Origin of the sequence: Phenylobacterium sp. (genome assembly GCF_030651755.1) — a bacterium.
Taxonomy (GTDB): Bacteria; Pseudomonadota; Alphaproteobacteria; order Caulobacterales; family Caulobacteraceae; genus Phenylobacterium.
In genome coordinates this window covers 1-45,247 of sequence record NZ_JAUSBZ010000134.1, presented here as the reverse complement: position 1 = coordinate 45,247, position 45,247 = coordinate 1, and the positions used below count along the sequence as shown (strand labels likewise).

At 66.0% G+C, this 45,247-nt stretch carries 46 protein-coding genes and 4 tRNA genes; 37 read left to right on the top strand and 13 right to left on the bottom strand.

Annotated elements, in window-relative coordinates; translation table 11 throughout:
- Nucleotides 1–60 precede the first annotated feature (60 nt).
- From plsX to Q7V15_RS12640, 5 genes are all read left to right on the top strand, one after another.
- Complete coding sequence (plsX, locus tag Q7V15_RS12660) at nucleotides 61–1,116, top strand: phosphate acyltransferase PlsX (RefSeq protein ID WP_304756014.1); 1,056 nt, start codon at nucleotides 61–63, stop codon at nucleotides 1,114–1,116.
- Between the two features lies 1 nt (nucleotide 1,117).
- A complete protein-coding gene (locus Q7V15_RS12655) occupies nucleotides 1,118–2,098 on the top strand; it encodes a beta-ketoacyl-ACP synthase III (protein WP_304756013.1) in 981 nt (326 codons plus the stop codon).
- Nucleotides 2,099–2,188: 90 nt separating this feature from the next.
- Nucleotides 2,189–2,497 carry an integration host factor subunit alpha gene (locus Q7V15_RS12650; protein WP_300578845.1) on the top strand — a complete coding sequence of 103 codons (309 nt, stop codon included), beginning with the start codon at nucleotides 2,189–2,191 and terminating at the stop codon, nucleotides 2,495–2,497.
- Between the two features lie 3 nt (nucleotides 2,498–2,500).
- A complete protein-coding gene (locus Q7V15_RS12645; protein WP_304756012.1) occupies nucleotides 2,501–2,908 on the top strand; it encodes a MerR family transcriptional regulator in 408 nt (135 codons plus the stop codon).
- A 59-nt stretch (nucleotides 2,909–2,967) separates the two neighbouring features.
- Nucleotides 2,968–3,044: transfer RNA gene (locus Q7V15_RS12640), tRNA-Pro, on the top strand.
- A 47-nt stretch (nucleotides 3,045–3,091) separates the two neighbouring features.
- Here the strand turns inward: Q7V15_RS12640 and Q7V15_RS12635 are convergent.
- The gene (locus Q7V15_RS12635; RefSeq protein ID WP_304756011.1) at nucleotides 3,092–3,289 is read right to left on the bottom strand and encodes a DUF2842 domain-containing protein; all 198 of its coding nucleotides are present in this window, start codon (nucleotides 3,287–3,289) and stop codon (nucleotides 3,092–3,094) included.
- A 67-nt stretch (nucleotides 3,290–3,356) separates the two neighbouring features.
- Nucleotides 3,357–3,605 (bottom strand): GlsB/YeaQ/YmgE family stress response membrane protein, encoded by a 249-nt coding sequence (locus Q7V15_RS12630; RefSeq protein WP_304756010.1) that lies wholly within the window; start codon nucleotides 3,603–3,605, stop codon nucleotides 3,357–3,359.
- A 165-nt stretch (nucleotides 3,606–3,770) separates the two neighbouring features.
- On the opposite strand from Q7V15_RS12630, the gene Q7V15_RS12625 reads away from it, so the two are divergent.
- Nucleotides 3,771–4,802, top strand: a complete 1,032-nt coding sequence (locus Q7V15_RS12625) for a COX15/CtaA family protein (RefSeq protein ID WP_304756009.1) — start codon at nucleotides 3,771–3,773, stop codon at nucleotides 4,800–4,802.
- A 10-nt stretch (nucleotides 4,803–4,812) separates the two neighbouring features.
- Here Q7V15_RS12625 and Q7V15_RS12620 read toward each other — a convergent pair whose 3' ends face one another.
- On the bottom strand, nucleotides 4,813–6,222 hold the full coding sequence (locus Q7V15_RS12620) for an alkaline phosphatase PhoX (RefSeq protein ID WP_304756008.1): 1,410 nt from the start codon (nucleotides 6,220–6,222) through the stop codon (nucleotides 4,813–4,815).
- A 157-nt stretch (nucleotides 6,223–6,379) separates the two neighbouring features.
- On the opposite strand from Q7V15_RS12620, the gene Q7V15_RS12615 reads away from it, so the two are divergent.
- The 8 genes from Q7V15_RS12615 to msrB all read left to right on the top strand — a co-directional run bounded on the left by Q7V15_RS12615 (nucleotide 6,380) and on the right by msrB (nucleotide 12,771).
- On the top strand, nucleotides 6,380–7,036 hold the full coding sequence (locus Q7V15_RS12615) for a 2-hydroxychromene-2-carboxylate isomerase (RefSeq protein ID WP_304756007.1): 657 nt from the start codon (nucleotides 6,380–6,382) through the stop codon (nucleotides 7,034–7,036).
- Nucleotides 7,037–7,143: 107 nt separating this feature from the next.
- Nucleotides 7,144–7,857 (top strand): GTP cyclohydrolase I, encoded by a 714-nt coding sequence (folE, locus tag Q7V15_RS12610; RefSeq protein WP_304756006.1) that lies wholly within the window; start codon nucleotides 7,144–7,146, stop codon nucleotides 7,855–7,857.
- A 10-nt stretch (nucleotides 7,858–7,867) separates the two neighbouring features.
- Nucleotides 7,868–8,296, top strand: a complete 429-nt coding sequence (locus Q7V15_RS12605) for a BLUF domain-containing protein (RefSeq protein WP_304756005.1) — start codon at nucleotides 7,868–7,870, stop codon at nucleotides 8,294–8,296.
- Nucleotides 8,297–8,456: 160 nt separating this feature from the next.
- Entirely contained in the window at nucleotides 8,457–8,930 is a 474-nt protein-coding gene (gene rplM / locus Q7V15_RS12600; RefSeq protein ID WP_304756004.1) for a 50S ribosomal protein L13, read from the top strand.
- A gap of 5 nt (nucleotides 8,931–8,935) precedes the next feature.
- Nucleotides 8,936–9,406: a 30S ribosomal protein S9 gene (gene rpsI, locus Q7V15_RS12595; protein ID WP_293317302.1), complete on the top strand. Its 471-nt coding sequence runs from the start codon at nucleotides 8,936–8,938 to the stop codon at nucleotides 9,404–9,406.
- Between the two features lie 90 nt (nucleotides 9,407–9,496).
- Nucleotides 9,497–10,486 (top strand): N-acetyl-gamma-glutamyl-phosphate reductase, encoded by a 990-nt coding sequence (gene argC, locus Q7V15_RS12590; protein ID WP_304756003.1) that lies wholly within the window; start codon nucleotides 9,497–9,499, stop codon nucleotides 10,484–10,486.
- A gap of 193 nt (nucleotides 10,487–10,679) precedes the next feature.
- Complete coding sequence (locus Q7V15_RS12585) at nucleotides 10,680–12,221, top strand: ATP-binding protein (RefSeq protein WP_304756002.1); 1,542 nt, start codon at nucleotides 10,680–10,682, stop codon at nucleotides 12,219–12,221.
- Between the two features lie 52 nt (nucleotides 12,222–12,273).
- Nucleotides 12,274–12,771, top strand: a complete 498-nt coding sequence (gene msrB / locus Q7V15_RS12580) for a peptide-methionine (R)-S-oxide reductase MsrB (RefSeq protein WP_304756001.1) — start codon at nucleotides 12,274–12,276, stop codon at nucleotides 12,769–12,771.
- Between the two features lie 23 nt (nucleotides 12,772–12,794).
- Here msrB and phaC read toward each other — a convergent pair whose 3' ends face one another.
- Nucleotides 12,795–14,513: a class I poly(R)-hydroxyalkanoic acid synthase gene (gene phaC, locus Q7V15_RS12575; RefSeq protein WP_370689810.1), complete on the bottom strand. Its 1,719-nt coding sequence runs from the start codon at nucleotides 14,511–14,513 to the stop codon at nucleotides 12,795–12,797.
- A 528-nt stretch (nucleotides 14,514–15,041) separates the two neighbouring features.
- Between phaC and Q7V15_RS12570 the strand changes: the two genes are divergently transcribed.
- The 13 genes from Q7V15_RS12570 to Q7V15_RS12510 all read left to right on the top strand — a co-directional run bounded on the left by Q7V15_RS12570 (nucleotide 15,042) and on the right by Q7V15_RS12510 (nucleotide 23,757).
- Nucleotides 15,042–15,497 carry a hypothetical protein gene (locus tag Q7V15_RS12570; protein ID WP_304755999.1) on the top strand — a complete coding sequence of 152 codons (456 nt, stop codon included), beginning with the start codon at nucleotides 15,042–15,044 and terminating at the stop codon, nucleotides 15,495–15,497.
- A 112-nt stretch (nucleotides 15,498–15,609) separates the two neighbouring features.
- Entirely contained in the window at nucleotides 15,610–16,827 is a 1,218-nt protein-coding gene (locus Q7V15_RS12565) for an LL-diaminopimelate aminotransferase (protein WP_304755998.1), read from the top strand.
- Entirely contained in the window at nucleotides 16,827–18,116 is a 1,290-nt protein-coding gene (locus Q7V15_RS12560; RefSeq protein ID WP_304755997.1) for a homoserine dehydrogenase, read from the top strand. The genes Q7V15_RS12565 and Q7V15_RS12560 overlap by 1 nt, the downstream gene beginning before the upstream one ends.
- A 47-nt stretch (nucleotides 18,117–18,163) precedes the next feature.
- Nucleotides 18,164–19,114, top strand: coding sequence for a class II fructose-bisphosphatase (gene glpX / locus Q7V15_RS12555; protein ID WP_304755996.1), 951 nt, complete (start codon nucleotides 18,164–18,166; stop codon nucleotides 19,112–19,114).
- A 2-nt stretch (nucleotides 19,115–19,116) separates the two neighbouring features.
- Complete coding sequence (gene recJ / locus Q7V15_RS12550; RefSeq protein WP_304756016.1) at nucleotides 19,117–20,919, top strand: single-stranded-DNA-specific exonuclease RecJ; 1,803 nt, start codon at nucleotides 19,117–19,119, stop codon at nucleotides 20,917–20,919.
- A gap of 56 nt (nucleotides 20,920–20,975) precedes the next feature.
- Nucleotides 20,976–21,050, top strand: a tRNA-Glu gene (locus tag Q7V15_RS12545).
- Between the two features lie 118 nt (nucleotides 21,051–21,168).
- A complete protein-coding gene (locus Q7V15_RS12540) occupies nucleotides 21,169–21,369 on the top strand; it encodes a hypothetical protein (RefSeq protein WP_304755995.1) in 201 nt (66 codons plus the stop codon).
- Nucleotides 21,370–21,547: 178 nt separating this feature from the next.
- A complete protein-coding gene (locus Q7V15_RS12535) occupies nucleotides 21,548–22,153 on the top strand; it encodes a cold-shock protein (RefSeq protein ID WP_304755993.1) in 606 nt (201 codons plus the stop codon).
- Nucleotides 22,154–22,228: 75 nt separating this feature from the next.
- Nucleotides 22,229–22,702 (top strand): DUF192 domain-containing protein, encoded by a 474-nt coding sequence (locus Q7V15_RS12530; protein WP_304755992.1) that lies wholly within the window; start codon nucleotides 22,229–22,231, stop codon nucleotides 22,700–22,702.
- Complete coding sequence (locus Q7V15_RS12525) at nucleotides 22,695–23,126, top strand: PaaI family thioesterase (protein ID WP_304755991.1); 432 nt, start codon at nucleotides 22,695–22,697, stop codon at nucleotides 23,124–23,126. The genes Q7V15_RS12530 and Q7V15_RS12525 overlap by 8 nt, the downstream gene beginning before the upstream one ends.
- 66 nt (nucleotides 23,127–23,192) lie before the next feature.
- A tRNA-Pro gene (locus Q7V15_RS12520) sits at nucleotides 23,193–23,269 on the top strand.
- Nucleotides 23,270–23,352: 83 nt separating this feature from the next.
- Complete coding sequence (locus Q7V15_RS12515; RefSeq protein ID WP_304755989.1) at nucleotides 23,353–23,658, top strand: ETC complex I subunit; 306 nt, start codon at nucleotides 23,353–23,355, stop codon at nucleotides 23,656–23,658.
- A gap of 22 nt (nucleotides 23,659–23,680) precedes the next feature.
- Nucleotides 23,681–23,757, top strand: a tRNA-Arg gene (locus tag Q7V15_RS12510).
- 107 nt (nucleotides 23,758–23,864) lie between these two features.
- On the opposite strand, the gene Q7V15_RS12505 is transcribed toward Q7V15_RS12510, so the two are convergent.
- A complete protein-coding gene (locus Q7V15_RS12505) occupies nucleotides 23,865–24,920 on the bottom strand; it encodes an NAD(P)-dependent oxidoreductase (protein WP_304755987.1) in 1,056 nt (351 codons plus the stop codon).
- Between the two features lie 100 nt (nucleotides 24,921–25,020).
- Between Q7V15_RS12505 and Q7V15_RS12500 the strand changes: the two genes are divergently transcribed.
- Both Q7V15_RS12500 and Q7V15_RS12495 read left to right on the top strand, forming a co-directional pair.
- Nucleotides 25,021–25,620 (top strand): TetR/AcrR family transcriptional regulator, encoded by a 600-nt coding sequence (locus tag Q7V15_RS12500; protein WP_304755985.1) that lies wholly within the window; start codon nucleotides 25,021–25,023, stop codon nucleotides 25,618–25,620.
- A gap of 243 nt (nucleotides 25,621–25,863) precedes the next feature.
- Nucleotides 25,864–26,187 carry a hypothetical protein gene (locus Q7V15_RS12495; RefSeq protein ID WP_304755984.1) on the top strand — a complete coding sequence of 108 codons (324 nt, stop codon included), beginning with the start codon at nucleotides 25,864–25,866 and terminating at the stop codon, nucleotides 26,185–26,187.
- Here Q7V15_RS12495 and Q7V15_RS12490 read toward each other — a convergent pair.
- Nucleotides 26,126–27,019 carry a kinase gene (locus Q7V15_RS12490; RefSeq protein WP_304755982.1) on the bottom strand — a complete coding sequence of 298 codons (894 nt, stop codon included), beginning with the start codon at nucleotides 27,017–27,019 and terminating at the stop codon, nucleotides 26,126–26,128. The two genes, Q7V15_RS12495 and Q7V15_RS12490, sit on opposite strands and share 62 nt — an antisense overlap.
- Nucleotides 27,019–28,179: a cystathionine beta-lyase gene (gene metC / locus Q7V15_RS12485; protein WP_304755980.1), complete on the bottom strand. Its 1,161-nt coding sequence runs from the start codon at nucleotides 28,177–28,179 to the stop codon at nucleotides 27,019–27,021. Before metC ends, Q7V15_RS12490 begins: the two co-directional genes overlap by 1 nt.
- A gap of 81 nt (nucleotides 28,180–28,260) precedes the next feature.
- Here metC and Q7V15_RS12480 point away from each other — a divergent pair, with 81 nt between their 5' ends.
- On the top strand, nucleotides 28,261–29,358 hold the full coding sequence (locus Q7V15_RS12480) for an amino acid ABC transporter substrate-binding protein (protein WP_304755978.1): 1,098 nt from the start codon (nucleotides 28,261–28,263) through the stop codon (nucleotides 29,356–29,358).
- A gap of 12 nt (nucleotides 29,359–29,370) precedes the next feature.
- On the opposite strand, the gene Q7V15_RS12475 is transcribed toward Q7V15_RS12480, so the two are convergent.
- The 4 genes from Q7V15_RS12475 to Q7V15_RS12460 are packed head-to-tail and all read right to left on the bottom strand — an operon-like array spanning nucleotide 29,371 to nucleotide 33,081.
- A complete protein-coding gene (locus tag Q7V15_RS12475) occupies nucleotides 29,371–29,925 on the bottom strand; it encodes a GNAT family N-acetyltransferase (RefSeq protein WP_304755977.1) in 555 nt (184 codons plus the stop codon).
- Nucleotides 29,922–30,764, bottom strand: coding sequence for a 3-mercaptopyruvate sulfurtransferase (gene sseA / locus Q7V15_RS12470; protein WP_304755975.1), 843 nt, complete (start codon nucleotides 30,762–30,764; stop codon nucleotides 29,922–29,924). The genes Q7V15_RS12475 and sseA overlap by 4 nt, the downstream gene beginning before the upstream one ends.
- Before the next feature lie 3 nt (nucleotides 30,765–30,767).
- Nucleotides 30,768–31,766, bottom strand: a complete 999-nt coding sequence (locus Q7V15_RS12465; protein ID WP_304755973.1) for a cysteine synthase A — start codon at nucleotides 31,764–31,766, stop codon at nucleotides 30,768–30,770.
- 55 nt (nucleotides 31,767–31,821) lie between these two features.
- Nucleotides 31,822–33,081 (bottom strand): cyclopropane-fatty-acyl-phospholipid synthase family protein, encoded by a 1,260-nt coding sequence (locus Q7V15_RS12460; RefSeq protein ID WP_304755971.1) that lies wholly within the window; start codon nucleotides 33,079–33,081, stop codon nucleotides 31,822–31,824.
- Between the two features lie 190 nt (nucleotides 33,082–33,271).
- Here Q7V15_RS12460 and kdsA point away from each other — a divergent pair, with 190 nt between their 5' ends.
- From kdsA to Q7V15_RS12440, 4 genes are read left to right on the top strand one after another with little or no spacing between them, the layout of a single operon-like run.
- Nucleotides 33,272–34,123, top strand: a complete 852-nt coding sequence (gene kdsA / locus Q7V15_RS12455) for a 3-deoxy-8-phosphooctulonate synthase (RefSeq protein WP_304755969.1) — start codon at nucleotides 33,272–33,274, stop codon at nucleotides 34,121–34,123.
- A gap of 11 nt (nucleotides 34,124–34,134) precedes the next feature.
- Nucleotides 34,135–35,589 carry a D-glycero-beta-D-manno-heptose 1-phosphate adenylyltransferase gene (rfaE2, locus tag Q7V15_RS12450; protein WP_304755967.1) on the top strand — a complete coding sequence of 485 codons (1,455 nt, stop codon included), beginning with the start codon at nucleotides 34,135–34,137 and terminating at the stop codon, nucleotides 35,587–35,589.
- A complete protein-coding gene (gene rfaD / locus Q7V15_RS12445) occupies nucleotides 35,586–36,587 on the top strand; it encodes an ADP-glyceromanno-heptose 6-epimerase (protein WP_304755965.1) in 1,002 nt (333 codons plus the stop codon). The genes rfaE2 and rfaD overlap by 4 nt, the downstream gene beginning before the upstream one ends.
- 42 nt (nucleotides 36,588–36,629) lie before the next feature.
- Entirely contained in the window at nucleotides 36,630–37,808 is a 1,179-nt protein-coding gene (locus Q7V15_RS12440) for a DUF3089 domain-containing protein (protein WP_304755963.1), read from the top strand.
- A gap of 10 nt (nucleotides 37,809–37,818) precedes the next feature.
- Here the strand turns inward: Q7V15_RS12440 and recG are convergent, their stop codons facing one another.
- Nucleotides 37,819–39,894: an ATP-dependent DNA helicase RecG gene (gene recG / locus Q7V15_RS12435; protein ID WP_304755962.1), complete on the bottom strand. Its 2,076-nt coding sequence runs from the start codon at nucleotides 39,892–39,894 to the stop codon at nucleotides 37,819–37,821.
- Nucleotides 39,895–40,093: 199 nt separating this feature from the next.
- Here recG and Q7V15_RS12430 point away from each other — a divergent pair, with 199 nt between their 5' ends.
- The 3 genes from Q7V15_RS12430 to mfd all read left to right on the top strand — a co-directional run bounded on the left by Q7V15_RS12430 (nucleotide 40,094) and on the right by mfd (nucleotide 44,445).
- The gene (locus Q7V15_RS12430) at nucleotides 40,094–40,588 is read left to right on the top strand and encodes a hypothetical protein (RefSeq protein ID WP_304755961.1); all 495 of its coding nucleotides are present in this window, start codon (nucleotides 40,094–40,096) and stop codon (nucleotides 40,586–40,588) included.
- Between the two features lie 73 nt (nucleotides 40,589–40,661).
- Nucleotides 40,662–40,955, top strand: coding sequence for a succinate dehydrogenase assembly factor 2 (locus Q7V15_RS12425; RefSeq protein ID WP_304755959.1), 294 nt, complete (start codon nucleotides 40,662–40,664; stop codon nucleotides 40,953–40,955).
- 37 nt (nucleotides 40,956–40,992) lie between these two features.
- Nucleotides 40,993–44,445, top strand: coding sequence for a transcription-repair coupling factor (gene mfd, locus Q7V15_RS12420; RefSeq protein ID WP_304756015.1), 3,453 nt, complete (start codon nucleotides 40,993–40,995; stop codon nucleotides 44,443–44,445).
- A 14-nt stretch (nucleotides 44,446–44,459) separates the two neighbouring features.
- Here the strand turns inward: mfd and Q7V15_RS12415 are convergent.
- Nucleotides 44,460–45,247 (bottom strand): diguanylate cyclase domain-containing protein (locus tag Q7V15_RS12415; RefSeq protein WP_304755958.1); only part of this gene is annotated, 788 nt, incomplete at its 5' end.

Below are 45,247 nucleotides of genomic sequence, written 5' to 3'. Positions count from 1 at the left end.
CTCGCCGGAGGCCGTTTCTGCGGCCGGCTCCGGTCAGCGGTATGGGGCAGAGACCACATCGTGAGCCAATCGGTCACTATTTCGATCGACGCCATGGGCGGCGATCACGGCCCGGCCGTCACCATCCCAGCCTTGGGCCTTGCCGCCCGACGCCTGGGGACCGGCGCGAGGTTCCTGGCCCATGGGGATGCTGGAGCCATTGAGGCCGAGCTTGCGCGTCTGCCTGAGTTGGCGGACCGGGTGGAGGTGCGCCACACCGACAAGGTGGTGGCCAGCGACGAGAAGCCGGCCACCGCTCTTCGTCGCGGCAAGGGCTCAAGCATGTGGAATGCGGTGGAGACCGTGAAGCTGGGGGAGGCGGGGGGCGCCGTCTCAGCCGGCAACACCGGCGCCTTGATGGCCATCTCCAAGCTGATCCTACGCATGAGCGCCGATCTGGACCGACCGTGCCTCACCGCCAGTTGGCCCACCGCCCGGGGCTTCACCACTGTGCTCGACGTCGGGGCGAATGTGGATTGCGATGCCGCGCGGCTGGTGGAGTTCGCCATCCTCGGTGAGGCGTTCCACCGGGCGGCCCATGGGGTGGAACGGCCGACGATCGGCCTGCTGAACGTGGGCTCAGAGGACATCAAGGGGCACGAGGAGGTCCGTGAGGCCCACCGGATCCTGCGGGAAGGCGGCGTCGGCCTCAACTATTACGGGTTCGTGGAGGGTGACGATCTGACCCGCGGCGTGGTCGACGTGGTCGTCACCGACGGCTTTACCGGCAATGTCGCCCTAAAGACCGCCGAGGGCGTGGCCAAGTTCATATCGGGTGAGCTGAGAGCCGCCCTGACCTCGTCCCTGGGCGCCAAGCTTGGGGCCCTGATGGCCCGGAAAGCCCTTCTCGCCTTCCGCGAGAGGCTGAGCCCGCCGGCGGCGGCGCCTTTGCTTGGCCTCAATGGCGTGGTGGTGAAAAGCCATGGCGGCGCCGAGGCCCGGGATTTCGCCGACGCCATCCAGGTGGCGGCCGACCTGGCGCGTAGCGGCTTCGCCGCGGAGATCACACGAAGCATGATACGGCTGGGGTTCGGCGCCCGTCCGGCGGCCGTTACGGCGGATCAGGGAGGCGAGTGAGTTGAGTTCCGTTCGTCGCAGCGCCGTCACCGGCGTCGGAGGCTATCTTCCAGACGAGATCGTCACCAATGATGACCTCGCAAAATTCGTGGACACCAGCGACGAGTGGATCCGCGAGCGGACCGGCATCCAGATGCGCCGTCGGGCGGGCCCAGATCAGGCGGTGTCCGACCTTGCGGTGGAAGCCGCCCGTCGCGCCCTCGCCGCCGCTGGGCGAACGGTTGATGAGGTCGACCTCATCATCGTCGCCACGACGACCCCAGACCTGACCTTTCCGGCCACAGCAGCCATCGTTCAGCGCAAGCTGGGCTGCCCGGTGGGCATCGCCTTCGACATTCAGGCGGTCTGCTCCGGCTTTGTCTACGCCCTGTCGGTCGCCGACGGATTTGTCGCGCGCGGTCGCAGCCAGTGCGCTCTGGTGATCGGGGCGGAGATGATGACCCGCCTGATGGACTGGACGGACCGGGGCACCTGCGTTCTGTTTGGCGATGGCGCCGGGGCGGTGGTCCTTGAGCCTGTGGACGGGCAGGGAACCACCGATGATCGCGGCCTTCTGGGCTTCGCCCTTCGGGCCGACGGGACCAAACAGGACCTGCTCTATGTAGACGGCGGCCCCTCGACCAATGGCGAGGTCGGCAAGCTCCGGATGCAGGGCAATCAGGTCTTCCGTCATGCGGTGGTGAACATCTCCGAGGCTGTGACCGCCGCGGCCGCCGATGCTGGGGTGGAGGTGGCCGAGGTCGACTGGTTTGTCCCGCATCAGGCCAATATGCGGATCCTGGAGGGCGTGGCCCGGCGCCTGGGCATCGACGAATCAAAGGTCATCACCACTGTGGCCGAGCATGCCAACACCTCAGCCGCGTCGATTCCCCTGGCCATGTCGGTGGGCGTGGCGGACGGGCGGATCAAGGCGGGGGATCTGATTCTGTTGGAAGCCATGGGCGGCGGCCTCACCTGGGGCGCCTGTGTGCTCCGCATCTGAGCGGACTCTCAAAACTGGACTGGAACCCTTTGACCTTGCCCGACAATCACGGCATGAGGGGGCTTCATAGTTGTCCGGGGCGGGGTGCGTATGAAGGGCTCGACATTGACGCGGGCTGATCTTTGCGAGGCGGTCCATGATGAGGTGGGCCTGTCCCGGCAAGATTGCGCCACCCTGGTGGAGCGCACCCTGGAATTGATGATCCAGGCCCTGGAAGCGGGTGAGCAGGTCAAACTGTCTGGTTTCGGCGTCTTTCAGGTTCGCGCCAAGCGCGCGCGGATGGGCCGCAACCCCAAGACCGGCGAACCGGCGGCGATCGAACCTCGTCGGGTGATCGGCTTCCGCGCCTCCCAGGTGATGAAGGCGAGGGTCGACAAGGCGCTCGCCGAGGAAGACTAGGCCGTGGCCAAGAGCCCCGAAGCCTTCCGGACGATTTCGGAAGCCGCCGAGGAGCTTGACGTGCCTCAGCACGTGCTGAGGTTCTGGGAGACCAAATTCTCTTTTATTCGCCCGATGAAGCGGGCTGGCGGCCGGCGGTTCTACCGCCCCCAGGATATCGCCGTGCTGCAGGGCGTACGCCGTCTGCTGCATGATGAAGGCTACACAATCAAGGGCGTCCAGAAACTCCACAAGGACCAGGGGCTTCGCCGTCTGCTGACCGAGGCGGGCTCCGATCTGGAAGCCTCCGCCGCGGCGGACCCCCCACTTGATCGCGAGTCTCACCTGCGGCTTCAGGCGGTTCTGGAGACGCTCGAAGCGGCCAAGTCTCGTCTGGACAGCTGTCTTGCAGAGAGCGGCGATCCAGCCTGACTTTGCGGGTTGCCGGGCGCGGGGCGCCCGCCTATAAGACGCGACCTCGCCGCTGGCGACGGAGCGTAGCGCAGCCTGGTAGCGCACTTGACTGGGGGTCAAGGGGTCGTGGGTTCGAATCCCGCCGCTCCGACCATCGTCCGATTGGACGAGGTCGAACATGTCACATGACAGGGCTTGGCCTCAGCCGCCGCGGTTCATCCAGCTGATGAGGGGCAGGATGGGGATGCCCCAGGCCAGTCCCGCCACCGCGAAAAACACCGCCTGAACCCACAGGACATCGGGCAGACGCTCGCCGATCGCCACCGCCGCGACGGCGTAGGCCGCGACAAACGCGACCATCCCGAACAATCCAAGCAGTTTTCGCAGGCGGGCGCTCATCGAGTCCTCGTGAGACGAATGGCGCCCTGGCGGCGCAACCCTATATAGGGCGCGCCGCCGGTGACTGTCACTTCCGCCGGATCAGGCCGACAATCGCCAGAAGAAGGATGGCGCCGATGGTCGAGACGATCAGGCTGCCGATGAAGCCATCGAAGGGAAAGTTGATGGCGCTGGCGATGAAGCCGCCGATCAATGCGCCGACCAGACCCACCACCAGATTGGTGAAGAGGCCATGGTTGCGCTTCATGACTTTCTCCGCGATCCAGCCGGCGAAGATGCCGATGATGATCGCGCCGAGGATTCCAACGCCGCTCATATTGAGGTCTCTCCCTGTCACGGCGCGGGTCGCCGCCCCCTCACAATGCGGTCAAGCTTGCGAGGTTCCAGACAGGGTTACAAGGGCGACCATGCATGGACGGAACCCCTCCGGTGCTTTAGCCCATGCCCAACTTAAACCCCAAAGAGGCGCGATCTCGCCGCAATGACCTCGTTCCTGCGTTCGGACCGGTCGACGCCGGTCGCCATCTGGCTCGCCATCGTCGCCGCCCTTGTTCTTGTCATGGTCGTCGTCGGTGGGGCCACGCGCCTGACGGACTCAGGCCTGTCCATCACCGAATGGAAGCCGGTGACCGGCGCCTTGCCGCCCATGTCCGATGCGCACTGGGCGGCCGAGTTCGACAAGTACAGACAGATTCCGCAGTACCAGATGGTCAACCGCGGCATGAGCCTGGACGAGTTCAAGGTCATCTACTGGTGGGAGTGGGCGCACCGCTTCCTGGGCCGCCTCGTGGGCCTGGTCTACGCCCTGCCATTCGCCGTCTTCCTGATCCGCAAGGAGATCCCCAAGCGCCTGATCCTGCGGTGCGTGGCCCTGTTCGCCCTTGGCGGTCTGCAGGGCGCCATCGGCTGGTGGATGGTCTCCAGCGGCCTGTCCGAACGGGTCTCGGTGGCTCCAGAGCGGCTCATGGTCCACTTGGGCCTGGCCTTCATCCTGTTCTCAGCCTTGATCTGGACGGCGTTGGACGCCTGGCGGGGGGAGGCGCGACAGTCCCTGCCCAGCCCCTGGAGCATCCTCGCCCTGGGCTTGATGGGGCTGATCTTTCTGCAGATTCTGCTGGGCGCCCTGGTGGCCGGCAATGACGCGGGGCAGGTCTATAACGACTGGCCGATGATGAACGGGACGTTGTTTCCTCGGGACTACGGCGGGGATGGGCTCTGGGGGACCATCGCTCACAGCCAGGGCGCCGTTCAGCTGCACCACCGCCTCGCCGGCTATGTCTTGACAGTGGCGGTGATCTGGATGGCCATCAGCGCCCGCCGCACCAACTATGTGCCGCCGCCGGCCAAGCGACTGATGATGGCCACCACGCACGCCACCCTTCTGCAGGTGGTGCTGGGAATCGCCACCTTGATGCTCGTGGCGCCCCTGTGGCTGAGCATGATCCACCAGTTCCTGGCCGCGGTCGTACTGGGTCTGGCGACGGCCTTCGCTTGGCGGGTCCGCCGGGTCTAGGGCCGGAGGGTCAGGCCCGGAAGCTGGCCCAGGGTCCGGTGATGGCCAGGGTCAGCCCGGGCCAGTAGATGTTCACAAAGCAGGTGGAGCCGTCGGGCGAGAAGCAGGCGCCGGCCAGTTCGGCGTTCCCCTCGAAGACGTTGCGGGCGATCGTATAGACCCGCCCATCGGGCGTGATCCCCTTCAGATGGTTGCGCAGGGTTTCAGAATAGCGGTCCTCGCAGGCGAACATGTGCCCCCACGGTGCGATCGCCAGATTGTCGGCGAAATCCATCACGCGGGAGTCGCTCGGCTCGACAAACAGCTCCAGTTGGCCCGGGGCGTCGGCCTCTCCAGCCTGGCCTTCCTGCGGGCTGGGGATATAGCGCAGCACCTGGCCGTGGCCGGCCGGTCCGCTCGATGTGCAGGTGAAATAGACACCCTCTGGGCTCCAGAAAATCCCCTCGCCGCGGCCGACGAAGGCCGCCCCAGCCGCCTGCATCCGCAGGCGCAGGTCCTCATCGGGATTGTCCGCGCCGACTACGTCAATCCAGGCGCAGGCCTTGCGGTCGCCAACCTTCCAGCTGGGTTCGGAGCCCTTCATGTTTCGGGCGTCGCCGCCCTCCGGCGCGTCGACAAAGCCCAGGGTCTGGAGTCGGCCGCCCTTGGCGGGGTTGCGCCGGTCATTGGGCAGGAAGCGATAGAACAGGCCCTTGGAGTCGAAGGAGTCCTCGGTCAGATAGATGACGCCGTTGGCCGGATCGACGGCGGCGGCCTCATGCTGAAACCGACCCAGGGCCTTAAGGGGGACGGGGGCCACCAGACCCTTGGACCGCGCGGGCACCTCGAACACCCACCCATGGTCTTTGCCGAGGCCCGCCTTGGGAGACAGGGTGGTTTCCTCGCAGGTCAGCCAGGAGCCCCAGGGCGTCACGCCGCCAGCGCAGTTGACCAGGGTCCCGGTCAGGCTGAGGTGCTGGCTCTCAAGCCTCTGGCTCTTGAGGTCGTAGATCAGGGTCGTGACCCCGCCGCCGAGGGGAAAGCCGTCGGCGCCGACATCATAGGCCTGTCCCGGCTTCAGTCGGTCGGCCAGCTTTCGACCATGGCCAAGGGGACCATAGTTCAGGTCCCTGGGACCAAGTTCGTGGTTACGCAGCAGGGCGATTTTGCTTCCCCCCAGGGGGATGGCGCCCATGCCATCGGCCTTGTAGGGCACGAAAAAGCCGTCATCCATCGTCTGGCCGGCGTGTGAGATCACCCGGTAGGAAAAGCCCTCAGGCAGGTCGAGGATCTTGTACGGGTCGGGCTTCAGCGCCCCGTAGCCATAGACCTCATTGAGATAGGTCTCTGAGCCGGGCTGGGCCTCGGCGCGCAAGGCGTAGCCGGAGAAGGCCGCGCCGGCCGCGGCGGCGCCCAGCAGGGCGCGACGGTGAAGGGGCATGGGGTCTGGTCTCAAGAGGGTTTCCAACCATCATACGCAAAAAGCTGCGGCGTTGTGATGACGCTGGTCAAATCGGCATTGGACGGGCGCGATATGACATATATCGTGTCAATATATTTGAGAGCGCCGCACCAACCGCGTCCTTTGGAGGCTCACCGTGACCCTGACCTATGACCTCTATTGGTCCTTCCGCTCACCCTATTCCTACATGATCACCCCACGTTTGACGGCGCTTGAGGCGGCCTATGACGTGAAGGGCGTGATCCGTCCGGTCTATCCGCTTGCGGTCCGCACGCCGGAGTTCTTTGAGACCCGCGACCCTCTTTGGTTCAGCTACTTTCTGACGGACATCCATCGCGAGGCGGCTTTCCTGGGTCTGCCCTTCGGATGGCCGCGCCCGGACCCGGTCTATATGGACATGGCCACGCGGACCTATCCCAAGGATCAGCCGCATATCCACCGCCTGACTCAGCTCGGGGTCGCCGCCGCTGAACGGGGCGCAGGTCTGGCCTATCTGACGGAGGTCAGTCGGGTCATCTGGGGCGGCGATGTCGAGAACTGGCACGAGGGCGACCATCTTGACCGGGCGGCCGAGCGTGCGGGGCTTGATCCGGTGGACCTGGCCGCCGCGGTGGACGGAGACGCCGCCCGCCTCGACGCGGTGGTCGAGGCCAATCAGGTCGCCCAGCGCCAGGCCGGTCACTATGGCGTGCCCATGATCGCGTTCAACGGCGAGCCGTTTTTTGGCCAGGACCGTTTTGATCAGTTCAAATGGCGCCTGGAGCAACGTGGGCTGACCCCGAGGGGGCGATAGGCGCCACAAGCAGGTAGGCGGGTTCGCCGGACCTGTTACAGTCTGGCTGGGGCGGCCTGTGGCGCCACCCTGGCCCAGATGCGGCCTCACTTTTTGACAGACGGTACATGAGCGATTCCTCTCCGCCCTCCGGCGTGTCGGAGCAACTGCCCGTTTCGGCCCGGATCCGGGCGCGGCTGAAGTCGTCAAACAAGCGCTTCTACGCCAATGACAACATCGCCGCCTTCCTGGAGCCTGGCGAGCTTGAAGCCTTGTTGGATGAGGTCGAGGGCAAGTTCCGCTCCGTGCTGGACAGCCTGGTGATCGACATCGATAGCGATCACAACACTCAGGACACCGCCCGCCGGGTGGCCAAGATGTACCTCACCGAGGTGTTCCGCGGGCGCTATGCCGAGGCGCCGCCGGTGACCGAGTTTCCCAATGCCGCGGCCCTGAACGAACTGATGATCGTCGGGCCGATCACGGTGCGAAGCGCCTGCAGCCACCATTTCTGTCCAATCATGGGGCGCCTGTGGGTTGGCCTGATGCCCAATGAGCACTCCAACCTGATCGGCCTGTCGAAATATTCCCGCCTGGCCGAATGGGTGATGTCCCGCCCACAGATTCAGGAGGAAGCCATCACCCAGATGGCTGAACTGCTGATGGAGAAGGTGCGTCCGGACGGCCTGGCCGTGGTGATGGAAGCCGACCACTTCTGCATGCACTGGCGCGGGGTCAAGGACACTGAAACCAAGATGACCAACAGCGTCATGCGGGGGTCGTTCCTGAAGGACCACACCCTGCGCAGCGAGTTTCTCTCGCTGATCAAGTCCAGCAAGTAGGTAAGGCGCCATGCTCGTCCGCTGTCTCTATGCCAGCCGTCCTTCAGCCGCCCTGCAGGGGGCTGAACTGGACCGCATTCTGGATCAGTCCCGGAAGAACAATCCGGCCCTGGGCATCACCGGCCTGCTCTGCGTCTCCGACAACCTGTTCATCCAGGTGATCGAGGGGGGGCGCGACGAGGTTTGTGACCTCTACAACGCCATCGTCCGCGACGAGCGCCACCAGAATGTGCGGATGCTCTCCTATGAAGAGATCTCCGAGCGACAGTTCGGCAACTGGACCATGGGGCAGGTGAGCATCAAGAAGCTCAACCCGTCCCTAGTGCTGAAATATTTCCGCCGGCTCGAGTTTGACCCCTTCGAGTGTTCCGGGGCCGCAACCCTGTCCCTGTTGAATGATCTGGTGGCCACGGCGTCGATCATCAAGCGTGGGGATTAGCCCGCCAGGGCGAGCGAGGTAATATAATACCTCAGCCCTGCGGGCCGTGATTTATAAGGGTTTCCGACCAGTCTGTGTTGACAAGTCGGCGCCCGACACGTACATGCCGCGCCTCACGTCGCCGGCGCCTTGCCGCCGTCGCAACTTACGGATCGTCCCCATGATGAAGACCACGGCTTCTTTGAAGCCCGCCGAGGTCGAGAAGAAGTGGATCGTGATCGATGCTGAGAACGCCGTGGTCGGCCGCCTCGCCTCGTTCATCGCCATGCGTCTTCGCGGCAAGCATCGGCCCGACTACACCCCGCACGTCGATTGCGGCGACTATGTCGTCGTCGTCAACGCCGACAAGGTGAAGTTCACCGGCAAGAAGCTGACCGACAAGGTCTACTATTGGCATACCGGCCATCCGGGCGGCATTAAGGAACGGACCGCGGACAAGATCCTCGGCGGCAAGTTCCCCGAGCGCATCCTGGAAAAGGCCGTGGAGCGCATGCTCCCCAAGGAAAGCCCCCTGGCCCGCAAGCAGATGACTCACCTGCGCATCTATACGAGCGCTGAACATCCGCACGCCGCCCAGAACCCCGAGACCATCGCGTTCGCCGAGATGAACGCCAAGAACGTGCGGAGCGCCTGAGGCCCATGTCCGAGACCCAAGGTTTCGAGGCCCTGCAAAGCCTCTCGTCCAACCCCGAATCGGCCCCCCGCGAGCCGGTCATCGACCAGTATGGCCGCTCCTACGCCACCGGTAAGCGCAAGAACGCCGTGGCCCGGGTGTGGATCAAGCCCGGCAAGGGCAAGATCACCATCAATGGCCGCGACCAGGAGATCTATTTTGCGCGCCCCGTGCTGCGCATGATGATCGCCCAGCCGCTGGAGATCGCTGACCGTCTGGGTCAGTTCGATGTCATCGTCACCGTCAAGGGTTCGGGCCTGTCGGGCCAGGCCGGCGCGGTCCGTCACGGCATCGCCAAGGCGCTGACCTATTACGAGCCGGGCCTGCGTCCGGTCCTGAAGCCGCATGGCTTCCTGACCCGCGACTCCCGTGTCGTCGAGCGTAAGAAGTACGGCAAGGCCAAGGCCCGCCGTAGCTTCCAGTTCTCGAAGCGCTAGTCGCACGCGAACACCGCGTATGCGAAATGGGGCGCTTCGGGGATCCGGAGCGCCCTTTTTCTTGTCCATCGTCCCAAGCGGGAGACGACCATGGCCCATAAGATCTTCATTGACGGCGAGGCCGGCACCACGGGTCTGCAGATCCGGCAGCGGCTGGCGGACCGGCGCGATCTCGAGGTGGTGTCCATCGACCCGGCGCGGCGGAAGGACGCCGACGCCCGAGCCGAGCTGTTGAACAGCGTCGATGTGGCCATTCTCTGCCTGCCCGACGACGGCGCCCGCGAGGCGGTGAGCATGATCGTCAATCCCCAGGTCCGGGTGATCGACCCCTCAACAGCCCACAGGACCGCGGCGGGCTGGGCCTTCGGGTTTCCAGAACTGGCGCCGGGGCATCGTGAGACGATCGCCACGGCGAAGCGGGTCACCAATCCTGGTTGCTGGTCCACCGGGTTCATCGCCCTGGTGGCGCCCCTCGTCCGGGCCGGTCTGATTCCGCCTGAGGCTGCGCTCAGCGTGCATGGGGTCTCAGGCTATTCAGGCGGCGGCAGGGGGTTGATTGAGGAGTTCGAACAGGCGCGACCGGCGGCCGGCACAGCCGACGCCTTTCGGCCCTATGGCCTGACCCTGGCCCACAAACATCTGCCAGAAATGGTCGCCTATACCGGACTTGCCCATCCGCCAATCTTCTCGCCGGCGGTCGGACGCTACGCCCAGGGGATGATCGTGGAGGCGCCCGTTGCGCTCTGGGCCTTGCCTGGACGACCAAAGGCGGACGATCTGCGCGCAGCCCTTTCGGAGGCCTATGCCGGGGAAAGGTTTGTTCAGGTCGCCACCGACCTGGAGATCGCTCAGCTGAGTCAGGCTCGGGCGGGGGCGGCTGGCTATGTCCAGGCCCTGGATCCCGAGGCGTTGAATGGCTCCAACAGCCTGCGCCTCTATGTCTTTGCTGATGAGAGCCAGGGTCAGGCGCGGCTGATGGCCGTGCTGGACAATCTGGGGAAGGGCGCTTCGGGCGCGGCCGTGCAGAACCTCAACCTGATGCTGGGTCTCGACGAGGCCGCCGGATTGAGCCTGGCCTAGGGAATGACGACCTGACGATCATCGCATTTTCGCCGACCGCAGGACGCGGGCGGCGACCTTTGCAATCAGTGCTTAACCTCGCGCGCGCAGTCTGGCGCGGTCGCAGTCTGACGCTTACGAGGGTTTCCTGCTCATGACTCACGCGCCGCATGTCGACTCGTGGTCTGAATCGTCATCTGCGAGGGGCGAGGGGGTGGCGCTGGATGTCGGCACCTTCTTCGAGGTCTCCCTCGACCTGCTGGTCATCCGCGATATCGACGGCCGTGTGCTCAAGGCCAGCAGATCCTGGCACAGCGCCCTGGGTCATCGGCCTGAAGAGATGGAGGGCCGGCCGTTACTGCGCCTAGTTCATCCCGACGATCTTCCTGGCACCATGGACAGCGTGACCGAGGTCGAGAGGCGCCGCGCCGGAGATCCTGCGGTGGGCTTCATCAACCGGTATCGACACAGGGATGGCGGCTACCGCACCCTGGAATGGCGGGCCCAGAGGTTTGGCGATCGAATCTATGGAGTCGCCCGCGACGTGACCGAGCGGGTCGCCGCCGAACGCGAACTGATCGAAGCCAAGGCCGCCGCCGAGGCCGCCAGCCGCGCCAAGACGGACTTCCTGGCCAATATGAGTCATGAGGTTCGCACCCCCCTCAATGGCGTGATTGGCATAGTCGACGCCCTGTCCCGGACGCCCCTTAGCCCCGAGCAGGCGGAGATGGTGGGCCTGATCCGGGACTCTGGCGTAATCCTGGAACGGCTGGTGTCCGACTTCCTGGTGGTCTCAAAGATCGAGGCGGGACAGCTTGAGCTCGAGGCTCGCCCCTTCGATCTGGAGGAGGCGTTGCGGCCCTGTATCGAGGTCATGCGTCATCGGGCCGATGACAAGGGGCTGGCCCTTCACGTCGAACGCGACGAAGCCGCTCGGGGACACTTTCTGGGGGATGCGACCCGGATTGGCCAGATCGTCGGCAATCTTCTGTCCAACGCGGTCAAGTTCACTGAGCAAGGTCACGTCACCCTGCGCATCGGGCGAGTTCAGGGCGCGAATTCTGATCACCTGACCCTGGTGGTCGAGGATACGGGAGTCGGCTTTGACGCTGTGTCCGCCGCACGCATTTTTGAGCGGTTCAGTCAGGCCGATGAAACGATCAGCCGACGATTTGGCGGCACGGGTCTGGGCCTCTCGATCTGTCGCGCCCTGACCGATCTGATGGGCGGCGACATTTCGGCGACCTCGGAGCCTGGTCGAGGAAGTCGTTTCACGGTCTCGATCCCGTTGACGCAGGTTGAACCCCCGCCGGCGGCGGAGGCCAAAAGCATGGGCGCGCGTTTGAATCCCGCCCAAGAGGGCCCCATGCGAATCCTGCTGGCGGAGGATCATCCGACTAACCAGCGGGTCGTGCAGTTGATCATGGCCAGCCAGGACGCTGAACTGACGATCGTTGAGGACGGACGCCAGGCGGTGGCGGCCTTTTCTGGCGGGGCGTTCGACATTGTCCTGATGGACATGCAGATGCCCAACATGGACGGACTTTCGGCCACGCGCGCCATCCGACTGATGGAGGCCGAGCGGGGCGGGGCGAAAACGCCCATCGTCATGCTCAGCGCCAACGCCATGGCCGAGCACCAGCGTGAGGCCCTGGCCGCGGGGGCCGACATGCATGTCGCCAAGCCCATCACCGCCGCCAGCCTCCTGGGCGGAATACAGGCTGTTCTGGCCAGTCAGGCGGCGCGGTCAGCCTGAGGAATTCTTCAGGCGGCTTCATCCACACGCTGATCTGGGGCGTAATGGAAGCATGAACCTGCTCAACGCCCTCCATCGCCGGAGCTTCCTTTTCGGCGCCAGCGCGCTCTGCGCCTGCAGCGGTGCGCCTCATGCCCAGGCGACTGAGGCCCACGCCAATTCCCCCTGGCGCAAGCTGACGGACGCCGAGTGGAAGGGCCGCCTATCGCCAGCGGCCTATCAGGTCCTTCGCCGGGAAGGCACCGAACGCGCCGGCACAAGTCCACTCGATCGGGAGACGCGTCGGGGGACCTATGTGTGCGCTGGCTGCGAACTTCCCCTGTTCAAGTCCGTCTGGAAATACGACAGCCGCACCGGCTGGCCGAGCTTCTATCGGTCCGTCGAAGGGGCGCTCGGCGAGAAGACAGACTTCAAGATTGGTCTTCCGAGAACCGAGTACCACTGCGCCCGCTGCCTGGGCCATCAGGGGCACGTCTTCAAGGACGGACCCCGCCCGACGGGACTCCGCTACTGCAATAACGGCGTGGCCCTGAAGTTCGTGCCGGCCTGACCCAAAAGCCAGACCCAGGCGACCTAGGACTTCACGCGAACATAACGGCCCGGCGCGTCCTCAATGGGTGGCAGCGGTCCTTTCGCTGGATCGCGGGCCGGGACCAGATCACCAGCATAAGACTTCAGCCACTCGATCCAGTGTGGCCACCAGGAGCCTGGCGTTTCAGTCGCGCCAGCCTGCCACTCAGCCAGGCTGGGAGGGAGCTGATCGAAGGTCCAGTGCTGGTACTTCTTGGCGGCCGGCGGATTGACCACTCCGGCGATATGACCAGACCCCGCTAAGGTGAAGGTCACCGGTCCGCCAAACAGGCGGGCGCCGCGATAGACTGAAACGGCGGGCGCAATATGGTCCTCCTTGGAGGATTGCACATAGATCGGCGTCTTCACTGTTCCAAGGTCCAGCTTCACGCCATCCAGCTCCAGCTCACCCTTGGCCAGGGCGTTACGGCCGTAGAACTGGCGCAGGTAGAACATGTGCAGCGCCTTGGGCATGCGGGTCTGGTCGGAGTTCCAGAACAGCAGGTCGAAGGGGCGCGGCTCCTTGCCCATCAGATAGTTGTTCACGAAGAACGACCAGATCAGGTCGTTGGAGCGCAGGATATTGAAGGTGTCGGCCATGGCCTGACCCGACAGGACGCCGCCTTCGGCGTCCATCTTCTCCTCCAGGTCCTTCAGCCAGGATTCATCGGTGAACAGGAGCAGATCGCCGGCCTCGGCGAAATCCTGCTGGGCGGCGAAAAAGGTCGCCGAGGCGATCCGTCTGTCCCCCTTGGCGGCCATGTGCGCCAGGGTGGCCGACAGCAGAGTGCCGCCAATGCAATAGCCAACGGTATTGACCCGATCCACGCCAGCCTGGGTCATGGCCGCCTCCGTGGCGGCGTAGATACCGTCGCGCATATAGTCTTCGAAGGTCCGGGCGGCCAGGCTTTGGTCCGGATTGACCCAGGACGCCACGAAGACGGTGATCCCCTGGCTGGCCAGCCAACGGATCATCGAATTGTCAGGTCGCAGATCAAGAATATAGAATTTGTTGATCCAGGGCGGGAAGATGACGAGCGGGATTTCATGGACCTGGTCTGTCGACGGCGAGAACTGCAGAAGCTGTAGAAGCTCGTTCTCAAACACCACCTTGCCCGGCGCGGTGGCGACATTCTCGCCGATCTTGAACTGCTCGTAGTCGGTCTGGCTGATCGAAAGTTGCCCCCCGCCCCGCGCCAGATCTGCGGCGAAATTCTCCATGCCCCGAACGAGGCTTTCCCCTCCCGTCGCCATGATTTCCCGCAGCGCTGTGGGATTGCTGGCCAGGAAATTGGTGGGCGCAAAGGCGTCTGTGAGCAGCTTCATGAAGAACTCGACCCGACGACGGGCCATGGGGTCCACCCCCTCGACGCCGCCAATCAGCCCGTTGAGCCAGTCAGCGGTGACGAGATAGGACTGCTTCATCACATCGAAGACGGGGTTTTCGGACCAATCTGGGTCCAGGAAACGCTTGTCCCCTTTGGCGGGCAGGGCGATGGGATCAGGCGTCTCGCCCGCCATGCGCCGGGCCGTCGATTGCCAGAGCTCCATGTAACGCGACAGCAGGTCGGCCTGGGCGCGAACCAACCGGTCCGGCTGGCTGGCCAGCTTGCCCATGACCTCGGTCAGGGCCGGGGCGATGTGGAAGGGATCGGTGGACAGGGCTGCGGGACGGTCGGCCTGCCGCAGGGCCGCCTCGGCGATAGCCCCCTGGGCGGTCATGGCCGCCCGAGCAAGGTTGCTCGACAACCCTTCCAGCAGTCGGCGCTGTTCGGCGGTGAGGTCCTCAGGGGCGAGCAGGGGCGGGGGAGCGACGCTGTCAGGATTCGCCGCAGGCTTGGCCTTAGGCGCAGCCTGCACGGGTTTGGCGGTCGGCGTGGCGGCCTTCGGGTCCGAAGGCTTGGCCGTTCGCGGGGCCTTGGCCGCAGTCTTGGCGGGAGCGGTCGCTGGCGCAGCGGCCTTGGCGGAGGCGGTTTTGGTCGCCGTCGCCGGCGCAGCCTTGGCGCGTGCGGTGGTTGTCTTGGCCTTGGTGGCGGGCTTTTCTTTGACCTTTGCCACGCCGGCTTCAGGCGTGGACCTGGCGGCGTTTGTGGCGGAAACCTTGGGCGCGGCTTGCAGCGCAGCCTTGGGCTTGGAGGCCGGTTTGCGGGTCTTCGGGCTCTTTTCGCTCATGGAAGGCCGTCCTCCGGACAGATGGGCGGATTGTCGCCCTTTCGTTGGACCCCATCATGTCATAAGAGCGAGGCGGAAATGAATGTCTCAGCTCGTCTTTTTCTGAACTCTCATGGCGCGCCGCTTCGGCGCGGAGCGATCGTCTGCCTCGGGGCGGCGATCCTTGGCGGCTGCGCCAATGCAAATCCGTTCGCCGCGGCCCCCGTCGACCCACAATCCCCCGCCGCCAAGGCTGTCCTGGCCAACGCCCGGGCTGACCGGGCCTATCCCAGGTTCAGCGACATTCCTGCAGCCCCCGTCAACGCCCGCGCGCCGGGCGCCTGGGCTGCGGCCGTCTCCGATGTTGAGGCCGCCCGGGCCACGCTCTATGCCGAGACGGCCCCTGGAACCTGGACGCTCGAAGGAACAGAGGCCTTCGCCGCCCGGGCCCGGACCCAGGTGACGCCGCCGCCAATGGCCGGCGCAGCGTCCGACACCGAGGCCTTCGCCCGGGACGCCCGGGCCCGAGCTACACCGCCTCCGTCGTCCCGTTGAGGGGACCTGCGGAGGCGAAAAGTTCCCTGAACCTGCTTGGCGGACTCCTGCCCGGAGTCTATCCATGCGCGACTTTCAGCTCCCAGAGGCCGCAATCGCGGCAGAGCTTGCAATGACCCCTGAATTCCACCGCATCCGACGCCTCCCGCCCTATGTCCTGGAGGAGGTCAACCGTATCAAGGCGCGGCTTCGCGCCCAGGGCACCGACATTATTGACTTCGGCATGGGCAATCCCGACATGCCGACGCCCAAGCATATTGTCGAAAAGATGATCGAGACCGCCCGCGATCCCAAGGCGGGTCGCTATTCGGCCTCCAAGGGGATTGTCGGTCTGCGCCGCGCCATGGCCGGCTACTACAAGCGTCGCTTCGGCGTGACCCTGAACCCCGACACCGAGGTGATCGCCACCCTGGGCTCCAAGGAGGGGTTCGCCAATCTGGCCCAGGCCCTGACCGCGCCCGGGGACGTCATCATCTGTCCAAACCCGGCCTATCCGATCCACGCCTACGGATTCATCATGGCTGGCGGGGTGATCCGTCACGTGCCGGCCCATTCTCCGGAGGAATATCTGGCGGGCGTCAGCCGCGCGGTGAAGCACTCCGCCCCGCCGCCGAGCGTCTTGATCCTGTCCTATCCGTCCAACCCGACGGCCCAGTGCGTTGACCTGGACTTCTACAAGGACGCCATCGCTCTGGCCCGGAAACACGACCTGCTGGTGATTTCCGACATCGCCTATTCGGAGATCTATTTCGACGACAACCCGCCGCCGTCGGTCCTGCAGGTCGAAGGCGCCAAGGACATCGCCGTCGAGGTCAATTCCCTGTCCAAGACCTACGCCATGGCCGGCTGGCGGGTCGGCATGGTCGTGGGCAATGAGCGGATCTGCAACGCCCTGGCGCGCGTGAAGTCCTATCTGGACTACGGCGCCTATACGCCGATCCAGGTCGCCGCCGCCGCCGCGCTCAACGGGCCGCAGGATTGCGTCGCCGAGATCCGCGCCATCTACAAATCCCGTCGCGACGTGCTGGTGGAGTCCATGAAGCGGGCCGGTTGGGACATTCCCTCACCCCAGGCCTCCATGTTCGCCTGGGCGCCGGTGCCTGAAAAGTTCAAGGAGGCCGGGGCGCTGATGTTCTCCAAGCTGCTCATCGAGGAGGCCGGCGTCGCTGTGGCGCCCGGCGTCGGTTTTGGCGAGTACGGCGAGGGCTTTGTCCGCGTGGGGCTGGTCGAGAACGAGCATCGCATCCGCCAGGCCGCCCGCAATGTGAAGAAGTTCCTCGGCAACGCCGATGAGATTCTCGCCCGCGCCCATAACTCGGTGACCAGCTGATGAGTGCTCGCAACTGGCGCGTCGGCGTCGCCGGACTTGGCACCGTCGGCGCAGGACTGCTGACCTTCCTGAATGAGCGTCCTGATTTCGCCCCTGCAGGAGGCCTGGTGAGCGTGGGTGGCGTATCGGCCCGCTCGCGCAGTCGGCCGCGTCCCTTCGACATCTCTGGTCTGGCCTGGTTCGACGATCCTGTGGCCTTGGCCCAGTCCGATGAGGTGGACATCTTTGTGGAGCTGATCGGCGGGTCTGACGGCCCCGCCAAGGCCGCCGTCGAAGCCGCCCTGAAGGCGGGCAAGCCGGTCGTCACGGCCAACAAGGCCCTGATCGCAGAGCATGGCGCTGATCTGGCGGCCCTGGCCGAAGCGGCAGGCGTTCCCTTGCTGTTTGAAGCCGCCGTCATGGGCGGCACGCCAGCCGTCAAAATGGTCCGGGAGGCCATGGTCGGCGACGATGTCCGCAGTCTGTCAGGGATACTCAACGGCACCTGCAACTTCATCCTGACGGAGATGGAGCAGGGCGGCCGGGCCTTTGAAGATGTCCTGGCCGAGGCCCAGCGCCTGGGTTACGCCGAGGCTGATCCCACCATGGATGTCGGCGGGATCGATGCGGCTCACAAGATCACCATCCTGGCGGCGCTGGCCTTCAACTGCGCACCCAATTTCGCCGCTTGCGAGATCGAGGGGGTCGAGCAGGTCGAGTTGCTGGATATTCGCATGGCCAAGGACCTTGGCTACCGCATCAAGCTGATCGCCTCGGCTGACCGGAGCGAGGATGGGGTCTCGGTGCGGGTGCATCCGTCGTTGGTGCCCTTGGATCACCCCCTGGCCCAGGCTGGCGGGGCGCTCAACGCCCTGTTCATCGAGGGGCAGAGGCTGGGTCGGATATTCATCCAGGGCGCGGGCGCAGGAGCCGGTCCGACGGCTGCGGCCGTCGCCGCCGACATAGCCGATGTAATGACTCAGGCCGTCCGTCCCGTGTTCCAGCGACCGGCGACGGATCTGGCCGCCTTCACGCCCATTGACCGTAGCCGCAGCCTGGTGCGGGCCTATCTGCGCCTGCTGGTGAAGGATGAGCCGGGGGTGATCGCCGCCGTGTCCGAGACCCTGGCCGAGGCGGGGGTCTCCATCGAGAGCTTCCTGCAAAAGCCCGTCGCCGACGCCGAAGGGGTCCCGATCGTTCTGACGACCCATGCCGTCTCTGAATCGGTGCTGGCTCAGGCGGTTGAACGCATCGCCGGTCATCCGGCTGTCATAGAGGCGCCGCGTCTGATGCGAATCGCGCGGATATGAGACTTCCCGGAGACTAGGGCGCCCTGGTGGGCAGGACGGAGACCGACATGAGCGCTGAGACCCTTGATCGCGGACTGGTGCTGGATTCGGTTAGGGTGACAGAGACCACCGCCATCGCCGCCTGGAGCCTGGTGGGGCGCGGGGATGAGCGCGCCGCCGATCAGGCCGCCGTTGACGCCATGCGCACCGCCCTCAACGACCTCGATATCGATGGGGAAATCGTCATCGGCGAGGGGGAGCGCGACGAAGCCCCGATGCTCTATATCGGCGAGAAGGTGGGCCGCGGCGGCCCTGCGGTGGATATCGCTCTCGACCCCCTGGAAGGCACCACCTTGACCGCCAAGGCCATGTCCAACGCCCTGACCGTGATGGCCTGGGCGCCCAAGGGCACGCTGCTCAACGCCCCTGACACCTATATGGACAAGATCGCCTGCGGACCGGGCTATCCAGAGGGCATAATTGATCTGGACGCGACGCCGGCTGAGAACGTCAACGCCCTGGCCCGCATTCGCGGGGTGGACGCCAGCCAGATCACCGTTTGCGTCCTTGATCGTCCCCGCCATGGCGAGATCATCGCCAGCCTGCGTGAAGCCGGCGCCCGGGTTCACCTGATCACCGATGGCGATGTGGCCGGCGTGATCAACACCGCCGATCCGGAGACGGGGATCGACCTCTATCTGGGGCAGGGCGGCGCCCCCGAGGGGGTGCTGGCTTGCGCGGCGTTGAAGTGTGTCGGCGGCCAGTTTCAGGGGCGGCTCGTCTTTCGCAACAGTGATGAGCGCCTGCGGGCCGAACGCTGTGGGATCACAGAGCTCGACAAGAAGTACGACCTCCACGAGATGGTGCGCGCCGACGCGATCTTTGCAGCGACCGGCGTCACCAAGGGGGTGCTGCTGGACGGGGTCCGCCTGAAGGACGGATTTGTGCACACCCATTCCCTGGTCATGAACTCGTCCACCCGCACGGTTCGGGAAGTGCGGATGAAGCGGCCGGTGTGACCATGGCCGACGGCGCCGGCGCCCTGGGCTATCTTGATGTCGACCGCTCCCTCAGCGGTCGGCTCTGGCGCGCCCGGCCAGCCGACCCAGCGCTGGTCCGCAGCCACCAGATGGCCCTGGGACTGGACGAGCCCATGGCGCGGGCCTTGGCGGCGCGCGGGGTCAGCGCTGAGGCGGCCGAGAGTTACTTGCAGCCGACCCTGAAGGCGCTCTTTCCGGACCCCACAACCTTCGCCGACATGGACAAGGCGGCTGGGGTCCTGATGGACGCCCTGGTCGCTGACAAGGCGGTTGTGGTCTTCGCCGACTATGATGTGGACGGCGCCTCCAGCGCGGCCTTGCTGGTCAGGTGGTTCGCCGCCATGGGCAAGCGCCTGTCCATCTATGTTCCTGACCGGGTCACGGAGGGCTATGGCCCATCACCGGCCGCCTTTCGTCGGCTGCGGGAGGAGGGCGCCGACCTCGTGGTGACGGTGGATTGCGGGGCCGCAGCCTGCGACGCCATCGCCTGCGCCAATGAGATCGGGTTGGACGTGGTGGTGATCGACCACCACCTGATGCGCGACGAGGTTCCTGTGTGCGCCGCCCTGGTCAATCCCAACCGCCCAGACTGCGAGTCCGGGCAGGGGGTGCTGGCCGCGGCTGGCGTGACCTTCGTCCTGTTGGCGGCGCTCAATCGGGAGGCCCGCCGCCGAGGGCTCTTCGCTGAGCGGTCAGAGCCGGATCTGCGCCAATGGCTCGACCTGGCGGCCATGGGCGCGGTCTGTGACGTCACCCAGTTGGTGGGCTTCAATCGGGCGCTGACGGCTCAAGGGCTGAAGGTGATGTCCGCCCGGGGAAACCCTGGACTGAAGGCCTTGCTGGAGACCGCCGGCGCCAAGGGGCCAGCGACCACCTTCCATGCCGGCTTTGTCCTGGGACCGAGGATCAACGCCGGCGGGCGAATCGGCCGTTCGGACCTGGGCGCGCGACTCCTGTCCACCGACGATCCCGATGAGGCGCGCAAGCTCGCCCTTGAACTGGATGCGCTGAACGCATCGCGGCGGGAGGTGGAGGCGGAGGTCCTTGAGGCCGCCGTGCGACTGCTTGAGCGCGAGAGCAACTTCGCCGATCAGCCCCTTCTGCTGGTCTCGGCGGACGATTGGCATCCAGGCGTCATTGGCATCGTCGCCGGACGCCTGAGGGAGCGATACCGCAAGCCGACCCTGGTGGTGGGGATCGACCGCGCCGCCGATGTGGGCAAGGGTTCTGGTCGATCTCAGCCTGGGGTGAACCTCGGCCGGGCGATCCAGGCCGCCTTTGACGCCGGTCTCCTGCTGGCCGGTGGCGGCCACGCCATGGCGGCGGGCCTATCGGTGCGTCCCAGCCTCCTGCCGGACTTGCGAGAGTTCCTCTGCAACCGACTGGCCAATGAGGCTGAAGCCGCCGCGGAATCGGATGCGCTGGAAATTGACGCCCTGATCACCACAGCCGGAGCCGACCGCGGGCTGCTGGAATCGTTCCAGCGGCTGGCGCCCTTCGGGCCAGGCAATCCAGAGCCCCTGTTCGCCCTGGCTGAAGCTCGTGTGGAGCGTCCGATGATGCTGCGGGGAGGGCATGTTCGTTGCACCCTGACGGACCGGTCAGGCGGGCGTCTGAAGGCCGTAGCGTGGCGGGCGGAGGCTACGGAGGTCGGTCGGCGGCTGATGGCCGGCGGCGGCGCGATCCATGCGGTGGGTCGTCTGAAGGCGGACGATTGGAATGGGCGACAGGGCGTAGAGCTGGAGATCGACGACATCGCCGATCCCCGTCGCAAAAACGTCTAGGCTGCGGGTTGCGTGGGGCAGGGAAGGCGGATATAGAGCCGCCCTCCGCGTCGAGTGGTCCCTTCGTCTATCGGTTAGGACGCCAGGTTTTCAACCTGGAGAGAGGGGTTCGACTCCCCTAGGGACTACCACGCGGAGTTCTGATCTTCCCTCCTGCTGAGACCTTCTTGCGATCGGGTTCGCCAAGGCGGGCGTTCGCAACGAACCTGCGCTGTTTGCGTTGAAATGATGCAGCAGACGGAGATCGCGATGAAAACCCTCCCCCTCATCATTCTCGGCGCCGCCGCCCTCGCCCTGGGCGCCTGCACTGATACGAATCCAGAGCAGACCGCGACCGCTGCGGCCATGCCCGACACCGCAACACCGGCGCCGGCCGACGCCGCGCCGTCGCAAACGGCTGAGACCGAGGAGAATCTGCCCCCGGTCAATCTGCCCCCGGTCTCAAACTAGCGGCCGCATCGCCAGACAGCCCCTGATCTGCCCGGCCCCTGATCTGCCCGGCAAGCCGGCGATTTCGGCATTGCCAAGCTTGTTCGACCAAATGGTTATTGACGGCTCTCGCCTAACGAGAACACTGTTATAACTGGCCCGGTTGTTAGCATTGAGGGAGATCGGGCCAGAGGGGCGCATGTCTGGTTACGATTTTCACGATGCCGGCGCTGACGACGCTGTACGCATCAGCGGTCGCGTAAAATGGTTTGACGCTGGCAAGGGGTACGGCTTCGTCGTTCCCGACGACCCCAGCAAGACAGACCTAAAGGACGTCCTGCTGCACGTGACCTCGTTGCGGGATTCCGGTCATGAGAGCGCTTTGGAAGGCGCCATTATCGTCTGTGAGGCCATTCGACGCCCCAAGGGTTGGCAGGTCGCCGAGGTCCTCGAACTGGATGAGAGCGCCGCCCCCCCGCCCGAGGTTCGTCGTCCCCGCGAGGAGGTCAGCCGTCGTGATGGGGCCGACCGCGGTCATGACCGCGGCGACGGCTTCACGCGGCCCCGCAGGCCTGTCCTGGCGGGCGGTCCCCCCGAGCGTGCCAAGGTCAAGTGGTTCAATCGCGCCAAGGGCTACGGGTTTGTGGTTCGCGAGGCTGAGCCGGGCGACATCTTCATCCACATCGAGACCCTGCGCCGGGCGGGACTTGAGGATCTGCAGCCGGGCGATGATGTGATGGTGCGGTTCGCCGAAGGTCCGAAAGGCCTTGTGGTGGCCGAGATCGAGTCGGTAGGTCTGGCCTAGAGCCATAATGCCGCCGCGCTGCGCGGGATGATGTGTATGGATGGCTCCGCTCGCTGTCTGACGGAGGTCGCGCCCTTGTCCCATCCCCTGGTCCACCGCCGGGCCGTTCTGGCAGGCTTTGCAGCCTTGGCCGCGCCCGGACAACTGCTGGCCAAGACCGCTGGTCCAGTCCTAGAGCCCCTGTCGATTGTCACGGCCCGGGGGCCTGTCAGCTTCCAGGTCGAGATCGCCGCCGACGACCAGAGCCGCGCTCGAGGCCTGATGCATCGCCGGTCGCTGGCGCCGGATCGGGGCATGCTGTTTGATTTCCACACCCCGCGTCCGGTCTCTTTCTGGATGCGCAACACCTACATCTCGCTCGACATGATCTTCATCCGCGCTGACGGGCGGATCCTCTCCATCGCCCGCAACACTGTGCCGCTGTCGGAGGAAGGCGTGCCTTCCGGCGGGCCGGTCCGCGCCGTCCTCGAGCTGATCGGCGGGCGGTCTGCGGAGATTGGCGCCTTGCCAGGCGACCGGGTCATTCATCGAATCTTCCCCCGTGGCTGATTCCGTCGACGAGATTCCGCCGCCCCCGCCGGGCTTCGTGCGATCCGAGGGCCGTGGCGCCTATTCGGGCCACAACGGACCCTTTTTCCACCGGGCCGAGCCCGGTGAGTCGACAGAGCAGGCCTTCTTCGCCTTGCCCCGCCACGCCAACGGACTGGGCTTGGTGCATGGGGGCATGCTGACGAGTTTTCTGGATGGTCTGATGGGAGCGGCGGTGTTTCGCGCCGCCCGGCGCCCAGGGGTCACCATCCATCTGTCGGTGGACTTTCTGCACATGGGCCGGGTGGGAGAGTGGGTGATGGGGGAATCCCGCGTCACGCGCCTGACCCAGGATGTGGCCTTTGTCGAAGGTCGCGTCTATGTGGGCGCCCGCGACGTGGTCCGGGGGTCTGGCGTCTTTAAACTGATGCACAAGCGTCGATGATGGCGCCACTCACATTGCGGCGCGGCGCCTTGCGTGGCATGAGACGGCCAATGTCGGCGTCCGTCTCGGGGCGTAGCGCAGCCTGGTAGCGCATCTGCTTTGGGAGCAGAGGGTCGCGTGTTCGAATCACGCCGCCCCGACCAGACGCCGACATCGGGATTCTGCGGAACGCCGGCGGCTGGCTCCGCCTCGCGCGCCGGTTTTGAGAACGAGTTGGGACCGCCACATGCTTGCGCGCATCTTCCGCCCCGCCAAGAACGCCATGCAGTCTGGACGCGGCAAGTCCAAGGACTGGGTCCTGGAATTTGAACCCGCCAGCGCCCGTCGCCCGGACGCCCTGATGGGCTGGACCCAGACTGACGACACCCGCACCCAGTTGCGACTGACCTTCGACACCAAGGCCGAGGCGGTCGCCTATGCCGAGCAGAACGGCGTCGCCTTTGAGGTGTTTGACCCCAAGCCGGCCAAACGCATCATCAAGGCCTATGCCGACAACTTCGCCTTTGGCCGCAAGGTTCCCTGGACCCACTGAGATCCCGGCCTCTCCGGGCGCGGCGCCCTTAGCTCAACCGGATAGAGCATCCGCCTTCTAAGCGGACGGTTGCAGGTTCGAGTCCTGCAGGGCGCGCCATTTCTTGAATCGTGGAATCGGCGGAAAGCGGTGGCTGGCTTCGGCTTCGGCGCAGCATCCCGGCGTTGGCCGCTCGCAAGTCGCACGGCGAACATCGGGGATGGCGGTCATCTCGCCGCCGGTTCTACAACCGGCGGCGCAGCGGGGGCGGGCGTGAAGGCGCCTGCGCGCATCTCGGCGAGGCCCTCCTCCCAACTGACAACTGCGCTGTATCCGAGTTCGGATGTGGCTTTTCCGATGTCCACCGTGAAATCCTTGCCGATCAGCCGCAGCATCTGGCGCGTGATCGGCGGCTCGCCCTTGAGGCGCAGCGTGCGCCAGACAAAGCCCATGACCCCCGCCAAGGTCCAGACGACCCCGAACGGCGCCGCGCGCTGGCCGGGATCGACGCCGCGCGTCGCAAGAAGCGGCGCGATCACGCTCTTCAGCGTCCCGTCGCGTCCATCGCTCACGAAATAGGCCTCGCCGCCGCGGCCACGCTCGGCCGCGAGCATCAGCGCGTGGCAGAGATTGTCGACGTGGCAGGTCGACATGGCTTGGTGGCCGCCGCCAACCCACTGGAACCGGCCTGCGGCGACGATGTGCGCCATCTCCTCAAGCGTCGGCATGCCCGCGCCCCAGATGAAGGGCGGCCGGACCGCGCTCGTTTCGAACCCTGCGCGCGTGCCATTGGCGTCGAGCAGCAGCCGTTCGGCGCGGGCTTTGGACGCCGAATAGGGCGCGTAGCGTTGGAAGCGAAGCGGCTCGTCTTCGCGGACTGCGCGCATCGGTTCCGGCTTCCCCATCACCACCGCGGCGGCGCTGACCATCACCACGCGGCGAACCTCGGGCGTCGCGCGCGCCGCTTCGACGATCGCGCGTGTTCCACCGACATTGACCCGCTCGAACAGCGCGCGGGGGCCCCACAGCTTGAAGTGGGCGGCGACGTGGAACACCACCTCGCAGCCGCGCATCCCGGCCGCTAGCGCCTCCTGGTCCGTCAAATCGCCTCGCACGGGCTCGGCTCCGAGCGCCGCGACCCTACGCAGCGCTCCATCGCTGCGGCCAAGGGCGCGAACTGACCATCCGTCGGCGACGAGCCGCGCGATGAGCCGCGCGCCGACAAAGCCCGAGCCGCCTGTGACGAAAGCCGTTCGGGGCGTCACTCGCCTAAGCTGTTCCATGGGTCACTCCTGGCCGACAATTCTGAGCCGCGTTATAACGAACATAATCCATATTATGTTTATCGTTGCAACATGGGATGCCGCGCGCTAAAAAATGCGGATGAAACATGATGCGGCTACCGATGACGGGGTTCGCGGCCGCATCATCGAGGCGGCGATCGAGCAGCTCCGCCGGTATGGGGGCGCGAAGACAAATGTCGTCGACATTGCGCGCGCGATGGGCACCTCGCACACCACGCTGTACCGCCACTTTCGTTCAAAGGCCGACATCTTCGATGCAGTGGTCGAGCAGGCCATGCGCGACGAGGCCGCCATGGCGTCCGCATTCGTCGAGGCGGATGGCCCCGCCGCCGACCGGCTGGAGGCGATGGTGCTGGCGCTCCAGGCCCGCAAGCGCGAGCGCCTGGCCGGCGATCCGGAAATCTACGCACTTTATCGCCGCATCATGGAGGAGCGGCCCGAGATCATCGCCGCCTATGGGCGCGCCATGACCGGACTGGTCGAGCGCATCCTCGCTGATGGCGTGCGGCGCGGCGAGTTCCAAATCGGCGATGTTGGCGCCGCTGCCGGCGTCGTGCGCGACGCAGTGACGGTGTTCGTCCACCCCCTGCATGTTGAAGCCGCTGTGAGAGCTGGCCTGCCGATCGAGGACATGGCCCGAGCCGTGGTGCGCACCCTGGTGAAGGCGTTCGTCCGCTGATCGGACGGTCAGCGTTCGCGCTCGAATCTGGCGGCCAGTCTGACATCGCGCCTGAGCACAGCGTCCCCTCGGAAAGGATGTCGCCGTGTCCAGCGCGCCAAATGACGACAACCTGGATGAGCTTGGCTACAGTTTCACAGCTTAGAGAAGTGTCGGCTGGCTGACAGACCTCAACGCAAAACCAGGCTGCAATGACGGGTGGTGTCGCCCCGGGTGGCGGGGTTCGTCTGTGGGAGGCGATCAATGGCGTGGCTGGCGAAGGCTGGAGCAACTTCCGACAATCTGATCACTGTGACCCCGGTGGAGGGCGGTTGGTCTGTCACCTCCAGTCTCTGCGACCATCCCCTGATGTTCATGTCCGGCGCCCATGCGGAGGCCAAGGCCCGCAGCCTCGCCCAGCTCATCGCCACGGCGGGCGGGGACGCCCAGGTTGTCGTCCATGATCGCAGGAACGCGCTGATCGGGACGGTGCGCTACTTCGCTGTCGAAGGGATTGAGGTGGGCCCTACGGAACCCGCCATGTCGGTCCCGCCAATCGCATCGTCCGGTCGGGACCAAGCTCAATGAGCAAATCGGCCCGCTCGGGCAGGGTGTCGAGCATGTGGCGGGTCAGCCGCTCATAGAGTTGAACGAAGCTGCGTACCTGGTCGGCGCTCATGGCGCGGGCGGCGTGAACGGGGCCGAGCGTGCGCAGCTTCGACTCCTGCTCCTCCCGCCAGTCGGCCACCACCTCGAAGCCTGGCGCCCGCAGCAGAATGAGATAGTCGATCTGGCCAAAGAGCGTCTGATAGGGGCCCGCCAGGGCGTCATTGACGTAGCGCCGCCACACCCCGTTGGGGTCCTGGTCGGCTTCAAGGCTGTTCACGGCTTGGACCAGCTGGGCCTCGGGCTGGGCCTGAGCGCCGACGCACCAACCCTCTAGCAGAATGATGTGAGCAGGCCCCAGGAACCGCGGCCACAGGGCGGTGGGGCGTGGGTCGTCGGTCCCTTTATCAAAGCGTGGCAGGGCGACCTCGAGGGGCTGCGCCAAATCATCCATCAGGGCGAGGCCCGCCCCGATGTCGTGGGTCCCGGGCGGACCACGGACGGCGAGCAGGGGGTGGACGTCCCTGGCCAGAGCGGCGCGCTGGTCGTGGGTCAGATAGAGATCATCCAGGGAAATGACCGCCACGCGCAGCCCGCGTCGCGCCATCAGGCGCCGCAGGGCGGCGGTGAGGCTGGACTTGCCCGACCCTTGGGCGCCGCACATCCCGACCACCAGCGGGCCCCGGCGACCGGCGCAAAAGGCCTGCAGCCGTTGGGCGAGGGGTTCGGCCACGGCTGAAATGCTCGCGCGATAGACCGACGGCAAGCCTTCCTCTCGCAGGAAGGCTGCGATCCAGTCATCCCCGCCAAGCATCAGCCCGCCGCGCGCCAGGCTGCAAGCCCGGCCGCCAGGTCCTGGATCAGGTCGTCAGGGTCTTCCAGTCCGATGTGCAGGCGGATCATCGGCCCGCCATAGGCGCCTGAATTCAGGCGGCCAGGGAACTGCGGATCACAATTGATGGCGAGGCTCTCAAATCCGCCCCAGGAGAAACCCAGACCAAAGATCTCCAGTCGATCAAGAAAGGCCGCCGGCGCCATGGGAGCGCCGGGCTTGAAGATGAAGGCGAAGAGTCCACATGCGCCGCTGAAGTCCCGACGCCAGATGTCGCCCCCCGGGGCTCCGGGCAGGGCGGGATGAAGAACCTGTGCGACCTCTGGCTGGCGGCTAAGCCAATCGGCAACCTGACGCGCAGACTGATCGTGTCGCGCCATACGGACCGCAAGGGTCCGGAGTCCACGCAGCATCTGGTAGGCGTCGTCCGGCGACACCGCCCAGCCCAGATTGAGGACTCCGTCATCAAGGGCCTGAATCAGGCCGGGCGCGCTCACGGCCACTGACCCCATAAAGACGTCGGAGTGGCCGCCCACATATTTGGTCAGCGCCTGGACGCTGATGTCGACCCCGTGATCAAGGGGCTTGAAGAGCAGGCCTGCGGCCCAGGTGTTGTCGATCAAGGTCAGCATGCCCCGCGCCCTGGCCGCTGTGGCGATGGCGGGCACATCCTGGAACTCGAAGCTGAGCGAGCCCGGAGACTCCAGGAGGATCAGCCGGGTGGCCGGTCCGCAGACCGCCATCAGGGCCTGCGCGTCGAGGGAGGGCGGATAGTAGCGCACCTTCACGCCAAACCGCTTCAGGACCGTGTCGCAGAACCGGCGCGTGGGCTTGTAGATGGTGTCCACCACCAGCACCTCATCCCCCGCGGCCAGGACGGCCAGCATGGCGCCGGTCAGGGCCGCCAGACCCGACGGATAGAGGGTCACCGATTGCGCGTGCTCCAGTTCCGCCAGGGCGTCGGTCAGCGCATTCTGCGCGGCAAGGCCCTGGCGGCCATAGGTGACGTGGGCGCCGTGGTCATACAGCGCCGCTGCATTGGGCAGCAGAACCGTCGATCCCCGCTGAATGGGCGGGCCGACAGTGCGGGCGAGGGGCGTTTGCGCCAGACCCGAGTGGATCAGGCGGGTTTCTTCGGTCATGCGGGTTGACGTTCGTGAGGCATCAGGGGCGAAACTGCCAGTACTAGACCTCTCCCGTCCTGTCCGATCAAGGAGCCCCCCATGATCCGACGCCTCGCGGCGTCCGTTGTCCTGTCATTGGTCCTGGTCGGATGTGGCCGGGAGACGGAGTCCCCGGAACCTGAACCCGCGCCAGCGCCCAAGCGGCCGGCGGTGGCGCGCGACTTCCAGCCGACCCCCAGCCCGACCCTTGAGGCGGTGCGGCGACGCGGGCATGTGCTGTGTGGCGTCCATGCGGGACTGGCGGGCTTTGCAGTGCGCGACGTGCGCGGGGTGTGGCGGGGCTTCGATGTGGATATCTGCAGGGCTGTCGCCGCCGCCGTGCTCGGTGATGCGACGGCGGTTCGCTACCGCTCGGTGTCGGCGCAGAACCGGTTCGCCGAGTTGCAGGATGGCTCAGTAGATATTCTGTCGCGCAACACCTCCTGGACCCTCTCGCGGGACGCAGGCCTCGGCCTCGATTTTGCGGGGGTGACCTATTATGACGGCCAGGGTTTCATGGCGCCCCGTTCCCTCAACCTGACCAGCGCAGACGAACTCAGCGGCGCCCGGATCTGTGTCCAGGCGGGGACGGTCACCGAGAGCAACCTTGAAGACTACTTCCGCGCCAGGGGCCTGGAATTCACCCCCGTCGTGGTCGAGAACGAGGCCGCGGCGCGCACGGCATATGAGGCTGAGCGGTGCGACGTCTTCACCGCCGACGTCTCCGCCCTGGCGTCGGCCCGTTCGATCATGAACAACCCAAACGCCCATGTGATTCTGCCGACGGTCGTCTCCAAGGAGCCCCTAGGGCCCGTGGTGCGGCAGGACGACCCGGCCTGGACCGATATCGTCAGATGGACGATCAATGCGTTGATTATCGCCGAGGAACTTGGCGTCAATTCAACCACAGTCGCAGGATCGAGGGAGGCCGCCTCTGATCCTGAGACCCGGCGACTCCTGGGGGTCGAGGGAGATCTCGGCGAACTGCTGGGACTGGAAGCGGACTGGGCCTATCAGGCGATCGCCCAGGTTGGAGCCTATAATGAGATCTTCCGCCGCAATCTGGGCGCCGATTCTGGCCTGAAGCTTGAGCGGGGCCTCAACGCCCTGTGGAATGCGCCGAATCCGGGCCTGATCTATGCGCCGCCCGTTCGCTAGGGGCTGATGAGATCAGGCAGAACCATCAGAGCGTTGGGCCTTAAGGCTCATGATCATGGCGCAGCGGCGGGCGGGGTCGAGGCCTCGGGACGCCTCCCTATCGAGATAGGCCTGGAGGGTTTCCGGGGCGGCGTCCCGCTCGATGACTTTGAAGCCGGCGGAGGCGTAGAAGGGGGCGTTCCAGGGGGCGTCGCGGAAGGTGGTCAGGCTGAGCCCCTCAAGTCCGCGCCGCCGCGCCTCGGCGATGGCGAAGGCCAGCAGGCGCCGGCCCAGGCCCTGACCCTGATGACGCCGGTGGACGTCGAACTCGAGGATGTGCAGGCGATTGTCCTCAATCCGAGCCGCCAGGAAGCCGCCGGGCGGACCCTTCTCCTCAGCCACCACCCACAGCAATCCAGCCGCAGCGATCGGTTTCCACACCGCAGCCGGGGTGAAGTCGAGGGGCGCGCCGTCGGTCTCGTCGGAGGTGATTGCGAGGCCCTGGTCGCGAAACAGGGTGGCGGCCGACACCTCGATTTCTGGCAGGAGATCGAGATCTTCCGGCCTGGCGAGGCGAATATTCATCATCCGACGACCACCGGCGTGTCACTGCGCCCGCCCCATTCGCTCCACGATCCGTCATAGATCGGGACGTCCTCGACACCCAGGCGCGCCAGGGCAAGGACGAGGACGGCGGCGCTGACTCCTGAACCGCAGGTGGTGATGACCGGCTGATCAATATTGATCCCGGCGGCGACAAAGGCGCCCCGCAGTTCGTCGGGCGAGCGCAAGGCGCCGTCTGGGCCGACGACGGCGTTCCAGGGGAGGTTGCAGGCGCCAGGCATATGCCCCCCCCTCAGCCCCGGCCTGGGCTCCGGGGCCTGACCCAGGAACCGGGCGGCGGGCCGGGCGTCCAGGATCTGGAGGCCGGAGTCGCCCAGGGCTTGGCGCACGTCGTCGAGGCCGCGCACCAGGTGTGGGCGATAGCGCGCAAAGGCTGGGGCTGGAACGGGCTCGGCGTCGCCCGAGGCCAGCGGCATCCCCGCCGCCTGCCAGGCCTTCAACCCGCCATCAAGGACCGCGACCGTCTCGAAGCCCATGAGCCGGAGGGTCCACCAGACCCGCGGACTGGAGAAAATGCCATGGCCGTCATAGACGACGATCTTGTGGGCGGGGCTCAGGCCCAAGGCTGAAGCCGCCTGCGCAAAGACCTCAGGCCTTGGCGCCATGTGCGGCAGGTCGACCTCTCGGTCAGCGATCTGGTCGATGTCGAAGAAGACCGCGCCAGGGATGTGACCCTTTCGAAACTCATCCAGCCCAGGCCGCTGCTCGGCCGGCATGTACCAGGTGGCGTCGACCACACGCAGGTCTGGGTCATCCAGGCGTTGCGACAGCCAATTGACCGAGACGAGGGGGCCGGTTTCCACCGCTTACAGCCAGGACGGGATGGGCAGGCCCTTTTCCGTCAGGAAGGCCTTGTTGAAGATCTTGCTCTGATAGCGCGCGCCCTGGTCGCAAAGGATGGTCACGATGGTATGGCCTGGACCCATGTCACGGGCCATGCGGATGGCGCCGGCTACATTGATGCCGGTGGAGCCCCCCATCACCAGACCCTCATGCTCCACGAGGTCGTAGATCACCTCGAGCATCTCCTCGTCGGGGATGCGGTAGGCCCGGTCGACCTTGAGGCCTTCCAGATTGGCGGTGATCCGGCCCTGACCGATACCTTCGCTGATCGAGCCGCCTTCCGATTTCAGTTCGCCCGTGGTGAAATAGCTGTAGAGGGCCGCACCATAGGGATCGGCCAGGCCGATCTGCACGTCGCCCCGCTCAGACCGCAGGGCCTGGGCCACACCAGCCAGGGTGCCCCCGGACCCGACAGCGCATATGAAGCCGTCGACCTTGCCTTCGGTCTGGCGCCAGATCTCGGGACCGGTGGTCTGGGCGTGGGCCTCACGGTTGGCGACGTTATCAAACTGATTGGCCCAGACGGCGCCATTGGGATCGCTGGCGGCGAGCTCTTCGGCCAGACGGCCTGAATAGCGGACATAGTTGTCGGGGTTGGAATAGGGGACAGCGTCCACCTCGACCAGCTCGGCCCCGAACAGTCGGATCGCGTCCTTTTTCTCCTGGCTCTGCGTCCGGGGGATGACGATGGTCGCCTTATATCCTAGGGCCTTTGCGACCATGGCCAGGCCGATCCCGGTATTGCCGGCCGTGCCTTCGACAATCCGGCCGCCGGGGCGCAGCAGCCCCTTGGCCTCAGCATCGCGAACAATGAAGAGGGCGGCGCGGTCCTTGACCGACTGGCCCGGATTCATGAACTCGGCCTTGCCGAGGATTTCGCACCCGGTCAGGTCGCTGGCCCGGTTGAGGCGGATGAGCGGCGTATCGCCGATGGTGTCGAGAACGCTGTGTGCGACGGTCATGGCCGGTATTTAAGGCCGGGCCGACGGGTCGAACAGGGGGCAGGCGGTCCTTTGCCTAGGTTTTCGACAGGGAAAGCTGGATCACATTGGTGCGTTCGGTGCGGAAACCCGCCTCACAGTAGCCGAGATAGAACCGCCAGAGCCGGCGGAACCGGTCGTCAAACCCCTGCGCCTCAATGTCGGGCCAGGCCGCCTCGAAGTTGCGCATCCATTCGCTGAGGGTGTCGGCATAGTCTTGTCCGAAACAACTGACCTCCCGCCAATCCAGGCCTGCGCCCGCCGTCTCGGAGCGCAACCGCGTCTCGCTGATCAGCATACCGCCGGGGAAGATGTAGCGCTGGATGAAATCGGCCCGGCGGCGATACTGTTCGAAGAATTCGTCTCTGATGGTGATGATCTGCAGCCCCGCCTGGCCGCCCGGCGCCAGAACCTCGGAGATCTTGCCGAAATAGCTTGGCCAGTACTTTTCCCCCACCGCCTCGAACATTTCGATGGAGGCCACCCGGTCGTAGGTTCCGGCGACGTCGCGATAGTCCACCAGCTTGATCTCCGCCCGCTCGCTGAGGCCCTGGTCGAAGATGCGCTTGGCGGCGAAGGCGTACTGCTCCTGTGAAATGGTGATGGCCGTGACCTTGGCGCCAATTTCACCGGCGGCGAACTCGGCGAATCCCCCCCAGCCGCAACCGATTTCCAGCACGTGATGGTCTGGCTGCAGCTGCATTTGATGCGCCAGGGTTCGGTATTTGTGGGTCTGGGCATCGGCCAGGGCTTGGCCCTTTTGGGCGTAGCGGGCGGCGGAATAGGTCATGGTGGGGTCAAGCCACCGGGAGTAGAAGGCGTTACCCAGGTCGTAGTGCGCGTGGATATTCTTCTTGGATCCTGTCCGGCTGTTGTCACGAAACAGGTGGAGGATGCGGTTGAGCACCCACATCAGCGGTGCGCCAAGCGCCAGCCGCTCGATCTTGTCGAAGTTCAAGCTGAACACGCAAAGGAGGGCGGCCATGTCAGGCGTCTCCCACTGCCGAGCCATATGACCCTCGGCGAAACCAATGTCGCCGGCGGCCAGAACCCGGTTCATGAAGGCGTAGTCGCGGATGATCAGACGGCCGCTTGGCCCTGGCTCGGGTCCGACAAGATCCAGTTCGCGCCCGGTGGGCAGGACAAAGGTGAGGGTCCCGACCGTCCAGTTCCGCGCCAGAAGCCCGAGGGCGCTGCGGAAGGAGGCTGGAGCGCCGCTGAGCTCTGGGGCGCGACGCAAGGCTCCGGGCGCCGCGGCGAGTTCGGCCAGAGAAGACGAGTTATGGGCGATGGTCATCGTCGCTTACCCCTCGTGTCGTTCACAAACCTAGCACAATCGACCCAGGGGCGACACTCACCCGGAACCGAGTGTACGCGCCCTAGCCCGGAGCGGACGCAGGCCTTGGGGCCGCCGGTCTGAATTCTGGCTTGTGAAGCCGCAAGCTGGGGGGCACTTAGGCCCCTATCTGCAGACCCAGGACGATCCTATGGCCGCTCTCGAACTCAAGCGCTGGAACCTGTCGATCGGCGTGGGCCACCCCCTGGTGGTCATCGCCGGCCTCAATGTGCTTGAGGATCTGGAACTGGCGCGCGACGCCGCGCGGCACTTGAAGGCGGTCTGCGCAGAACTGGGCCTGCCCTATGTGTTCAAGGCCAGCTTCGACAAGGCCAACCGCTCTTCAATCCGGAGCTATCGCGGGCCGGGCCTTGAGGAAGGCCTGAAGATGCTGCGCCAGATCAAGGCTGAGTTCGACGTGCCCATCTGCACGGACCTGCATGAGATCGATCAGGCCGAGGCCGTGGCCGCAGTCGCCGACCTCGTGCAGATCCCGGCCTTCCTGTGCCGTCAGACCGATCTTGTGGTGGCCACGGCCCAGGCCACCAAGGCGGCAGGGGGCCTTTTGCATGTGAAGAAGGGCCAGTTTCTCGCCCCTTGGGATTGCCGCAACATTCTCGACAAGATCAAGGAAGCGGTGGAGACGGACATGACCATCCTGTGTGAACGGGGGGTCAGTTTTGGCTACAACAATCTCGTCGTCGACATGCTGGGTATCGCTGAGATGCAAGGTCTGGGCGCTCCGGTGACGATCGACGCCACCCACGCCGTGCAGCTGCCGGGCGCCAACCCCAAGTCCAACGGGGCCTCGACCGGCGGGCGGCGGGAAGGGGTGCCGATCATCGCCAAGGCGGCGGTGGCCGCCGGCGCCGATGGGGTCTTCCTGGAATTCCATCATGACCCCGATAGGGCTCTGTGTGATGGTCCAAGCTGTCTGCCCCTCTCCGAGGCGGCGCCCCTCCTGCGGACGCTGAAAGCCCTTCGGGACGCCGTGCAGGCCTAAGGGATCAGATGATGGATCTTGCCGCTCTGCAGCACCTGCTCTCCACCGTACCCGGGGTGCGCGTGGCCTGCGTCGGCGATCTGATGATCGACCGATTTGTCTATGGGGAAGTGACGAGGGTCTCGCCTGAGGCGCCTATCCCGGTTCTGGCCCGCGAGCGCGAGCTGGTCATGCTGGGGGCGGCCGGGAATGTGGCCCGAAACGTCGCGGCCCTCGGGGGGCATGTCTGCCTGGTGGGCCTGGTGGGGGGCGACGGGGAAGGGCACGAGGCTCTGCGACTGGTGGCCGCCGAGGCTGGCGTCGAGGGCTTTGTCATCACCGATGCGGCCCGTCCCACCACACTGAAGACCCGCTTCGTTTCCGGCGGTCAGCAATTGCTGCGCGTCGACAATGAGATCAGCACCCCGGCCAACGGAGATGTCGAGGAGCGCCTGGTGCGCACGATCCGCGACGTGGCCGCCGATGTCGGCCTCATCCTGTTGTCAGACTATGGCAAGGGTGTTGTGACCCCGGCGGTGATCGCCGCCTGCCGGGCCGCCGGGGCGCGGGTCATCGTCGACTCCAAGGCCCGTAGCTTCGCTCGCTACGGCGAGGTCGACATCATCAAGCCAAACGCCGCCGAGCTGGCCCACGCCACGGACATGCCCACCTCCACCGATGAGGAGGTGGCCGCAGCCCTCGATCACGCTTTGAGCCTTTGCGAAGCGCGGGCCATTCTCGTCACCCGGTCGGCCAAAGGGATTTCCCTGGCCGTGCGGGGACAACCGGTCCGACATTTCCCGGGGACGCCCAAGGAGGTGTTCGACGCCTCGGGGGCGGGGGACACCACCCTGGCGGCCCTGGGCCTGGCGCTCGCAGCCAAGGCTTCCATTGAGGACGCGGCGGCCTTCGCCATGCTGGCCTCGGGTGTCGCTGTGGGCAAGGCCGGCACGGCGGTGGTCACCCCAGGCGAACTCATCGAGGCGGCTCTCGCCGCCCATCAGGCGCCGGCCGAGGCCAAGGTCTGCACGCCTCAACGAATGGCCGAAGAGGTCGCCCGGTGGAAGGCCCGCGGGCTGCGGGTCGGCTTTACCAATGGCTGTTTCGACATTCTGCACAAGGGCCACGTGGCCTATCTGAACCAGGCCCGGAGTTGGTGCGACAGGCTGATTGTCGGGGTCAATGACGACGCCTCTGTCAGGCGTTTGAAGGGCGAGAGTCGCCCCGTGAACGACCTTGAGAGCCGCGCCGTCGTTCTTGCGGGCCTGGGCGCCGTCGATCTGGTCGTGCCCTTCGGGGGAGACACCCCCATCGATCTGATCGAACTGGCCCGACCCGATGTGCTGATCAAGGGGGCGGATTATTCCGAGGATCAGGTGGTCGGCGCCGCCGAGGTCCGCGCCTGGGGGGGCGAGGTTCGACTGGCGCAGATTGTCGAGGGCTATTCCACCACGGCCGCCCTTGGCCGGATGCAGGAGAAGGCATGAGCCGTCGCATTGTTTTCGTCACCGGGGGCGCTGGTTTCATCGGTTCCAATATCGTCGCCCGACTGGCGCAGGATCGCAGCCTTGATGTGGTGGTCTGCGACCGCCTGCGCGAAGCTGATCTTGGCAAATGGCGCAACATCGCCAAGCATCCCATCGGAGACTTTGTCGCCCCCGAAGAGATGTTCGACTGGCTGGAGAAGCGCTGGCGCGACGTGGAACTGGTGGTCCACATGGGCGCCGTTTCGTCGACCACGGAGCCGGACGCCGACAAGATCATCCAGTCGAACTTTGGATTGTCTCGAGACCTGTTTCGCTGGTGCGTCGATCGCCAGCGGCGTCTGATCTACGCCTCGTCGGCCGCCACCTATGGCGACGGTCACCTGGGTTTCGGAGACGACAACAGCTTTGAGGCGCTCGCCGCCCTGAAGCCCTTGAACACCTATGGCTGGTCAAAGGCCCTGTTCGACATCTTCGCTGTTCGTCAGGCCGCCCGGGACTATGCGCCGCCCCAGTGGGTGGGGCTGAAATTCTTCAACGTCTATGGTCCCAACGAGGGCCACAAGCACGCCATGAAGTCGGTTGTGGCCCAGATCTGGCCCAAGGTTCGGGATGGTCAGACCGTGCAGCTCTTTCAATCCCACCGACCCGACATCCCCCATGGCGGCCAACTTCGCGATTTCGTCTATGTCCAGGACGTGGCTGAGATCGTCGCCTGGCTGGCGGTCAATCCGCAGGTCAACGGGGTCTATAATCTGGGCTCAGGTGAGGCGCGGAGTTTCGCCGATCTGGCCGGGGCGGTGTTCGGCGCCGCGGGGCGGGCGCCGGATATCGACTACATCCCGATGCCGCCGGCGATCCGTGATCGCTACCAGTATTTCACCAAGGCGGAGATGAGCCGGCTTCGGCAAGCGGGATATGCAGCCCCGCTCACCAGCCTGGAGGCTGGGGTCAGTGACTATGTGACCCGATACCTGTCGCAGCCGGATCCCTATCGCTGAGGAGGCTCGCCCTGTCAGCCGACCTTGGGCTAGGTTTGAATCATGGCCGAGACCCCGAGACGAACAAAGCTCTGGCTGACGGGCGCAGCGGTGCTGCTGGCGGGCCTGCTGATCGCCAGCGGCGTCGTCTGGCGAGACGACATTCTGCGCACGGGCCTCGACCCCAAGGAGCCCTTCCAGACCTATGAGCCGCCGCCGGCGCCGGACTATGGTCGCCGGGAGGCCTGGAATCTGCTGCCGACCCAGCCGGAAGCATGGATCGAAGACGGGCCGCCGGCCGATGTCTTCTTTGTGGGGCCGACCAGCTATGATGGCGGCCGTCACTGGAACGCCCCCATTGATGATCCCCGCGCCGAGCGTTTCTTCCAGCAAACGGTGGGTCCCAACTATGTCGGACCCTTCGTGCGAATGGGGCGCGTTTTCGCGCCGCGCCACAGACAGGCCAGCCTCTATTCGATGCTGACCCTGCGCGATGACGCGCGGGAGGCGCGGCGTTTCGCCTATGGCGACGTCCGTACGGCCTTCACCCACTATATGGAGGCCTACAATCAGGGGCGCCCCTTCGTCATTGTCGGGGTTGAGCAGGGGGGAACCCTGGCTGCTCGGTTGCTCACCGACGAGGTCGCCTCAGACCCCGACCGCCTGCGACGCCTGGTCGCCGCCTATCTGATTGAAACCGCCGTGCCCGCGGCGGGTCCACCCCTGCCGCCATGCCAGACGGCCGATCAGACGGGATGCCTGGCGGCCTGGGTCTCGGCCTATGAGGGTGACCGGGAGCGCGCCCAACAGATCCGCGACCGGTCTCTGATCTGGGATCGCGACGGGCAGTTGTCCAACCTTTCGGGACTGGCGATCTGCTACAATCCCCTGCTCGGCCAGGTCAGCGATGACGAGGCGCCGGCGCGTCTGGCGAAGGGGGCCACCAACGCCACCAATCTGGAGTGGGGCGCCCGGCCAGCCCTGCAGAGCCGGCAGGTGAGCGCGCGTTGCGAGAATGGAGTCCTAAGGGTTTCCCGGCCCCGATCTGTGGCGTTTCAGCCTACGGGATCGTGGGCGAATCAAAGAAAAGTCCCAGGATACAATCTGTTCTATGGGGATCTTGAGGCGAGTTATGAGCTTCGGCTGAGCGCATTGCTCGCCGATCCTGACTTTCCAAGGGCGGCCCGTCCGATTCCGGCCGGCGCCGAGGTGCCGCCCTCACCGGTGCACCGGATCGACTGACACCTTGGCGTCAGCCGGCGTCCTGTTGCGCAGCGCTGGCCTGCCAGTCGAAGAGCGCCTGAAGCACCTGCAACGCCTGCCCACGCGCGGAGCTCAGTTGGGGATCACGGGCAAGGATGAGCCGGGCGTCGTCGCCGGCCGCGGCGATCAGGTCGCGATGGGCGATGGGATCTGCGAACACATAGGCTGGGAAACCGCTCTGACGCAGGCCCAGGGGATCGCCACCGCCGCGGAGCTCCAGGTCTCGTTCGGCGATCAGAAAGCCGTCGTCGGTGCGGCGCAGGATGTCCAGGCGCTTCTGACCAGCCTCCGACAGAGGGGGGTCATAGAGCAGCACGCAGGCGCTTTCGGCGCGGCCGCGCCCCACGCGACCGCGGAGCTGGTGGAGTTGAGCGAGGCCAAAGCGCTCCGCCTGTTCAATGACCATAATCGTGGCGTTGGGCACGTTTACGCCGACCTCAACGACGGTCGTCGCCACCAGCACCGACAGCTCGCCGTGGGCGAAGCGGGACATGACGGCGTCCTTCTCTGGCCCGGGCATCTTGCCATGGACCAGACCGACGCTGGGACCAATCCGTTGGCGCAGCTCGCCTGCGCGACGCTCGGCGGCGGCCAGGTCGGTCTTTTCGGACTCTGAGACCAAGGGGCAGATCCAGAAGGCCTGTGCTCCACCGGCGACCACAGACTTCAGTCGCGTCTCGACCTCGGCCATGCGCCCCATGGGAATGGCTCGGGTGGCGACCGGGGTTCGACCCGGGGGCTTTTCGTCGATCCGCGAGACATCCAGGTCGCCGAACACCGTCAGCTCCAGGGTCCGCGGTATGGGAGTGGCTGACATGGCCAAAAGGTGGGTGGCCTGACCCTTGGCCTGCAGACGCTGACGCTCGGCCACGCCAAAGCGATGTTGCTCGTCGATAATGGTCAGGCGCAGGTCACGAAAGACCACGTCGTTCTGGAACAGGGCGTGTGTGCCGACGGCGATCTGAACCGCCCCGCTGGCGAGCGCCCGCAGTTTCTCCGCCCGGGCGCCGCCCTTGTCCCGACCCGTCAGCAACACGGCGGCGAGGCCCTGGGCTTCCAGCGGCGCGGCAAGAGTTTCGAAGTGCTGGCGGGCGAGGATTTCGGTCGGCGCCATCAGGGCGCTTTGGCCGCCGGCTTCTGCGACATCGGCCATGGCCAGCATGGCCACCACGGTCTTGCCTGATCCCACGTCCCCCTGCAGAAGCCGCGACATCCGTTCGCCGCTGGCCAGGTCCGTCCGGATGTCCGCCAGGGCTCGGATCTGCGCCCCTGTGAGGCGGAAGGGCAGGGCCGCCGCCATGGCGTCGACCAGCCGACCCGCGGGTATCGGGGGCGAGGGCTCGGCCCGCCTTTCGGCCTTGCGGCGCCCCATGGCCAGCTGGTGGGCCAGAAGTTCGTCGAAGGCCAATCTTTGGCGGTGAGGCGCCTGCGCCGTCAGGTCGGCATCGGTCTCGGGGGCGTGCAGCTTGGCCAGGCTCTCGCGCCAACTGGCCCAGCCCTGCCGGGCGAGCCAGGCGGGGTCCTGCCACTCCGGAAGGTCTGGCGCCCTTGATAGGGCCTCCACAGCCAGCCGCCGCACGGTCCGGGCGGGCAGGCCCGCAGTGGCCGGATAGACCGCCTCGATTTCAGGAATCTGGTCGGCCTTATCCAGGGGCAGCAGGTAGTCCGGATGGGCGATCTGGATCTCCGACCCGAACCGCTCGACCTTGCCGCTGACCAGCCGTTGAGCGCCCACAGGGTTCTGCGCCTCAATTCGCCCCCCCAGTCCGCCGAAATAGACCAGGGTCAGGAAGCCCGTGCCGTCAAACGCCCGCACCCTCCAGGGTTGGGCGGCGCTGCGGGGCGGCTGAAAGGCCTCGATGGTCACGACGAACGTCTGGACCGCCCCTTCGACGGCCCCATCCACCCGGGCCGGGTGGCGGTGTATCAGGCTGTGCGGCGCCAGAAAGGCCACGTCGCGCACCACCGGTCCCGCCAGCTTGCCGAGCAGGGGCGCAACCCTCGGTCCCACGCCCTTCAGCGTGTCGATGGGCGCGAAGAGGGGATAGAGAATCTCCGGACGCATGGTGCAGACCATAGCGCGGGCGCGTTGGGCGTGCGCGATAGACGGAGCGGCGGACCTGTGGTGATCTCGCGAAAACACGGGGCCGATTGAGGGGGTGGATATGCGAGCCTGGATACTAAGCCTGACGCTTGCAGCGCTCACCGCCGCATGCGGGCAGGTGGAAACCGTCTCGACCCCCACGAATCCTTCGGCCGACTCGGTGAGCGCATCAGCCGATGCGGGCCTTAGCGGCTTCTCCCACAAGGCTGGGGAGAACCTGTTTGGCTATTATATTCCTACCCAGGACGTCCGGGTCGGCGACCTCAGGCTAGATCACCTGCACATTGGGGGAAAAACAGAGTTCGCCGCGTGGGAGGCTGGCCAGCGCAGCGAGACCTACGCCCCCGTCATGCTGGAGTTCTCCGATCTGTCCAGCCCCGTGGAGACCAATGAGCTGGGGGCGGAGGTCCACACGGTGAGGGTGAGGGTCCTGCCGAGCGCCTATCGGCTCGGCGACGGGGACTTCCGATTTGTGGGCGAGGACGCGCGGGTCGGAACGGTGACCCTGGATGGCATGCTGGATCTCGGCGTTCTTGGTCAGGCCCGCTCGGATGGCCCCAGTTCGGGGGAGCCTGAGATTGTCCTGCGATCGGCCGCTCAGTTTGGCTCAGAACGCCTGGGCGCCTTGTCGTTCTTCTGGTTCGGCGGAGACTGAGCGCCGACGGACGGATTCTCCCGCCCCAAGCCCCTGGCGCTCAGACGGCGGGGCCTCTATATCCGCGCTCGCAATGGACGATACGCACGACATCCGGCTCAAGCGCCTCAAGTTCCGATCCTGGCATCGGGGCTTCGTTGAGGCGGACCTGATTCTTGGTGGATTTGTGGACCGCCATGCCGGGGCGCTGAGCCCGGCTCAGCTGGATGTTCTCGAAAATCTGCTCGAGCAACCGGACCACGACATTTACGCCTGGATCGTCGAGCGGACCCCCACGCCGCCTGAGTTCGACACTGAGATCATGACCATGATCAAGGGGTTCAGGGACGAGGCTCACAAGACCATCGGCGGCGCCCGTGGCGGCTGACGGCGCCGCGGCTCCCAGCGCCACCCAGCTCAAGCGCATTAATACGGACCCGGAACGCGTCGACCTCGTCGGCGCGCCGGAGGGTTATGACGCCCTGGTGATGTCCGACATTGTCCGCGCCCGGGGCGGACTGAGCGTCTTCATCGCCCGCGACACCGCCCGGATGAGCGCCTTCGCCGACGCCTTCGCCTTCTTCGCCCCGGACGTGGAGGTGATGCGCCTGCCATCGTGGGATTGCCTGCCCTATGATCGGATCGGCCCATCGCCGGGCGTCGCCGCCCAGCGGATGACGACCCTGGCGCGGTTGGCGACCGGCGGGTTCGCGGCGAAGACACCCGCCCTGCTGGTCGCGGCCATCCCAGCTATGATCCAGCGGGTTCCGCCCAGGGCCGCGGTGGAAGGCGCCTCCTACAGCGCTCATGTGGGCCGGCAGGTGAAGATCGCCGATCTGGAGCGCTACTTCGCCGTCAATGGCTATCAGCGGGCCTCCACCGTGTCGGAGCGGGGCGAGTTCGCGATCCGGGGGGGCGTGATCGATGTCTTCCCGCCGGCCGCTGACGAGCCTGTCCGCCTGGACCTGTTTGGCGACATTCTGGAGTCCATCCGGGCCTTTGACCCCGAGACCCAACGCTCCACCCGTCAGTTGACCGAGGTCAGCCTGCTGGCCGTCAGCGAGGCCCTGCTGGACGCCGAGGCGGTGTCCCGCTTCCGCAAGGGTTATGTGGCGGCCTTTGGCGCGGCGGGCGATGACCCGCTCTACGCCACGGTGAGCGAGGGCGGCCGTCGCGCCGGCATGGAGCACTGGCTACCGCTCTACTATCCCAGCCTCGAAACCGTTTTCGACTATCTGCCCAACGACACCCTGATCGCCGTCGACCATCTGGCGCCCGAGGCCCGGGACGAGCGGCTGAGCATGGTGCGGGACGCCTATGAGGCCCGGGCTGAAGCCGGCCGGAAATCCAACTATCGGCCGCTGGCGCCGGAAGGGCTCTATCTGTCGGTCGAAGACTGGGAGCGCGCTCTTTCGGTGCGTCCCAATCGGCGGTTCTCGGCTTTCAACGCCGTCGAGGGCGAGCAGGTCATCGACCTGGGGGCGCGCGCCGGGCGCAGCTTTGCGCCTGAGCGGCAACGTGACAGCGTCAACCTGTTTGAGGCCACCGTCGACCACGCCAAGGCCCAGACCGCTGCGGGCAAGCGGGTCCTGTTCGCCTCCTGGACCGAGGGCGCCTCTGAGCGCCTGGGCGGGATGCTGGCCGATCATGGCCTGTCCAAGCTCTCCCTCGCGCCCTACTGGCAGGCGGCCAAGGCGGCCGATCCGAAGATCCCCCAGCGGGTGGTCCTGCCCCTCGAGGCGGGCTTCGAGACCGACAAGCTGGTGGTCATTTCCGAGACGGACATTCTCGGCGACCGGCTGGCGCGGCCGCGCAAGCGCCGGCGGGCCGCCAACTTCCTGGCTGAAGCCTCTGCGCTGACGCCAGGCGATCTCGTCGTCCACATCGAGCATGGCATTGGGCGCTATGAGGGACTGAAGACGCTCGATGTGCAGGGCGCCCCCCACGACTGCCTGGAGCTGCAGTATGGCGGTGAGGCCAAGCTCTACCTGCCTGTGGAGAATATCGACCTCCTGACCCGCTATGGCGCGGAGTCCGACGGCGTCACCCTCGACCGCCTCGGCGGGGCGGCCTGGCAGGCGCGAAAGGCCAAGGCCAAGGAGCGGCTGCGTGAGATGGCCGGCGGCCTAATCCGCATCGCCGCCGAACGGGCCATGAAGTCCACCCCTGGCATTGATCCGCCGCACGGGGTGTTCGACGAGTTCTGCGCCCGGTTCCCCTATGAGGAGACCGAGGACCAGCTGAACGCCATCGGCGATGTGCTCACCGACCTGGGGTCGGGCCGCCCGATGGACCGGCTGATCTGTGGCGACGTGGGCTTTGGCAAGACTGAGGTCGCCCTTCGGGCCGCCTTTGTCGCGGCCATGAGCGGCCAACAGGTGGCGGTAGTCTGTCCCACCACCCTGCTGGCGCGGCAGCACTACAAGACGTTTGAAGCCCGCTTCCAGGGCTGGCCGGTCAAGGTTCGGCGCCTGTCGCGTCTGGTCCCGGCCAAGGAAGCCGCCGAGACCCGCGAGGGCCTCAAGAACGGCGAGGTCGAGATCGTCGTCGGCACCCATGCGGTGCTGTCCAAGCAGGTCGGATTCAAGGATCTCGGCCTGGTGATCGTCGACGAGGAGCAGCACTTCGGGGTCAAGCACAAGGAGAAGCTCAAGGAGCTTCGCGCCGACGTGCACATGCTGACCCTGACAGCCACGCCCATCCCGCGGACGTTGCAGATGTCCCTGTCGGGCATCCGCGAGATGTCGATCATCGCCACGCCGCCGGTCGATCGCTTGGCGGTGCGGACCTATGTCACCCCGTGGGATCCGATCACGGTGCGCGAGGCCCTGCTGCGGGAGAAGTATCGCGGCGGCCAGGCCTATTTCGTCACGCCCCGAATCTCAGATCTGCCCAGCCTTGAGCGGTTCCTGCGCGAGCAGGTGCCTGAGGTGCGGTTCGTGGTCGGGCATGGCCAGATGCCGCCCACGCAGCTCGAAGAGGTCATGTCGGCCTTCTATGACGGCCAGTACGACGTGCTGCTCTCCACCACGATCGTGGAGTCGGGCCTCGACGTCCCCACCGCCAACACCCTGATCATCCACCGGGCCGACATGTTTGGCCTGTCGCAGCTCTATCAGATCCGCGGTCGGGTCGGCCGGGCCAAGGCGCGGGCCTATGCCTATATGACCACGCCCGAAGACAAGGCCATCACCCTGTCGGCCGAGAAGCGGCTGCGGGTGCTGCAGTCCCTCGACAGCCTGGGCGCCGGCTTCCAGCTGGCCAGTCATGACCTCGACATCCGCGGCGGCGGCAACCTGCTGGGCGAGGAACAGTCGGGTCATATCCGAGAGATTGGGGTCGAACTGTACCAGCAGATGCTGGAGGACGCGGTCAACGAGCTGAAGGAGCTGGTGGGCGCTGAGGGCGTGCAGGATCGCGGCTGGTCGCCGCAGATCAACACCGGCGCCGCCGTCCTGATCCCAGAGGCCTATGTGCCCGACTTGAATGTGCGGCTGTCGCTCTATCGTCGCCTGTCGGAAGCCGAGCAGGCCGCCGATCGCGAGGCGCTGGCGGCGGAACTGATCGACCGGTTTGGACCCTTGCCGCCGGAGACCGACCAACTGCTCAAGGTCGTGGCCATCAAGGGCATGTGTCGCCAGGCCAATGTGTCGAAGATCGATGTCGGACCCAAGGGCGCAGTCGTCACCTTCCGCAATGACGCCTTCCCGAACCCAGGCGGGCTCATCGAGTTTGTCCATCGCAACCAGATGGGTTGGCGTCTGCGGCCGGACAATAAGGCCGTAGTCAAAGGCGAGTGGGAGACTCCCGAGCAGCGGCTGAACGCCGCCGAGCGGGTTCTGACTGAGCTGTCTCGACTGGCGCTGGCCCCAGCCTGAGCCTGGTCGCCTGGCTAGGTGGCCATGGCTCGGCGCGCGGCCTCTTCCAGGGCCCGGCCAGCCCCCTGTGCGGGGCTCACCTCGGCCACGCCGATGTCGAACTCCACGACGAAGGGCGGACGGGCGTCGCCGGCTTCGAACGCCGTGCAGCCGATGACCGCGGCGATGCGTTCGCCGGCGGCCCGGGCTGCGGCCGCCGTGGTCGCCGGCAGCGCCAGGGCGAAGACCTCATGGCTGAGACGCGCGGCGGTGTCTTCGACCCTCACCAGCCGGCCGATCATGGCCCCGATCTGCGGGATCGCCCGGTCCAGCCAACCCTGAGCGCGGGCCTCTGCGACATCGGTCCGCTCGGACACCTTGAGGACGCACACGCTCAAAGGCCGGTTGCGGATCCGGGAGGCGTGGGCGAGCCGGCTCAGATGGGTGGCGAACAGTTCGCGGGTGAACAGCCCTGTCGCGGGATCCATGAGGCCCGAGCTGCGCGCCCGTTCCAGGGCTTTGCGCGTGGCCGTCTGCCGACGATAGGCCCGGGCGAGCTCGATCACCCGGCCGGCGGTCTCACCTTCGGCCGAACTCGGAGAGGCCACATCCGACACGCCCCGATGATAGGCCTCGGACATGGTCAGATAGGATTCTTCACTCATGTAGAGCAGGGCGGGCACGTGATAGAGCCGGGTGTTGCGACGCATGCCAGCGGCGATCGACAAGGCTTCGTTCGGGTTTTCGCCGGCCCAGAGAACGACGGTGTCGAAGGGCCGTTCGTGCAGGTAGTCGAAGGCGGTGTAGGCGGTGAAGGCCCCCA

Excerpts from the sequence above, each read along its gene's own strand:
- Q7V15_RS12650 (WP_300578845.1), top strand. The coding sequence starts at position 2,189 with ATGAAGGGCTCGACATTGACGCGGGCTGATCTTTGCGAGGCGGTCCAT.
- Q7V15_RS12635 (WP_304756011.1), bottom strand. The coding sequence starts at position 3,289 with ATGAGCGCCCGCCTGCGAAAACTGCTTGGATTGTTCGGGATGGTCGCG.
- Q7V15_RS12630 (WP_304756010.1), bottom strand. The coding sequence starts at position 3,605 with ATGAGCGGCGTTGGAATCCTCGGCGCGATCATCATCGGCATCTTCGCC.
- Q7V15_RS12625 (WP_304756009.1), top strand. The coding sequence starts at position 3,771 with ATGACCTCGTTCCTGCGTTCGGACCGGTCGACGCCGGTCGCCATCTGG.
- Q7V15_RS12620 (WP_304756008.1), bottom strand. The coding sequence starts at position 6,222 with ATGCCCCTTCACCGTCGCGCCCTGCTGGGCGCCGCCGCGGCCGGCGCG.
- folE (WP_304756006.1), top strand. The coding sequence starts at position 7,144 with ATGAGCGATTCCTCTCCGCCCTCCGGCGTGTCGGAGCAACTGCCCGTT.
- Q7V15_RS12605 (WP_304756005.1), top strand. The coding sequence starts at position 7,868 with ATGCTCGTCCGCTGTCTCTATGCCAGCCGTCCTTCAGCCGCCCTGCAG.
- rplM (WP_304756004.1), top strand. The coding sequence starts at position 8,457 with ATGATGAAGACCACGGCTTCTTTGAAGCCCGCCGAGGTCGAGAAGAAG.
- rpsI (WP_293317302.1), top strand. The coding sequence starts at position 8,936 with ATGTCCGAGACCCAAGGTTTCGAGGCCCTGCAAAGCCTCTCGTCCAAC.
- argC (WP_304756003.1), top strand. The coding sequence starts at position 9,497 with ATGGCCCATAAGATCTTCATTGACGGCGAGGCCGGCACCACGGGTCTG.
- msrB (WP_304756001.1), top strand. The coding sequence starts at position 12,274 with ATGAACCTGCTCAACGCCCTCCATCGCCGGAGCTTCCTTTTCGGCGCC.
- phaC (WP_370689810.1), bottom strand. The coding sequence starts at position 14,513 with ATGACCGCCCAGGGGGCTATCGCCGAGGCGGCCCTGCGGCAGGCCGAC.
- Q7V15_RS12570 (WP_304755999.1), top strand. The coding sequence starts at position 15,042 with ATGAATGTCTCAGCTCGTCTTTTTCTGAACTCTCATGGCGCGCCGCTT.
- Q7V15_RS12565 (WP_304755998.1), top strand. The coding sequence starts at position 15,610 with ATGACCCCTGAATTCCACCGCATCCGACGCCTCCCGCCCTATGTCCTG.
- Q7V15_RS12560 (WP_304755997.1), top strand. The coding sequence starts at position 16,827 with ATGAGTGCTCGCAACTGGCGCGTCGGCGTCGCCGGACTTGGCACCGTC.
- glpX (WP_304755996.1), top strand. The coding sequence starts at position 18,164 with ATGAGCGCTGAGACCCTTGATCGCGGACTGGTGCTGGATTCGGTTAGG.
- recJ (WP_304756016.1), top strand. The coding sequence starts at position 19,117 with ATGGCCGACGGCGCCGGCGCCCTGGGCTATCTTGATGTCGACCGCTCC.
- Q7V15_RS12540 (WP_304755995.1), top strand. The coding sequence starts at position 21,169 with ATGAAAACCCTCCCCCTCATCATTCTCGGCGCCGCCGCCCTCGCCCTG.
- Q7V15_RS12535 (WP_304755993.1), top strand. The coding sequence starts at position 21,548 with ATGTCTGGTTACGATTTTCACGATGCCGGCGCTGACGACGCTGTACGC.
- Q7V15_RS12515 (WP_304755989.1), top strand. The coding sequence starts at position 23,353 with ATGCTTGCGCGCATCTTCCGCCCCGCCAAGAACGCCATGCAGTCTGGA.
- Q7V15_RS12505 (WP_304755987.1), bottom strand. The coding sequence starts at position 24,920 with ATGGAACAGCTTAGGCGAGTGACGCCCCGAACGGCTTTCGTCACAGGC.
- Q7V15_RS12500 (WP_304755985.1), top strand. The coding sequence starts at position 25,021 with ATGAAACATGATGCGGCTACCGATGACGGGGTTCGCGGCCGCATCATC.
- Q7V15_RS12495 (WP_304755984.1), top strand. The coding sequence starts at position 25,864 with ATGGCGTGGCTGGCGAAGGCTGGAGCAACTTCCGACAATCTGATCACT.
- Q7V15_RS12490 (WP_304755982.1), bottom strand. The coding sequence starts at position 27,019 with ATGCTTGGCGGGGATGACTGGATCGCAGCCTTCCTGCGAGAGGAAGGC.
- metC (WP_304755980.1), bottom strand. The coding sequence starts at position 28,179 with ATGACCGAAGAAACCCGCCTGATCCACTCGGGTCTGGCGCAAACGCCC.
- Q7V15_RS12480 (WP_304755978.1), top strand. The coding sequence starts at position 28,261 with ATGATCCGACGCCTCGCGGCGTCCGTTGTCCTGTCATTGGTCCTGGTC.
- Q7V15_RS12475 (WP_304755977.1), bottom strand. The coding sequence starts at position 29,925 with ATGATGAATATTCGCCTCGCCAGGCCGGAAGATCTCGATCTCCTGCCA.
- Q7V15_RS12465 (WP_304755973.1), bottom strand. The coding sequence starts at position 31,766 with ATGACCGTCGCACACAGCGTTCTCGACACCATCGGCGATACGCCGCTC.
- Q7V15_RS12460 (WP_304755971.1), bottom strand. The coding sequence starts at position 33,081 with ATGACCATCGCCCATAACTCGTCTTCTCTGGCCGAACTCGCCGCGGCG.
- kdsA (WP_304755969.1), top strand. The coding sequence starts at position 33,272 with ATGGCCGCTCTCGAACTCAAGCGCTGGAACCTGTCGATCGGCGTGGGC.
- rfaE2 (WP_304755967.1), top strand. The coding sequence starts at position 34,135 with ATGGATCTTGCCGCTCTGCAGCACCTGCTCTCCACCGTACCCGGGGTG.
- rfaD (WP_304755965.1), top strand. The coding sequence starts at position 35,586 with ATGAGCCGTCGCATTGTTTTCGTCACCGGGGGCGCTGGTTTCATCGGT.
- Q7V15_RS12440 (WP_304755963.1), top strand. The coding sequence starts at position 36,630 with ATGGCCGAGACCCCGAGACGAACAAAGCTCTGGCTGACGGGCGCAGCG.
- recG (WP_304755962.1), bottom strand. The coding sequence starts at position 39,894 with ATGCGTCCGGAGATTCTCTATCCCCTCTTCGCGCCCATCGACACGCTG.
- Q7V15_RS12425 (WP_304755959.1), top strand. The coding sequence starts at position 40,662 with ATGGACGATACGCACGACATCCGGCTCAAGCGCCTCAAGTTCCGATCC.